The organism is Myxococcales bacterium (genome assembly GCA_016703425.1).
GTDB lineage: Bacteria > Myxococcota_A > Polyangia > Polyangiales > Polyangiaceae > JADJCA01.
The window spans coordinates 859637-917307 of sequence record JADJCA010000002.1; the positions used below are offsets into that span (position 1 = coordinate 859637).

General features: G+C 68.6%; 51 protein-coding genes and 1 tRNA gene (2 of these 52 running past the window's edge). 21 read left to right on the forward strand and 31 right to left on the reverse strand.

The genetic code is table 11. From position 1 onward, the window contains the following. The 3 genes from IPG50_10090 to IPG50_10100 all read right to left on the reverse strand — a co-directional run. Positions 1–194: the 5' portion of a hypothetical protein gene (locus tag IPG50_10090; protein MBK6692540.1), read on the reverse strand. 763 nt of this gene lie to the left of the window's left edge; the window shows 194 of its 957 coding nt (coding positions 1–194); the start codon lies at positions 192–194; the stop codon falls past the left edge of the window. 144 nt (positions 195–338) lie between these two features. Beyond that, the gene (locus tag IPG50_10095; protein ID MBK6692541.1) at positions 339–758 is read right to left on the reverse strand and encodes a GtrA family protein; all 420 of its coding nucleotides are present in this window, start codon (positions 756–758) and stop codon (positions 339–341) included. Positions 759–981: 223 nt separating this feature from the next. Continuing rightward, on the reverse strand, positions 982–2244 hold the full coding sequence (locus IPG50_10100; GenBank protein MBK6692542.1) for a hypothetical protein: 1263 nt from the start codon (positions 2242–2244) through the stop codon (positions 982–984). A 315-nt stretch (positions 2245–2559) separates the two neighbouring features. Here IPG50_10100 and IPG50_10105 point away from each other — a divergent pair, with 315 nt between their 5' ends. Beyond that, positions 2560–2805: a hypothetical protein gene (locus IPG50_10105; GenBank protein MBK6692543.1), complete on the forward strand. Its 246-nt coding sequence runs from the start codon at positions 2560–2562 to the stop codon at positions 2803–2805. Next, positions 2802–3182: a hypothetical protein gene (locus tag IPG50_10110; GenBank protein MBK6692544.1), complete on the forward strand. Its 381-nt coding sequence runs from the start codon at positions 2802–2804 to the stop codon at positions 3180–3182. Before IPG50_10105 ends, IPG50_10110 begins: the two co-directional genes overlap by 4 nt. Before the next feature lie 913 nt (positions 3183–4095). Here the strand turns inward: IPG50_10110 and IPG50_10115 are convergent. Then, entirely contained in the window at positions 4096–4908 is an 813-nt protein-coding gene (locus IPG50_10115; protein ID MBK6692545.1) for an OmpA family protein, read from the reverse strand. Positions 4909–5099: 191 nt separating this feature from the next. Here IPG50_10115 and IPG50_10120 point away from each other — a divergent pair, with 191 nt between their 5' ends. Next, on the forward strand, positions 5100–5714 hold the full coding sequence (locus tag IPG50_10120) for a hypothetical protein (GenBank protein MBK6692546.1): 615 nt from the start codon (positions 5100–5102) through the stop codon (positions 5712–5714). Positions 5715–6125: 411 nt separating this feature from the next. Here the strand turns inward: IPG50_10120 and IPG50_10125 are convergent, their stop codons facing one another. Next, positions 6126–6407 carry a hypothetical protein gene (locus IPG50_10125; protein MBK6692547.1) on the reverse strand — a complete coding sequence of 94 codons (282 nt, stop codon included), beginning with the start codon at positions 6405–6407 and terminating at the stop codon, positions 6126–6128. Positions 6408–6481: 74 nt separating this feature from the next. Between IPG50_10125 and IPG50_10130 the strand changes: the two genes are divergently transcribed. Continuing rightward, positions 6482–6907: an OsmC family protein gene (locus IPG50_10130; protein ID MBK6692548.1), complete on the forward strand. Its 426-nt coding sequence runs from the start codon at positions 6482–6484 to the stop codon at positions 6905–6907. Positions 6908–6926: 19 nt separating this feature from the next. Here IPG50_10130 and IPG50_10135 read toward each other — a convergent pair whose 3' ends face one another. From IPG50_10135 to IPG50_10170, 8 genes are all read right to left on the reverse strand, one after another. Then, the gene (locus IPG50_10135) at positions 6927–8645 is read right to left on the reverse strand and encodes a hypothetical protein (protein ID MBK6692549.1); all 1719 of its coding nucleotides are present in this window, start codon (positions 8643–8645) and stop codon (positions 6927–6929) included. A 77-nt stretch (positions 8646–8722) separates the two neighbouring features. Next, positions 8723–9937: a GGDEF domain-containing protein gene (locus IPG50_10140; protein ID MBK6692550.1), complete on the reverse strand. Its 1215-nt coding sequence runs from the start codon at positions 9935–9937 to the stop codon at positions 8723–8725. A gap of 11 nt (positions 9938–9948) precedes the next feature. Continuing rightward, positions 9949–10719 (reverse strand): SDR family NAD(P)-dependent oxidoreductase, encoded by a 771-nt coding sequence (locus IPG50_10145; GenBank protein ID MBK6692551.1) that lies wholly within the window; start codon positions 10717–10719, stop codon positions 9949–9951. Then, positions 10716–11198, reverse strand: coding sequence for a hypothetical protein (locus tag IPG50_10150; protein ID MBK6692552.1), 483 nt, complete (start codon positions 11196–11198; stop codon positions 10716–10718). The genes IPG50_10145 and IPG50_10150 overlap by 4 nt, the downstream gene beginning before the upstream one ends. Before the next feature lie 83 nt (positions 11199–11281). Next, positions 11282–12070, reverse strand: coding sequence for a TetR/AcrR family transcriptional regulator (locus IPG50_10155; protein ID MBK6692553.1), 789 nt, complete (start codon positions 12068–12070; stop codon positions 11282–11284). An 8-nt stretch (positions 12071–12078) separates the two neighbouring features. Continuing rightward, positions 12079–13461 (reverse strand): VWA domain-containing protein, encoded by a 1383-nt coding sequence (locus tag IPG50_10160; protein ID MBK6692554.1) that lies wholly within the window; start codon positions 13459–13461, stop codon positions 12079–12081. 14 nt (positions 13462–13475) lie between these two features. After that, the gene (locus IPG50_10165) at positions 13476–14330 is read right to left on the reverse strand and encodes a redoxin domain-containing protein (GenBank protein MBK6692555.1); all 855 of its coding nucleotides are present in this window, start codon (positions 14328–14330) and stop codon (positions 13476–13478) included. A 164-nt stretch (positions 14331–14494) separates the two neighbouring features. Further along, positions 14495–14680, reverse strand: a complete 186-nt coding sequence (locus IPG50_10170; GenBank protein ID MBK6692556.1) for a hypothetical protein — start codon at positions 14678–14680, stop codon at positions 14495–14497. 670 nt (positions 14681–15350) lie between these two features. Between IPG50_10170 and IPG50_10175 the strand changes: the two genes are divergently transcribed. The 3 genes from IPG50_10175 (at position 15351) to IPG50_10185 (ending at position 16991) form a co-directional block, all read left to right on the forward strand. Further along, positions 15351–15424: transfer RNA gene (locus IPG50_10175), tRNA-Arg, on the forward strand. A 41-nt stretch (positions 15425–15465) separates the two neighbouring features. Continuing rightward, positions 15466–15945, forward strand: coding sequence for a nucleoside deaminase (locus IPG50_10180; GenBank protein MBK6692557.1), 480 nt, complete (start codon positions 15466–15468; stop codon positions 15943–15945). Positions 15946–16130: 185 nt separating this feature from the next. After that, positions 16131–16991 (forward strand): hypothetical protein, encoded by an 861-nt coding sequence (locus IPG50_10185; GenBank protein MBK6692558.1) that lies wholly within the window; start codon positions 16131–16133, stop codon positions 16989–16991. A 31-nt stretch (positions 16992–17022) separates the two neighbouring features. Here IPG50_10185 and IPG50_10190 read toward each other — a convergent pair whose 3' ends face one another. After that, complete coding sequence (locus IPG50_10190; GenBank protein MBK6692559.1) at positions 17023–19362, reverse strand: transglycosylase domain-containing protein; 2340 nt, start codon at positions 19360–19362, stop codon at positions 17023–17025. Between the two features lie 85 nt (positions 19363–19447). Between IPG50_10190 and IPG50_10195 the strand changes: the two genes are divergently transcribed. The 5 genes from IPG50_10195 to IPG50_10215 all read left to right on the forward strand — a co-directional run bounded on the left by IPG50_10195 (position 19448) and on the right by IPG50_10215 (position 25294). Continuing rightward, the gene (locus IPG50_10195; protein MBK6692560.1) at positions 19448–20290 is read left to right on the forward strand and encodes a hypothetical protein; all 843 of its coding nucleotides are present in this window, start codon (positions 19448–19450) and stop codon (positions 20288–20290) included. 164 nt (positions 20291–20454) lie between these two features. Further along, positions 20455–22296 carry a hypothetical protein gene (locus IPG50_10200; GenBank protein ID MBK6692561.1) on the forward strand — a complete coding sequence of 614 codons (1842 nt, stop codon included), beginning with the start codon at positions 20455–20457 and terminating at the stop codon, positions 22294–22296. A gap of 31 nt (positions 22297–22327) precedes the next feature. Then, on the forward strand, positions 22328–23494 hold the full coding sequence (locus tag IPG50_10205; GenBank protein ID MBK6692562.1) for a HupE/UreJ family protein: 1167 nt from the start codon (positions 22328–22330) through the stop codon (positions 23492–23494). A gap of 163 nt (positions 23495–23657) precedes the next feature. After that, entirely contained in the window at positions 23658–24323 is a 666-nt protein-coding gene (locus IPG50_10210; GenBank protein ID MBK6692563.1) for a hypothetical protein, read from the forward strand. A gap of 71 nt (positions 24324–24394) precedes the next feature. Continuing rightward, positions 24395–25294 (forward strand): LysR family transcriptional regulator, encoded by a 900-nt coding sequence (locus tag IPG50_10215; protein ID MBK6692564.1) that lies wholly within the window; start codon positions 24395–24397, stop codon positions 25292–25294. An 81-nt stretch (positions 25295–25375) separates the two neighbouring features. Here IPG50_10215 and IPG50_10220 read toward each other — a convergent pair whose 3' ends face one another. From IPG50_10220 to IPG50_10235, 4 genes are all read right to left on the reverse strand, one after another. Then, positions 25376–26335, reverse strand: coding sequence for a diacylglycerol kinase family lipid kinase (locus IPG50_10220; protein MBK6692565.1), 960 nt, complete (start codon positions 26333–26335; stop codon positions 25376–25378). Next, positions 26332–27342, reverse strand: a complete 1011-nt coding sequence (locus IPG50_10225) for an NAD-dependent epimerase/dehydratase family protein (protein MBK6692566.1) — start codon at positions 27340–27342, stop codon at positions 26332–26334. The genes IPG50_10220 and IPG50_10225 overlap by 4 nt, the downstream gene beginning before the upstream one ends. A 61-nt stretch (positions 27343–27403) precedes the next feature. Further along, positions 27404–28093: a hypothetical protein gene (locus tag IPG50_10230; protein ID MBK6692567.1), complete on the reverse strand. Its 690-nt coding sequence runs from the start codon at positions 28091–28093 to the stop codon at positions 27404–27406. Positions 28094–28136: 43 nt separating this feature from the next. Further along, on the reverse strand, positions 28137–28703 hold the full coding sequence (locus IPG50_10235; protein MBK6692568.1) for a hypothetical protein: 567 nt from the start codon (positions 28701–28703) through the stop codon (positions 28137–28139). A 149-nt stretch (positions 28704–28852) separates the two neighbouring features. On the opposite strand from IPG50_10235, the gene IPG50_10240 reads away from it, so the two are divergent. From IPG50_10240 to IPG50_10250, 3 genes are read left to right on the forward strand one after another with little or no spacing between them, the layout of a single operon-like run. Then, positions 28853–30658 (forward strand): ArsR family transcriptional regulator, encoded by a 1806-nt coding sequence (locus tag IPG50_10240; GenBank protein ID MBK6692569.1) that lies wholly within the window; start codon positions 28853–28855, stop codon positions 30656–30658. Then, a complete protein-coding gene (locus IPG50_10245; protein MBK6692570.1) occupies positions 30655–32568 on the forward strand; it encodes an ammonia-forming cytochrome c nitrite reductase subunit c552 in 1914 nt (637 codons plus the stop codon). The genes IPG50_10240 and IPG50_10245 overlap by 4 nt, the downstream gene beginning before the upstream one ends. Further along, positions 32565–32990, forward strand: coding sequence for a hypothetical protein (locus IPG50_10250; protein MBK6692571.1), 426 nt, complete (start codon positions 32565–32567; stop codon positions 32988–32990). Before IPG50_10245 ends, IPG50_10250 begins: the two co-directional genes overlap by 4 nt. Positions 32991–33000: 10 nt before the next feature. Here the strand turns inward: IPG50_10250 and IPG50_10255 are convergent, their stop codons facing one another. Continuing rightward, the gene (locus IPG50_10255) at positions 33001–33897 is read right to left on the reverse strand and encodes a hypothetical protein (GenBank protein MBK6692572.1); all 897 of its coding nucleotides are present in this window, start codon (positions 33895–33897) and stop codon (positions 33001–33003) included. Positions 33898–33988: 91 nt separating this feature from the next. Between IPG50_10255 and IPG50_10260 the strand changes: the two genes are divergently transcribed. Next, positions 33989–35707, forward strand: a complete 1719-nt coding sequence (locus tag IPG50_10260; GenBank protein ID MBK6692573.1) for a right-handed parallel beta-helix repeat-containing protein — start codon at positions 33989–33991, stop codon at positions 35705–35707. 101 nt (positions 35708–35808) lie between these two features. Here IPG50_10260 and IPG50_10265 read toward each other — a convergent pair whose 3' ends face one another. From IPG50_10265 to IPG50_10310, 10 genes are all read right to left on the reverse strand, one after another. Next, complete coding sequence (locus IPG50_10265; protein ID MBK6692574.1) at positions 35809–38115, reverse strand: hypothetical protein; 2307 nt, start codon at positions 38113–38115, stop codon at positions 35809–35811. A 214-nt stretch (positions 38116–38329) separates the two neighbouring features. Then, positions 38330–38692: a serine hydrolase gene (locus IPG50_10270; protein MBK6692575.1), complete on the reverse strand. Its 363-nt coding sequence runs from the start codon at positions 38690–38692 to the stop codon at positions 38330–38332. 27 nt (positions 38693–38719) lie between these two features. Next, positions 38720–39688 carry a serine hydrolase gene (locus IPG50_10275; protein MBK6692576.1) on the reverse strand — a complete coding sequence of 323 codons (969 nt, stop codon included), beginning with the start codon at positions 39686–39688 and terminating at the stop codon, positions 38720–38722. Positions 39689–39892: 204 nt separating this feature from the next. Beyond that, positions 39893–41128 (reverse strand): hypothetical protein, encoded by a 1236-nt coding sequence (locus IPG50_10280; GenBank protein ID MBK6692577.1) that lies wholly within the window; start codon positions 41126–41128, stop codon positions 39893–39895. A 216-nt stretch (positions 41129–41344) separates the two neighbouring features. Beyond that, the gene (locus IPG50_10285; GenBank protein MBK6692578.1) at positions 41345–42679 is read right to left on the reverse strand and encodes a hypothetical protein; all 1335 of its coding nucleotides are present in this window, start codon (positions 42677–42679) and stop codon (positions 41345–41347) included. A 71-nt stretch (positions 42680–42750) separates the two neighbouring features. Continuing rightward, the gene (locus IPG50_10290) at positions 42751–43236 is read right to left on the reverse strand and encodes a hypothetical protein (GenBank protein ID MBK6692579.1); all 486 of its coding nucleotides are present in this window, start codon (positions 43234–43236) and stop codon (positions 42751–42753) included. Beyond that, the gene (locus tag IPG50_10295) at positions 43233–43847 is read right to left on the reverse strand and encodes an RNA polymerase sigma factor (GenBank protein MBK6692580.1); all 615 of its coding nucleotides are present in this window, start codon (positions 43845–43847) and stop codon (positions 43233–43235) included. The genes IPG50_10290 and IPG50_10295 overlap by 4 nt, the downstream gene beginning before the upstream one ends. A gap of 135 nt (positions 43848–43982) precedes the next feature. Beyond that, entirely contained in the window at positions 43983–44837 is an 855-nt protein-coding gene (locus IPG50_10300; GenBank protein ID MBK6692581.1) for an SDR family oxidoreductase, read from the reverse strand. 82 nt (positions 44838–44919) lie between these two features. Beyond that, entirely contained in the window at positions 44920–49671 is a 4752-nt protein-coding gene (locus tag IPG50_10305) for an AMP-binding protein (GenBank protein ID MBK6692582.1), read from the reverse strand. A 118-nt stretch (positions 49672–49789) separates the two neighbouring features. Continuing rightward, positions 49790–50617, reverse strand: a complete 828-nt coding sequence (locus IPG50_10310) for a LysR family transcriptional regulator (protein MBK6692583.1) — start codon at positions 50615–50617, stop codon at positions 49790–49792. A 96-nt stretch (positions 50618–50713) separates the two neighbouring features. Between IPG50_10310 and IPG50_10315 the strand changes: the two genes are divergently transcribed. Then, positions 50714–51469, forward strand: coding sequence for a TSUP family transporter (locus IPG50_10315; GenBank protein ID MBK6692584.1), 756 nt, complete (start codon positions 50714–50716; stop codon positions 51467–51469). Between the two features lie 24 nt (positions 51470–51493). Here the strand turns inward: IPG50_10315 and IPG50_10320 are convergent, their stop codons facing one another. Then, positions 51494–52450, reverse strand: coding sequence for a hypothetical protein (locus IPG50_10320; protein ID MBK6692585.1), 957 nt, complete (start codon positions 52448–52450; stop codon positions 51494–51496). A 151-nt stretch (positions 52451–52601) separates the two neighbouring features. Between IPG50_10320 and IPG50_10325 the strand changes: the two genes are divergently transcribed. The 4 genes from IPG50_10325 (at position 52602) to IPG50_10340 (ending at position 57048) form a co-directional block, all read left to right on the forward strand. Next, positions 52602–54221: a hypothetical protein gene (locus IPG50_10325; GenBank protein ID MBK6692586.1), complete on the forward strand. Its 1620-nt coding sequence runs from the start codon at positions 52602–52604 to the stop codon at positions 54219–54221. A gap of 150 nt (positions 54222–54371) precedes the next feature. Continuing rightward, the gene (locus IPG50_10330) at positions 54372–55367 is read left to right on the forward strand and encodes a hypothetical protein (protein MBK6692587.1); all 996 of its coding nucleotides are present in this window, start codon (positions 54372–54374) and stop codon (positions 55365–55367) included. Between the two features lie 128 nt (positions 55368–55495). Beyond that, positions 55496–56635: a hypothetical protein gene (locus IPG50_10335; protein MBK6692588.1), complete on the forward strand. Its 1140-nt coding sequence runs from the start codon at positions 55496–55498 to the stop codon at positions 56633–56635. Further along, positions 56632–57048, forward strand: coding sequence for a hypothetical protein (locus IPG50_10340; protein ID MBK6692589.1), 417 nt, complete (start codon positions 56632–56634; stop codon positions 57046–57048). The genes IPG50_10335 and IPG50_10340 overlap by 4 nt, the downstream gene beginning before the upstream one ends. A 47-nt stretch (positions 57049–57095) precedes the next feature. Here IPG50_10340 and IPG50_10345 read toward each other — a convergent pair whose 3' ends face one another. Further along, positions 57096–57671: the 3' portion of a hypothetical protein gene (locus IPG50_10345; protein ID MBK6692590.1), read on the reverse strand. It continues 96 nt past the right edge of the window; only the last 576 of its 672 coding nucleotides appear in the window; its start codon lies beyond the right edge, outside the window — the gene reads right to left on this strand; its stop codon occupies positions 57096–57098.

A 57671-nucleotide genomic window follows, 5' to 3' on the forward strand; every position in this document is an offset into this window, starting at 1 on the left:
AGCGTTCCGCGGGCAGTGGACCACCGCTCGAACTCGCTCTCGCTCAACACCGCGGGGAACTCATCGTAGCGGGTGCGAAGCTCGCTCTCGGCGAGGCCACTGGCGTCCTCGCCAGGAATGGTGCCGCCGCACCCGAAGAGGAGCGCCACCGTTGACGCAAAACGGACGACGGGCGCGCGGGGGATGGGTCGCATGGCGCCGGCAACATGCCACAGGCCGTTCTCGCGGCAAGCGACGGGCGCCACGATCTCGAGGACGTGCGTGGTGTCGCGCGGCGTCCGTTTAGTCCCCGTCCCCCATGTCGCGGCCCATCTCCGCCTTGACGAACAACCGTTTCGTCAGCGCTCGTTGTCGCGCAGGCGAAAGACCACCCAGCGACGCATGGGATATGCAAATGCGACGAAGACGAAGAACGTGCCGGCGAAGCTCACGATCTCCGGCGGGATCGAGCCCCCGTGCGGCGCCAACCATCGAAACAGCATGAAGTTCATCGCCAGTGCGGCAAGTTCGGTCGCGACAAAGAAGCGCACCTGGCGCGGCAGGCTCCCCCGCTGCGCCCGAAAGGTGAACGAGCGATTGCCGAGAAATTGCACGCACGCGCCAGCCAGCAGCGCGGGAAGGCGAGCGGTCGTCGGCGCGACGCCAAAGGCTCGAATGCATGTGGTCAGCACCGAGAAGTCGACCACCGTCGCCCCGCTCCCAACGACCAGCGCGCGGCCGAAGCGGAGCGCGCGGCTTGCGAGGGATTCGCGGATCATGGGCGTCAGGCGCGACGTCCACGTGCACGCCGCCGAAGCAGCGTACCCTGGGAACTTGTTCGCAGGTACACGAGAGCGGACCGAGCGCGGAGGCGGCGCGCTCCCGGCGCTGAGCCTGCATGCGCACGAGTCTCTGGAACGCGCCTGACCTTCGCGCGGCACCGCATCAGCGCCTAGGGGAGCCTAGGGGGACGCCCCGCCAACCCGATCGCCGAAGCCGTCGTCACAGGTCCCCGGCGAATCCAGCGGGCGGCGAAAACGCGAACGGGGCCCGCGTTACGAGGGTTACCGTCGCGCTCTTCGTCGACTCGACATCGACCGCGGGAACGATCTCCTCGTGGTCCCACAAGGGCAGCGCTTGCGCCGAGCCTGCGCCCGATGCGGTAACGAATGCGATCGTGGCGGCGTCGAGGTCGATGGCGACGCCGAGGCGCCCGCCTTTCACGTCGGCCGTGGGCTGGTTGAAGCTCAGCGGGTAGAAGCCTAGCCCTTGGATCGTCACGGTGGCCGTGACCTTGCCAGCGCCCTGCGCATCGATCTCGAAGTAGTGCTTGCCGCAGCGCGCGCCTCGGCTTCCGCGCAGCGAAGCACCCCATGTGCTGGTCGCCACGTTGGCCACGAGCCCACTCGTGCTCGCCGTCGTGCCTGGCGAGATGACCTTCCACGCCATGGTGCCTGACGGCATGCCGCACGCATCGGTGCAGGCGACGCGGTTGTCGTAGTGCGAGTGAATGGCGCCAGCCGGCGGCGGCACGGTGAAGGTCGAGCCGCCGTATGCGCCCTGATAGGTGGCCTCGAGGCCGCCGATCTTGCTGCGCACAACGTTGATGGCCTTGTCGAAGCTCCCACCGCCCTGGTTGTACGTCGCTTCCCAGCCGTAGGCCGATGAGACGGCACCCACCGAGAGGCCGGTGACGGTCACAGACGCGGGCAGCCCGGTGACCGTGGTCTGCGACGGGTAATACGTGCTCACGAAGACCTTGGCCACCGACGCCCCCGACTCGAGCGCGATCTGCCAGGTGATGGGCTCGTACGACATCAGGAACAACGTCGCCGGCGACGCCGCCGCCGTGACCTTCACTTGAATCGGACCCGGTACGTGCGCTTGGCCATAGCCGTGGACGCCGCCCGTCGACTCGTAGACGCCGATAACATGGGCCTGCGGCACGGGCGGTAGCGCCGGCGCGCGCAAGCACGCGCTCCCCACGGCAGCCCCCGCGCTCGGAGGGACAACCGGTGAGATCGAGGCGTCGACGGCGACCACACCGGCGTCGACGGGCCGCTCGCCACCGCCCCCCACGCCCACGTCAACCTCGCTCTTCCCACCATCGTCCGCCGGTCGGAGGCCCGTTTCATCGGGCAGCGTGGGCGCGGGGCCACCGTCGGTCTTGGGAGCCGGCTCTTCCACGAGCGGGTTCACGGCGCCTCCGCAGGCAGCGAGGGCGAGGACGGTGACGAGGGTGACGAGCGCTCTGCCGGTCTGCATGGGTCTGGCCTACGCAAGGGAGATGCCGGCACTGCGCCGCTGTCCTTTCGCGGGCTTCGCCATCGCCGCTCCGCGCGTGGCACAGCGCACGTGGCACACCGATCAGTGGATCGACGAGCGCGCGTCAGCGCGCGACTAGCCGAGCCACGGACGGCGGAGTGACGACGTCCCGTTGAAATCGGTCACGACACGAAGGCCAACGTCATCAGCCACGAAGTGGCGATGGCGGCCTCGAGCAACCCGAGCGACTTTCAGAGGAACCTCGCGTTGGCGTGAGGGGGAGCATCGGAGCACAGTTGTGCGACGACGTTTTGGATGAAGAAGCGGGCCCACCTGTCGATCTCGCTTCCGACAGAGGAAGCGAAGCTCCTCCGGCGTCGGGCCAAGCGCGTGCACGGCGGGAACGTCTCGCGCGTCATCAGCGACGCGATCCGCTACGTGGCCTACGAGGAGGGGCGCGATGCGCTCATCGCGTCGTTCGGCGGCAAGGGCAGCCCCTCTCGCACCGAAGCTCAAAAGCTCGACGAAGCGTGGGGGCTGTCGGCGAACAAGTCCGCGTGACTCGCGCCGCCATCACGTTCGACAGCGGAGCGCTCATCGCGCTGGAACGGCGCAAGGAGCGCGCCATGCGTGTTTACACGAACGCGCGGGACCGAGGCCTCGTGGTGGCGACGCCCAACGTCACGCTGGCGGAATGGTGGCGCAGCCGCACCGACCAGCGAGAGGCGATCCTGAGGGGAATTCTCGTCGAGCCGGCGACGGACGAAACCATGAAGCTCGCGGGCGTGGCGCTCGGCAAGGTGCGTGGCGCAACGACCGTGGACGCGATCGTGGCCGCCTTCGCGGCCCAGCGAACCGGCATCGTCTGCACGAGCGACGTCGACGACTTTGAGGCGCTGAAAGTGTTCTTCCCGGCGCTTCGTGTACTCGCGGTGTGATCTGCGCCACGCACGGCCCCTCTGTGCCAACGCCTCAGCGAGCGAGTTGGCCGTTCGCCTAGCCCTCGTGGACGCGAGCGAAGGCGTGGTTGTTCGGTCGGCAAGCGCGCTGCGCGGCGATAGCGGTTCGTTTGTGCGACCGAAGACGAACCCTGCGTGACGGCCGCCGAGGGTTCGTGAACGCCCGCGTATCCATCCGTGCTCGGTGAGTGAGCCTCGTGCGCGGGGCGCGCACTTCGTTTTCCGGAGGCCAGCCCTCTTGCACGGCGCGGGGACTTCCGTCGGCGCGCGCGCCGCTCCGTTTTCGCATCTGGGCACTTCGTGCTCGAGGGCGGCACCTTCGCGCTCGGAGAGCGATGCTTCGTTGTCGGCGGGGGGACCTTCGCAAACCAGCGGAATCGCTTGCGCCGCCGTCGGGCGGGTCTCGTTGTTCGCGGGGCCACCTTCGTGCGCGGCCGCGCACGTCACGTGGCGGAGCTGCACGCTGGCCTGCAGATGCGCGAAGTTCGGGCAGCGGCGCGCGAGGGCGTGCGTCTCGCGAACGAGCCTTGAGAGACGAAAAAAGGAGGTGGAAATTGCGAGCGGATTCCCTCAGTTGCGGACGGCCTTGGGAACGCCCCTCTGTGCCCCTCCGTGCCAACGGGCGCGAAGCGATTCCCGCCGCGACGAAGCCGGGCGCGACGGCACGCTCGCTTGTTCCGTCGTTCACGAAGGCGTCGTTTCGGTGCGTGAACGCGCCGGCGCGAACGAAAGGGTCGCCCCGCGAACGCGGAAGGTCTCCCTTCGGACAACGAAGCGTGCCCTTCCGACAATGAGACGCTCCCCGCCGTCACGGAGACGTCGGCCTCGGTGACGCAAGCGTGCTCGCCCGCGCACGAAGGTGCGTGGTCCGTGAAAGAGGGCGCGGAGGCCGCTAGCGGGCGTCGGGCACGGCCACCATCTCGTCGACATTCGGCTGGAGCGTGATCTCGATGCGGCGGTTGCGCTCGCGACCCTTCGGGTTGTCGTTTGGTCCGACGGGGTCGAACTCTCCATAGCCGGCCGCCGCGAGGACGGCGGTTGGCACGCCCTGCGCCACCAGAAAGCGAACGACTTGCACGCCGCGCGCCGTCGAAAGCTCCCAGTTGGATGGGAACCTCGCCGTCTCGATGGGCACGTTGTCCGTGTGGCCGGCGACTTGGAAGTGACGGCCCTCGAGGCTTCGCAAGACCACCGCCAACTGCTTGAGCGCCGCTTGCCCACGAGCCTTGATGTCGATCTGCCCCGACTCAAAGAGAACGTCGTTCGCGAGCTGCAGCACCATGCGGCCGTCGCGCAGCACAATGGCGAGGTCCCCGGCGTCGACCATCTTCTTGAGGCGAAGCGCGAGGTCGCGGTAGACGCGCGCCCGCATCTCCGCGGCCGCTTGGGCGCGACGGAGCTCCTCGAGGCGCGCGCGTGATTCATTCAGCGCCGACGCGAGCGTGCCCTTCTCGCTCAAGAGAGCATCGGCGTTGGTCCCGAGCTTCGCCAACTCGGCGCGCAGGTTGGCGCTCTCGGCGGTGGCTTCGTCGACCTTGCGCTGGAGCGCCTGGAGCGACTGGGCCTTCGCGAGGTCCGCGGCTTGTACGCGGCGGAGCTCCGTCCGCGCGTCATCGGCATCCTTCACGGCAGCGTCGTAGGTTCCCGACGAGACGCACGCAGACAGAACCGGCAGGGCGACGACGAGCGCGAAGGAGAGTTTCATGGCGGCCGGCACGCAACACGCAGGCCAGAGGCTTCGCGCCGCGCGTTCTGCGCTTGCGGTCTTGCTGTGGGTGCACTTCCCGAGGAGCGGTGCCTGGACATCGATCGCGCCGCGCACCTGCTCTGCGCACCTGCTGCACGCCGCCGCCGCAAGGCCTGCACGTGTGCGGTCCACGTGAGAGACTTGCCGGCATGAGCATCGTCGTTCGCGCCCTCGCACCAAGCACGTTCTCCGACTACGAGGCGCTCACCCGCGACGAAGGTGGCGGAGGCTGCTACTGCGCCTTCTGGCATCAGAAGTTCGCGTCGCACGATGCGTGGCTCGCGCAATGCCGCAAGCGCCCCGAGGCCAACTGCGCCGCGATCCGCGCCAAGATGGATGCTGGATTCCACGTTGGGGTCGTGGCCTACGACGAAGAGACCTCGCGGGCCATCGCCTGGGTGTCGGTCGCGCCGCTCCCGGAGATCTATTGGGCGTGGAAGCGTGTCGCTGCGCTCGGCGTGGAAGCGGCCGACACGGCCGGGATCGTGTGCTTCACCCTCGGGCGCGACGAGCGCGGCCGTGGCCGCAGCGCCTCCGTGCTGGCGGCGCTGGCTCGCTACGGCGCGACGCGTGGCTGGAAGCGGCTCGAAGGCTACCCTTTCGACGCCGCGGCGCTTGAGAAGCACGGCGACGACGTCCTCTGGCCGGGCCGCCCGGAGACCTTCGCGAGCGCCGGCTTCGAGCGCATCGGCGCACACTGGCTGGAGCACGCCGACTACCCACGCTCCATCTGGCGCCGCGACCTCGGCCCACCGCCGACCTGAGGCTCGCGCGTCCTTGCGGTCTCTCGCGCTCGTCCGGGCTTGGCGGGTGGAACGCCACGCAGACTGTGTCACGGTATGGGTCACATGAAACCCCGCTCCCAGCAAGTTCACGAGGCGAAGCGGCAGTCCGCTCTCGAGTGGCTCCTGCAGCGGTCGGGCACTCCACCGATGACCGAAGTCGAGCGCGCGGCGCTCCTGGCTGAAATTGACGGCGCGCCGGCCTCGAAGAAGCGACGCCAACACAGCCCTCCCGTCAGCTCGCCTATTAAAGGAGGCGCGCCGAAGGACCAACCCAGCCGACTTGCACGACGCGCAAGCGTGCCAGGCGCGCGGACCGAGCGACGCTAGTCCCTCACCTGCCCCGGCCTGCCCAGCCGCCCAGAAGCCGGAGACGCGCGGCGCCGCCGCCCGTCACTTGGTCCAGAGAATGCTCTTCATCACGAAGACGTCTTCGTCCGGCTCGGGCGCCCGCGGATTCGACGCGGGCACGATCGACGGAGGCCTCTCACGCAAGAGCCGCACGACACGCTCGAGCTCGCCGGGCATGAGCGCGAGCCGAACGAGCGGCGTGTCCTGACCGGCCGGCGGCGATGACATCTTCGCGACCACCCCGCTCGGACGCTCGCCTTCCTCGAACGCTGCAGGCGACGCAGGCGGCGGCAACGCATCGAACGCGCGACGAGGGAGAGCCATCGAAGAGAACAACGGCCTCGGCGAAGTGAACTTGAGCCGCGAACCCAAAAGACGTGCCCCCGGCTCTCACCTTCATGGACATCGCGGTCTCGTTCCCGGGCGGTAAGCGCGTCGACGCAGCGTTTGGTTCGCACGTGGTGCGCACCGATCAAAGCCTCGAGCACGGCGGCGCAGGAGCGGCGCCGGAGCCCTTCGAGCTCTTCCTCGCCTCGCTCGCCACCTGCGCAGGGATTTACGTCTTGGGGTTCTGCCAGGCGCGGGGCATTCCTACCGACGGCCTCCGCATCACGCAGCGTTCCACGACCGATGAGGCGACCAAGAGGCTCACGAACGTGGAGCTGCTCATCGAGGTGCCGCCGGATTTTCCTGCGAAGTACAAAGACGCCGTGGTGCGCGCCGCCGAGGGCTGTCGCGTGAAGAAGACCCTCCTGGCCCCGCCCGAAGTGCACGTGGCCTGGCAGGAGGTCGAGGTCCCGGCGCGCACCCACGCCCCGCTGTAACGATCGTTGCGCGCCGCGTTCAGATGCCTTCGACCGCGCCCGCTGTGCAGCCCGTCGCGGGCCGCGCTTTGCCGAGTTGATCCGTCGCGGGGCACGTGGTGCCGAGCCCCAAGAGCGGACTGCCGGCCACGGGCCTTCGCACCTTCTGTTCGCCGGGCAGCCCCACGAGCGGCCCGAGCTTTGGATCGACGAGCTGCGCGCCCGAGACGCACGGGGCTTCAGCGCCGGCGCTGTTGGACGCTGGAAACTGAATGACATGATCGCCGTTGGCCGGCGGCGTGCCGTTGCAGTTGAGCGGCGTGTAGAGGTTCTGCGCGTCGTTGCGGATGACGCTGTTGCGAATGGTCAGCCGATTCGACACGCCGCCGATGCCCGAAGCGAACTGCGCCGCGTTGTATGCGATGGTCACGTTCGTCCACGTGCCGAGGACGCGATCGCCCACGGTGATGCCGCCGACGAGGCCGCGCGTCGTAAAGTCCGTGCGCGTGTAGGTCGCGTTGTTGGCGATGGTCACGTTCGTCATGTCGATCTGACCTGGCGCCGGTACGCCGTGCTCGTAGACGCTCATGGCGGCGGCGAAGCGCGCTTGGCTGTTGACGATCGACGACGCGGTCATCGTGATCTTCGTCCCTTGCAGGTAGACCGCGCCGGCCTGCGAGTTGGGGTTGTCCAAGACGCGGTTGCCATCGAAGACGCTCTTGTCGATGGTCGTCGCTTCGTTCTCGTAAGAGGTCCGGAAGAGCGCGCCGCCGTAGGCCGCGCCGACGTTGTCGGTGAAGACCGCGCCGCAGATCGTGAGCGTCTTGCCTTGGCCGTCCATGACGGCGCCGCCACCGTTGCCGCCGTTGCCCGGGTTGCCCCCCGAGCCGGTCGTCTGGTTGCCGGAGATCGTCGTGTTCACGATGCTGAGGGCCGACCCCAACGCGCCGATGGCTCCGCCGTTCGAGCACGTGTTGCCTGCAAAACGACTGCCGACGATCACCGTGGCGCCGGCGCCCACGTTGTAGATGGCGCCGCCGGCGACGTCTTGACCGGTGTCGGGCCCGTGGTTGTCGGTGAAGACCGAGTCGATGACCGTTAGGTTTCCGCCGAGCGTGTAGAGCGCCGCGCCGCCCTTCGTCGTCGCCGTCGTGTTGGGCACGTCGGTGCTCCGCCCCTTCGTGAACGTGAGGCGCTGCACGGTGACGGTGGGCGAGGCCTTCTCGAAGGAGTGAATGAGCTGAAGGATGCGAACCTTGCCGTCGCCCGAGAGCGTGATCGTTCCCGCGCCGTCGATGATCGTGTCCTTGTTGGTGGGCGGCGCGAGCGGCGTCTGCACGACGATCTCGTGAGGCGAAGGGCCGCAGTCGAAGGTCACCACGCCGCCGGCGGCGACGGCCGCGTGAAGCGCAGCGTCGGTGCACGACGCAGGCGTCCCCGTACCGACCTTCGTCGTCGGCACGCTCGTGTTGGCGAGCGCGACCGGCGGCGTGCAAACCAATCGCGGTGGCGGTAGAACCGGGCCGCCGTCGGACAGCGTGGAGCCGTCGACGGCGCCGCCGTCGAGCGTCGTCGCACCATCGGAGAGCCCGGCGCCGTCGAGCGAGCCCGTGCTCCCGTCTTCCGTGATGCTGCCATCGCCGGTGCCGCCACCGTCGAGCGATGCGTTTTGGGAAGGGTCGGTGGACTCCTCGTCGCCGCAGGACAGCGATGAGGCGATGAGGAGCGAGCCCGCGAGACCGAGGAGAGCGAGGCGCATTCACGGACCGTAGCTCGCTCCGCGGGAGCTGTCCCTCGTGACAGCTCGGCGCCGTCACCCCAGTGTGCGCGCAGCGCTCAGGCCGCCACCACCGAGCGGTTGCGACCCGCTTGTTTCGCTCGGTAGAGCGCCGCGTCGGCGCGGCGCAGCCACGATTCGCAGCCCTCCGACGCGTCGAGCTCCGCGACCCCGATGGAGACCGTCGGCGTGATGCGCTCGTCCCGCTCCGCCACCTCGATAGACCGGACGCTGCGCAGGAGCCGTTCGGCGAGCATCTCGGCGTCGGCGCGCTTCGTGTTGCGAAGCACCACGGCGAACTCCTCGCCGCCGTAGCGCGCCACCAGATCGTCGCGACGCGGGAAGGTGCGGAAGATGGCGTCGGCCACGGCGCGCAGCACCACGTCGCCCACGGGATGGCCGAAGGCGTCGTTCACCTTCTTGAAGTGGTCGACGTCGATCATGAGCAAGCTCGCCGGCGTGCCGAGCATCGCGAGCCCCGCGGTCCGCTCGGCGAAGCGATCGAAACACGCGCGATTGAAGAGGCGCGTGAGCGCGTCCATCTCGCCTTCCTTCTTGGCCTCCTCGAGCTCTCGGCCCAAGTGCCGAACCTGCGTCGCCAGCTCCGCCATGCGCGCCTTGTGCTCTTCGGCGCGCGCCACGAGGAGCGACGTGAGGCCTACCACGGTGCCTTGCGCTTCGGTGCGAAGGACGTCGTGATCGCCGCTCTCGACGGCGACGCGGAGGCGCTCGAGGCGCTCCTTCATCTGCGCGTCGGTGCGACCGTCGGCGAACGCGGCCTTCGAGAGGATCGTCACGAAGGACCAGACGGCGCCGCGGAGATCGCCGATGGCCTTGCCGAAGCGCTCGACCTCACCCTTGCGCTGCATGCGGAACGCGCGCACCGCGCCGCGGTAGTCCTTGCCGGGTTGCGCGCCCTCGGTCATGGGCTTGCCCACGAGCACGTGAACGGACCAGCGCGCGAAGAGCTCCGCGACCTGCTTCTTCGCGTCGTCTTCCGTCTCGAGGTTCTGCTCGCCGAAGACGCGGAGCAGATCGCCGAGCGCGTCGAGCGAGTCTCCTTGGGCGGGCGACTCGGCGGCCGGCGCCGGCTCAACCACGGTGGCTTTCATGGCGGCGCTCGACTTGCGGAAGAACATGAGGGCAGTGCCATGCGCGTCCCGTGCCGGCGAGGCCGCCCGCAGGTCCACGGAAAGCCCGAGACCCAAGATGGCCGCCACCGCCAAGACCGTGACGCCGTCAACGCCTTGACGGAGGACCGCGCAGGACCCCAAGCGGGTCGCGCTTACAGATCCCGCGGTCGAGGGCTGAAGGTCATGGTGACCTTCGACGCGACGGTGGGAAACCGGGCGGCCAAGTCGTAGAGCGGCGGATAAACGACGCGAGCGCGGCGCTCGGCGCACGCTTCGACCACGCGCGCGGCGAGCGGCTCGGGGGCGCCGGTCGGCAACATGCGAGAGATGAGCGTGGGCGGAAGCTGGCCGCGGGCGCGCTCCTCGAGGCCCGAGCGCACCGGCCCCGGGTACACCGTGAGCACATGAACGCCCGAGGGACCGAGCTCCAATCGCGCGATCTCGGACGCCATGGCGAGGCCTGCCTTGGCGGCGCCGTAGAAGGTGCAGCCGCGCAGCGGCGTCACGCCCGCCATGCTCGTCACGTTGACGATGGTGCCGTGGCCGCGGCGCGCCATGCCCGGCGCCGCGAGCGACATCAGCCGGAGCGGACTCTCGAGGTCGATGCGCATGAGCTTGGCACCGAGCTCCCACGGCGTCGCCACGAGGGAGCGGACCTCCATGATGCCAGCGCAGTTCACGAGCACGTCGACGGGCCCTCGCTCGTCCTCGAGCGCCGCGTAGAGCGCCGGCAGCGCGTCGACCTTCGAGAGATCCCAGTTGTAAGGGGCCGCGTCGCCGCCCACGCGACGCGCCTCGCGCGCCGTCGCCTCGTCGTTGACGTCGACGAGCGAAAAACGCGCGCGGGGGTCTTGCTTGCGAAAGGCGGCCGCGATGGCCCCGCCGATGGCGCCGGCGGCGCCCGTCACCAGGATGTGTTTCACGGCTGGCCGATGGGAATCGCTTGGATGCGCGTGTCGAGCGCGAACCAGAGGACGAAGACCGGGCCGCGCTTCGTCTTCCACATGGCGGGGCCGAGGAAGAGGCCGTCGTCGACTTCGCGCACTTCGTCGTGAATCGAGCGGATGAAGCCCGGGTTGTCGACGCGATCGTAGTCGAGCACGATGCACGGCTTGCCATCGACGACCGACGGCGCGATGTGCGTGTGGAACGGGAAGAGCTGGTGGCGGCCGCCGAGGTGCACGCGGTTGATGCCTTCGCCGCGCTCGCCTTGCCCCGAGAAGCTCTTGCCACCCCAAGGAAAGGGCCCCGAGGCCGCGAAGTTGCGGAGGAGCGAGCCAACGAGACCGCCGTCGAGCTTCTTCACCGAGAGCATGCGACCGCGCGGGTGCCCGTCGAGGGGCGAAAGGTTCTTCGGCGTGGTGCCGCCGGCGTAGAGGCGACCGAGCGCGTCGACGCTCATCTTGGCGAGCGTGTCGAGGTCGTGGGTGCGAGCGGTCACCTTCGCGCGGTGACCTTTGCCGTTGGTGTCGACTTGCGGTTCCATCATCGCCTCCTCGTGGACTTGCGTCCGTTCAATCTCGTCGTCTTCTTGCTCGGCGCGCGAGCGCGCGTGGGTTTTTCGGCACCGTGGAAAGGGGCCTGCGCGAAAGGGGTCTTGTGCAGCGTGGGCGCGGCGAACGCGCGCCAGCACGCGTCGCGGGCATGCCGGAAGGCCGCGTCGTCGAGCTTCACGTAGCCGAGGGTCTCGGCCTTCACGAGCCCCACGAGAGCTCCCCACACGAACGCCAAGACGACCTCCGGCGCGAGCTGGTCTTGAAGGATGGATCGGCGCTGGAGATCCATGCAGGTCACCAAGAGCGGTGCGAGCACGTTGAGCTCGACCTGGCGACTCTCGGCGTCGAGGTGCGGCGCGTGATGGTGCAGCTCGAGGAAACGAAAGGCGACGGGCTCGCGACGCGCGAACGCCACGAGACTGCCCCAGAACGCGTCGAAGGTTGCTTTCGCGGCGAGCTCCTCGCGCTTGCCGTGCTGGGACGGCAGCGCCGGCGCGGCCAGGGCCTGCGCGAGGCGCCCTTTGGCTTCGCGAAAGACGGCGTTGAAGAGCGCTTCTTTGCTCTCGAAGAGCCGGTACAGCGACCCGGCGCCGACACCGGCGCGCGCCATCACCGCTGGAATGCTCGTTCCTTCGAAGCCGGCCTCGGCGAAGCAGGCGAGCGCGGCGCTTAGGATCCGCTGCGAAAGCTCCGCGCGGCGCGACGTCGGCAAGGGCGTCGGGGGGAGCGCGACGGGAGGCACGGCTGGAATGATGATTCCAATCGCGTCCCTTGGCAAGTCAGCTCCTAGCCAACGCCGCGAACCAACGTCCGCGCCGCCACCTCAAGCTCACGCGCCGTGCGCACCTCCAGCACCCGTGTGCAATGAGGCTCGTAGCGCACCATGGCGCTGTCCGACTGGGCCCACTCGTCTTTGCCCTCGGGGCAAAGCCAGTAGAGGGATCGGACGCGGTCTTTGAGGCGCCCGACCACGTCGGCGCCCGCGTCTTGAAAGTTGGTGCGACCGTCGCCCAAGACGACGAGCGTTGTCTTGCGGTCGAGGCTCGTGCCGAGGAGCCCTTCAAAGGCGCGCAGCGCGCGGCCGTAGTGCGAGTTCGACGTCGTCGGTACGACGCGACCGGAGCACGCCTCTTCGAGGGCGCGCGCCGTCGGCAACGTCTCGAACAGGTGCGTCGTCTCCGCCACGTCGCTGACGAACACGAAGCTCCGTGTCCTTGAGAAGAGCTCATGGGCGGCGGACACAAACTCGAGCATGAAGCGGGACGTCGCGCGGACCGAGTCGCTCACGTCGCAGAGGATGACGAGCTGCGGCCGATCGCGACGCCGCGTTTTGCGCGCGAGCTTGAGCGGCACGCCGAAGGTTCGGAGGGCGGCGCGCAACGTTCGGTGCGGATCGATGCGCCCGCGGGCGGCTCGCCGCCTTCGCACACGAGCGCCGCCGCGCAAGCGCTCGACGAAGCGGCGGATGGCCAAGCGAATCTCGCGCGCCTCTTCGGCGCCGAGCGACGCGAGGGCTTTGTCTTCGAGGCGCGGTCGTGGCGACGCGCGCTCCTTCGCGCGCTCCTCGAGGCTGCGCGCGAAGTGCTCCCGCACGTCGGCAGAGACCGCGTCGAGCTCGCTTTGCACGGCGTCGGCGAGCGCTTCGCCGCGCTCGCCAAGGGCGTCGACGAGCGAGCGCCTGAGGAGCGCGAGCCGCCTCTGCGCTCGGCCCTCGCCCATGCGTTCGAGGACCTTGTGCGTGGCGAAGCCGAGGTGATGCGGCGACGCGGGCGCGAGCGCTCCCCCGGCTGTCGCCGACAAGAGGAGCTGCGAGAGGTCGCTACCTCGCCCGAGGAGCGTCATGAGCAAGGCGCCGTCGGTCTCACCGGCGTGGGCGTCCAAGAGCTCTCGCAACGTGAGGCGTTCGGCCTCGGAGAAGCCGAGCGCGTCGAGGCGCTCCCACAAAGATCGCCGCGGTGCGCCTGAGAAGAACTCTGCGAAGCCGCGCTCGAAGAGCGCCGCATCGCTTCGCTTGGTGACGAGCGTCGCAAAGAGCGCGTCTTTGAGGGTCTGGCGCTCGGTGAGGCCCACGAGGGCCGTCGCGCGGACGGCGTCGATGGCTTGGGCCGTCGAGATCGCGAGCCCCGCACGTCGCAGCGACCAGAGCAGCTCATCGACGACGCGGGTCATGGGCCCCGCCGCGTTCATGGCGAGGTGGCCTTCGGCTTCGTCGCCCCCGCCTCCGCAGCCCCTGCGTCGCCGGCCGACGCGGGCGGCGCGGGCATGGCAGGCGCCGCGGGCGTCACGGGCGTCACGGGCTCGGCGAGCAGCGTCGCGACGAGCGCCTCGAGGCGCTGCGCCTCGAGTTTTCCGTAGCCAAGGATCACATCCCTGACGACCCCGCGACGGTCGATGACGACGGTCGTCGGCAGGACCGACACGCCGTAGGCGCGCGTCGTCGTTCCCTCGGGATCGAGCACGACGGGCGTGCGCAGACCGAGGTCGCGCGCAAAGGTGGCGGCGCTCTCTGCGGGGTCGCTGGTAATCGGCAGGACCGAGAGCCCCTGCGCGCCATAGCGCGCCTGCATCTGCGACAGCGCCGGCAAGGACAAGCGACACGGGACGCACCACACGGCCCAGAAGTCGAGGATCACGACGCGATGGCGAAGGCCCTCGGTCGTGAGCGGAGGCCCGTTGACGGTCACGAGACCGGCCAACGGCGGCGCGAGCTTGCCGACGTACGTGGCGCGGGCCTGCTCGTCGGCCGAGGGCCGTGGCGCCAGCGTCACGCGAACGCTCCCCTCCTTGCCATCGCGCTCGAAGACGAGCACGAGGAGGTCACCGGGTGCGCGCGCCGCCACCGCACGCTGAACGTCGACGGGAGCGACGATCGCGTTGCCCGCGACGCGGAGCAAGCGATCGCCCACGCGCAGGCCCGCACGATCCGCCGGCGACGTGGCCGCCACCTGAGAGACGACAACCGCCGAGCCAGCCGGTTGCATCGAGACGCCCAACCACGCGTGGCGGGCTGCCGGTTGCATCTTGGCAACCGGTCCCATGAGGGGCTCGCCCGACGTCGACCCCGGAGCAGCGCCCGCGCGACCTGGCGCGAGGGCGAACGCTAAAGCCAGAGCGGCCGTCGGGACGCAGCGAAACACCCTCGAACTATACCCCGACCGACCTCGAACAATACTGGACGGAGTCCCGAAGGGACGGAGTCCAGTCATGTCGACGGGTCCGCTAGGACCCTAGTCACCTCGACCTCGACCTCGACCTCGACCTCGACCTCGACCCCGACCCCGACCCCGACCCCGACCTCGACCTCGACCTCGACCTCGACCCCGACCGCGACCCCGACCTCGACCTCGACCTCGACCTCGACCCCGACCTCGACCTCGACCTCGAACATTACTGGACGGAGTCCCGAAGGGACGGAGTCCAGTCATGTCGACGGGTCCGCTAGGACCCTAGTCACCCCGACCGCGACCCATCACCGAGGCGACAAAAGAGAAACGGCGCGCTCGCGGCCTTCAGGGGAAGGAAACCACGGCGCGCCGAGTGGACGCAGGCAGGGGCTGTAAACCACCAACCTGCGGGTGGGCTTGCTCTCTCACCCGCTCGCTAGAGCGGAGGAGCGACCCACGGTGGAAGCAAGCGAAGCGAAACGCGAAGGAAGAAGAAGTGCTGAGCTAAGGAGAAGAAGAGGCGAAGGAAAGAAATGCAAAGGAAGGGCGGGTAAGAAAGGAGAGGAGCCTCCAAGGAGCCTGAGGAGACGTTCCGCCCCGCAGCCCCGGGACGGCCTCTGATGGGAATAACCTTGAGCACCCGTCGTGCCAGGCGAAAAATCGTGTCATTTCAATAAGGCCGCGTGTCGTATGGTCTCCCGATCCCCGGCAACGGAGTCACGGGGGTAGGCCGATCATGAAATAGTTGCGCACCTCCCACCCGCGACCGGTGCGCCGGCCTTTCGGCCCAAGGCCATCGGGCGGCCCGCATACGGATCGCTCCCGGCGCCGAACCAATTGACACGTTCTATGGCCCGAGTATGGTGCCGCTCCCTCCGGGGCCTCCTCGGAATTGCGCCCATAGCTCAGCTGGATAGAGCACTGGTCTACGGAACCAGGTGTCGGAAGTTCGAATCTTCCTGGGCGCGCCCCAATCCCCGTGAGCGAGTTCTCCTTCGACGAGGCCTTCATGCGCGAGGCGCTCGTCGAGGCCGACCTCGCGGCCGCGAAGGGCGAGGTGCCCATCGGCTGCGTGCTCGTCGCGACGGGCGAAGCCGGCGACGACGGGCGCACGCCTGCTGGCCCCGTTGTCATCGCGCGCGGTCACAACCTCCGCGAGACGACGCGCGATCCGACGGCGCACGCGGAGGTCGTGGCGCTCCGCAACGCCGCCGCGGCACGGGCCAACTGGCGCATGGATGACGTCACGGCGTATGTGACGCTCGAGCCCTGCCCGATGTGCGCCGGCGCCTTCGTCAACGCAAGGATCGTTCGCGTCGTCTACGGGTGTGACGACGCCAAGGCTGGCGCCGTTCGTACGCGGTACGGCATCGGCGTCGACGGCGTCTTGAACCACACGTTCGCGCTCGAACATGGCCTCCTCGCCGACGAGTGCCGCGAGCGCCTGCAGCGCTTTTTCGCGGCGCTCCGCGCGCAGGGCAAGAAGTAGAACGGAAAGTTCCTTCGTCGAGCGACGCCGGATGGGCAAACGGGTGTCCATGCAGTGTCCTCGGCGGGTGACGTCCGCTGCCTCGAGGACGCAGCGCCGGCATCGTGACGGCGCCGCACAACGCGCTTCTTCGGGTCGCGCCTGCACGCCCACATCGCGGCACACTTGGTGCTGCCGTCTCGCACATGATGCTGACTCGCTCTCTCGCGCTCGCTGGACTCCTAGGCGCCTTCGGCTGCGCGGGCTCGCCCGACGACACCGACACGGAGACCGGGACCGACGAGGGCGCGCTCGAGGCGGTCGGCGCCGATCGCGACGACGACGTGGCGCACACGGCGTGGACCACGCTGGGCACGGGCGTCAGCTACAAGTCCGTCGGCGACGGCACCAGCGCCATCCTCGTCTACGGCGGCTACTCGGCGCAGGACATCTACTCGCAAAGGTGGGCCCAGGAGCTCTTCCGCGAGAAACGCGAGGCGCTCTCGCTCGGTCACATCTACGCCATTCGCGGGCCGAACCAGTCGGGCTACGCGAACCGCGAGATCCAAAACAGCCGCATCGCGGCGCACCTCGCGGCCGGTCGCGCCGCAGCGGCCCGGTCCATCGTCATCGTGGCTCACTCGAGCGGCACCTTCGTCTCGGCGGAGCTCTTGTCGATGATGCAGGCCGGTCGCGCCGGGCCGGCGAGCGAGACGCTCGGCAAGACGAGCATCTTCCACCTCGACGGCGGGGGAACCGGCAGCCGCCAGACGCTCTCGCAGATGGCGGGCGCGTTCTTCGTCTACGCCTGCGATAGCAACCTAGGGCAGTGCTCCAAGAACACCTCGAGCATGAAGTGGCTCGGCCAAACCTACGCGTCGTTTGGCGGCGCCATCAAGCTCGACGCGACCGGCAGCGGCTGCAACTCGGGCGGTCTCTGGTGCTTGCACGATACACTCATCACGACCAAGCCCCACAACCCCAACATGTACGACCTTCGCCGCGACTACACGCACTTCGAGGGCTCACGCAAGGTCGTGACGGCGTACCTCGACCGCGTGCCCTGAGGCCGGCTCCGAGCGAGACCGCCTCCACGACTCAATCGATCACCTTCCACTCTTCGTCGCCGCCGCCGTGCGTTCCAGACGCGGGGGGCCGCGGCGGCGGCCGAGGCTGCCCCTCCTTCACGAAGACGATGGCCTGCGAGAGGCCTTCGTTTCGCTCCGCTTCGGAGACCTTGCCGGTGCGAAACGCGATCTCGACGAGCGAGCGGAGGTTCTTCGCCCACCCCTCGCCCACGGCGCCGCGCTCGTACATGCGATGGGCCTCGACGGGCCGCGGCAGGAGCGTCGCCAAGAACATGCTCTCGGTGAGGTTTAGCTCCTCGGGCTTTCGCGCGTAGTAGTGCTCGGAGGCGGCGCCGATGCCGTAGAGGTTGGGACCGAACTCGATGACGTTCAGGTACAGCTCCATGAGCTCGTCCTTGGAGAACGTCTGCTCGAGGTAGTCCGTCAGCACCACCTCTTCGAGCTTTCGCGAGAGGGTCTTTTGGCGTGAGAGAAAGAGGTTCTTGGCGAGCTGCATGCTGATGGTGCTGGCGCCGCGAACGAAACGCTTGGCCTTGAGGTTGGCCACGAGCGAGTTCTTGATGGCCGCGTGATTGAAGCCGTGGTGCTTGAAGAAGGCGCCGTCCTCCGTCGTGAGGACCGCCGCCTGCATGTACGGGCTGATGAGCTCGAGAGGCGTCCAGGCGGCGCTGTCGGGCCCCGTCGTCATCTCGGCCTCCTTGCCGTCGGGCCTCACGATGCGATGAACGAAGGGCTTCCGAAAGCGCTCTCGGTCCATCGGCTTGGGCACTTCGATGAAGCGGCATCGGTCGTCGAAGCGATAGGACAGCTCGAGGTCGTCGAGCGCCGAGCTGTCGAAGACGAGGCTCCCCTGAGCGCCAAAGGTGCCGACGAAGCGGGCGCCCTTCACCGTGGGCATGAGCGCGTCGGGGACGCTGTCGATGAGCGACTGGCACGCGGTCGTTGGCACCTCGAAGCTGCCGTTGACGCGGGCCACGTCACCGGACGCCTCGAGGGTCCCGCGAAAGCGACCGCGGAACGCGCCCAGCGCCGCCTCCGCGTCGTCGATGCGGAGCCGCTTTCGGCTCTCGAAGAAGCCCGACAAGCGGAGACCTACGTCAAGGCCGTGAACCGGAGCCCGCGCCAGCCACGCGCGCTCGAGGCCGAGCCCCTTGGCCAAGACGTCCGCGTCGAAGCTCGCGGCGCCAGCCGTGTCGATCTTGAACGTCGCCTTGCCAGTGAGCTGCGCCCGCGGCACGTCGATGAGCCCGAAGGCGCCTTCCTTGACGCCCAACGTCGTGAGCGACACGGGGCCGCCGGAGAGCGTCGCGCGCAAGTCGCCGCTCGCCGTCGGCAAGTCGACGCGAGCTGACAGCGGCGTTCCGCTCGGCGCGCCCGCTTGGGTCGCCGCGCTGGTCCGGAATTCAACCTCGACGTGCTCCGGTGACCGCATGAGCGTGAGCGCGCCGGGCCCGAGCGTGAGCTTGTCTTTCCCGCGCGTGACGACGAGCGAGAGCTGCTCCGTCTTGGCGTCGGCGCCCTCCACGAGGAGCTCGGACAAGCGCTTGGCCATCGACTGGGCAATGGCGCGGAGCGGCGCCGCATCGGGCAACGTCACGCGCATCGGCTCGGCGGGCAACGGCGGAGACTTTTTTCCCCGCTTGGTGACGGGCGTTGGCAAAGCCGGCGGGGTAGGCTCGACGGCCGCGGTCGCCCCCGAGTCCTCTTTGGGCTCCGGCAGCACAAGCTCGAGCGACGCGCTCTCGGCCGTGAGGAGCTTGAGCTTGCGCCCCACGAGCGCGATCGACGCGCCGCGAACGTCGGCGCGCGCATCGCCACGCTCCGCGAGCACCGACGCGACCTTCACGCGGAGCTCCTCGCCGTCGCGCTCCACGCTCGCGTCTTTGAGGACCACGGTCCCGCCGCCGGGCAAGGGAATCTGCCCTTCGAGGCCGGTCACCGAGACGACCGGCGACGTGGACGTCGTGGATGCCGGTACGGCCGGTGCCGGACGGCGGGCGCGCCACGCCTCGAGCTGCAACGCGAGCTGCTCGGCGTCGCCAATCACGCGCACCTGCCCGCCGCGCGCCGCGATGCGCGACGGGCGCCCCGACGCCTCGACGGCGATGTCGATCTCACGAAGCTCGACGTCGAGCCCCGTCACGCCTTCGAGGCCCACGCGTACGCCCTTGAGGTGCGCAGAAAAAAAGCCGAGGCGTGCGCTCCCGACGTCGACGACGAAGCCGCGCGCCTGCCCTTCCGCGATGGCGCGACGCTTCAGCCAGGAGGCCGACCCGGCGTAGGCCCCGGCCGCCGCGATCAAGAGGACGGAGAGACCAATGGCCAGGCGGGCGGGGTACGGCAAGCGCATGGCGGCCCCAAGATAACGCCCCAGACGCGAAACGTAAGCCCGGCTTTCTTCCGCGGCGCGCCGGCCTCGCGCGGTACCCTGTGGCGTGGTCGCGCGTTGGTTTGCCGTTGGCGCGTCGTTCGCGCTCCTGTCGACGCCGCTGGCCCTCGCCGCGTGTTCGCTGCTCGTCGACGCCTCGGGCCTCGACGACGCCCCGAGCCGCGGCGCCGATGGCGGCGCCGACGCGGTGGCCGATGCGGCCATCTTTGACGGCGCGTCGGGCCCGAGCCCGAGCGACGCGGGCGGCGACGTGCTCGTCGCGACGAGTGATGCGTGCTCGAGCCACACGTTCTGCGACACCTTCGACGAGGCGCCGCTCGGCGCCCTCTGGAGCACGAGCACGTTCTCCGGCGGCGGCGAGCTCGCGCTCGAAACGAACCCCTCACGCTCCGGTGCGAATTCGTTGGCCGTCAACGTGCCAACCAGCAGCGCGCGCGCGTTCCTCGAAAAGACCCTCATGGTGCCCGGCGGCGCGACCACCGTGCGCGCAGGCTTCTCCATCTTCCCGGAGAGCTACCCTGGCGACGGCGCAGCGTTGCGCCTGACGGCAAAGTCGACCACCGGCGTCGCCGCCGATCTGTTGTTCATCATGGTGGCGCCCGACTCGCTGCTTCACGTTTCCGAGCCGCTATCCGACGGCAGCTACATGATCGAAGACCTGACGGCGCCAACGTTCCCGCTTAACGATTGGACGACGTGCGTCCTCACGCTGAGCTACCCGCAGAACTCCGCCGCGCGCGTGGATCTCGTTTGCGATCACGGCGAGCTTCACGGCCAACTTCAGCTTCGCAAGTTGCCCATCGGCGAGGTGTCGCTCGCGGTCGGCTACGAACGCCTAGAGGGTAGCGCCCACTTGCACTTCGACGACGTGTGGCTCGACGCGCCGTAGCGACCCTCGCTCCTATGTAGCCCCCGCTGCCGCGGTGCGACTCCGTCGTCGCATGCGACCTCAATGACGCGGCGGGTGGAAACGAACGGCGCTGAATCCGCGCGCGGACCGTTCATCAGTCTCGCCTCCGCTCGATGGCACCGTAGCTGCACGCATGCCGCGGCATGCACACGAGGTCGCAGCGCGCGTGGCTCTTGGCGCTTGCAACAGCGTGCGGAGCGACGCCGACGGGCACGGCCGACCCGGTGCCGAGAGCGGGCGCCGGCGTTGACGCGTCCTCGCCGATCAGGCCCGCAGGCGCGCCCACGGGGCCCGACGCGGCGCTAGACGGCGGCGGCTGCGCGCAGCTTGGTGCAAGGTGCACGGCTTGGAACGTGCGCGGCTCATGCGTCGTGGACGGCAGCGGCGTGCGGTGGGCCGAAGAGCTCTGCGCCGGCGGCTGTTACCTTGGCCAGTGTTCGCCGGACCGATGCAGCGACGAGTGCGCCCTCGGCGACGTCGCCGCGAGTGGCACGTGCCGCCTCTACGACCTCGCCACGAAGGGGGCCATCGCCGCGTTGCCCACAAAGAACCTCGCCGACCGCGCTCGCGACTACGAAGCGTCGCTCGCGCGCCTCGCGCTGCGCCATGGCGCTGTCTTGGACCCGATGTACACAGACGCGACGCGAACCACCGTGGCGAGCTTCGGCGGCGGCGGCGACGCATCGATTTGGACCGGCACCGCGCTAGCGGCCGAGGCGTTGCGACTCATGGCGACCGGCTCACCGGACGCGGAGGCGCGGCTTGGCGAACACGTGACGACGCTTCACCGCGCCTTCCGCATCAGCGGCGAGCCGGGGTTTCTCGCGCGCCTCGTCTTGCCAGGTGCCAATCTCCTGCCCATCGAGGTCTTCGACTGCAAAGACTCGCGGTGGCACTGCAACGTCAACTACGAGGGCCAGGCCTTTCATTTCATGGGCGACACGAGCCGCGACCAATACACGGGCGCCGTGCTCGGGCTCGCGCTCGCCTACGAAGCGACGAACGATGAGGGCGTGCGCAGCGCCGTGCGCGACGACCTCGTCACGTTGGCCTTCGAGCTCATGAAGGTGCGCGCTGTCCCGGTGCGCGCTGAGCTGACCGTCGGCGGAATCCCGCTCAGCGTCGAAAAGACGCTCACCGTCGAGAACGTCATCCTGAGCCCGTCAGAAATGGTCTCGGGCAAGGTGCACCTGTCGGGCGACGTCGCCGGCGGCGCTGGCGAATTCCGGGGCATGCGGGAGTTTTTCCCCGACTTGCGCGTCCTCGTCGAACCGCTGACGGGGCTGCCGGTGCCGATCCCCCGGGCCGCGTCGGCGATGATGCTCGGCGCGTTTTTTCGAAGCGCGCTCCGCGCCACCTCGGGCGTCGCCAACAGGGCGACGGAGCACCAGCAGCTTCTCAGCTACTACGAGCACCATGCGCCCGGCTGGCTCGACACCGCGGCGAAGTGGTCCCTCGAGAACACCGGCTGCGACGACACCTATTACCCGAACCACTTCGCGTTCATCATGGCGTACCTCTGGGCGCGGCTCGAGGACGACGCTGTGCTCGGCGCGCGCATCCGAAACGAGGTCCTCCACGAGCGCTTGTGGGACGCCCTCAAGAACGACGCGAACGTCTATTTTGCGTACCTCTGGGCCGGGGCACGGCAGGTGGCCCAGACCGATCCCAACGTCGTGTCGGCGAGCGCTGCGCTCGCGACGTTCCCCGCGGGCCCGCGCGTCCGCGAACCGCGCGACGTTCGGCTGAAGTATCCGGCGGCCGCATCGTGCAGCGCGCCCCCCATGAGCACGGCGGCCCTCTCGCCCGGCGATCGCCCGGTGACCGACTTCATGTGGCAGCGTTCGCCTCGCGTCACCTTCGACCCGGGCGATCCGCGGGTCGTGTTCCCGGGCGTCGACTTCCTCGTGGCCTATTGGGCCGGACGAGCGCATGGCCTCATGGCGGACGACCGCCCCGGCACTTGCGCGCGCTGGATGCCGTAGCTCAGGCCCTCCGGGACTATGATCCCGCGCCGTGACCGCGCGACGACAAGCTCTGTGGCTGCTGGTCCTCTCTGTCACGTTGCACGTGCTCGCCTGGGCGCGCGACGCGCACGCCCACGACACGCTCGAGGACCGGCTCGAGCTCGACGCGCGGAGCGCCGTCATCACTGTGCGCGTCGCGAGCTCGCTCGCCACGGTTGTGGCGTCTCTTCCGCAAGTGCCCGGACGAACGCCGCGCGAAGGCGCGTTCCTATCGGAAGGGGAGCTCGGGGCCGCGGCCCGCGAGCACGCGACGTACCTCGAGGGTCATCTGTCATTTGACGTCGGCGGGCGCCCCGCTCGCGCGCGCGCCGTTGCGACGACCCTAGCCCCTCCGTTCGCGAGGCCCGTGCACACGCGCGCCGACGCGCGCTCGCAGCTCGTCGTCGTGGACATGGTCGTCGGCGACGCCACGTCGGCGCGCGACGGCGCGCGAAAGCTCCGACTCACGTCGTCGATGCTGCTCGACGTCGACACGAAGGGACACGGCGTGACGCATGTCTACGTTGTCGGGGCCAAGACCGCGCTCGGCGAGAGCACCGACATCGCGAGGGCCGGCGAAGCGCTCACCATCGACCTCGCCACCCCGCGCTCGGCTACGCGCCTCTTCTGGGAGTTCGCGACGCTCGGCGCGCGGCACGTCGCCTTCGGCGTCGACCATCTACTCTTCGTGGTCGCCATCACGCTGGGAGCTCGCTCGCTCGGCAAGCTCGCGATCTTCGTCTTCGCGTTCACCGCCGCGCACGCGCTGAGCCTCACGCTCGTCGCCACGGGTCTCTTCCTGCCGTCGGGGCGCGTCATCGAGCCGCTCATCGGCGCGTCGATCGCCCTTGCGGCCCTCGCCTCTGGCGACGCGAGGAGAGCGCGAGCGAGCGACGTCATGGTCCCGGCCCTCTTGGCGTTCGCGTTCGGCCTGGTTCACGGGTTGGCCTTTGCCGAGGGTCTGAGGGAGGCGCTCGCCGGCGATCGAGACGCCCTCGTCGGGTCGGTCTTGGCGTTCACGCTCGGCGTCGAGGTCGTTCAGCAACTCCTGGCCGTGGTCACCTTTGGCGCCGCCGCTCAAGCTCGACGGCGTGCGCCTCGCGCCCTCGCCGCGGCCCGCGCCCTCTTGGTGGTGCTCGGCGTCGCGTTCGCCGCGCGCGCCCTGTGGGGAAAATGACCTGGCCTTCGTGCGTGTAGACAAAAGGGCGTAGCAAAAAGGAACAAAAGCGCGATCCGGGCGCCTCCGCGGTGCGTATGCCTCTTGCCGTGAGAGACGTAGCCGGAGATTCTTCGCGCGTGTTGGACTCCCAGACAAGCCCTCGAACGCCGGGTCGCCGTTCATGAGCGTCGGCTACGATCGGGCACACCGCTCCCTCGAGTACACGATGATGGCCAGTCACCTGGCCTTGACGCTGGTCGTGGCGAAGCGCTGGGTCGCAACCAGCACCGGCTGGGTGGACGTCGCGCTCGCCGTCATCATGGCGCCGCTCTCGTGCCTCATGGCGGACGTCGCGTCAGGCGTCGTCCACTTCCTGGCGGATCGATACGGCTCGCTCGAGACGCCATTCTTGGGCCCGAACGTGCTGCGGTCCTTTCGCGAGCACCACGACGAGCCGTTGGCGATCGTCGAACACGATTTCGTAACCTTGACCGGCGACGTCTGCCTCGCGACGGTGCCGTTTCTCGGCATCGCGCTCTTGGTGCTGCACGGCGACACGCCGCTCGAGCGCGTCGGCCTAGCGGTCGCCGCCTTCACGGCCGCGTTGGGCGCTACGACGAGCCTCTTTCACAAATGGGCTCACGCCCCCAACGTGCCTCGCGTCGTTGGCTTCCTCCAGCGGCACGGGTTGTTGCTCTCGCAAGCGCGCCACGCCGAACACCACCGAGCGCCCTACGACAAAGCGTTCTCCATCACCAACGGGTGGGCCGACCGCTGGCTTCACTTGTCGCACTGGCTGATGCGCATGGAGCGACGCCTCGGCCGCGCCGACTCCCCCGCGCCGTAGCGCTAACGCCCCGCCGGCGCGAACCTCAGGCGCGTCAGTTTAGACGACCGATCGGCTATGCTCGCCGCTTCATGAAGCGGCTTGAACGGCTCTCGACCTTGTGGGGGTGGCTCCCGGCCTTTCGGGCCGTGGCTGAAGTGGGGGGCGTGCGGCGCGCCGCCACGATCTTGCGCACGAGCCCGTCGGCGCTCTCGCGCGCCGTCTCCCAGCTCGAACAAGAGGTCGGCGCGCCGCTCTTCGAGCGCGGCGGCCAGAAGCTCGTCCTCACACGCGCCGGCAGCGATCTGTTGGCGCGCACGCGCGAGGCGATGCGCCGCATCGACGACGTTTTGTCGGCCTCACCGCGCTGGGATTCCTATTTGCTCATGGGCACCAACCACCCCTGGCTTCTCGCGTTCGTCGAAGACGCCGTCGTCGAGCTCGCGACGGCGCAGACCGACTGGTCCTTCGAGGCCTCGCTCGTGGGAACGGACGACGCCGCGGCGGCGCTCACGAGCGGCCGCATCGACATCGGCCTCTTCACGATGCCCGTGGAGCACGCCTCCGTCGAAACCGTGGCCGAGCTGAAGGTGGAGCTGGGCGTCTTCGCGCCGCGCGAGCACGCACTCGCCGCTCGACCCGCGCCGCTGCCCGTCGCTGAACTCTCCGAGCACCACTTCGTCGCGCCCACCGCGGGCCCCGACTTCGACAGCGACGACGGCTTCCCCAAAGACGTGACGAGGCGCGTTCGCGTCTCGGTCACCTCGATGGCCGCGGCGGCGCGGGCCGCGACCGGCGGGCTGCTCGTCGTGCTACCGCGCAACACGGCGCGGGCAACGGCGCGCGACCTTGGCAAGGGCCTCGTCGAGATCGCGACAACGCCGGAGTTGGCTCCGCTCACGTGGGTCGTGTCGGCGCGCAAGGGCGCCGACGCCGACGCCATCGGACGCGCGGCTTCTTCGCTGAAGAAGAGACTCGGCGGCGCGCCTTAATGGGGTGAGTCAGACACTCGTCCGCCCCTCGACTCGCTCCACATCCCATCCCGACGCGAGGCGAATCGTTGGTTCGCCTCACTACGCGTAGAGCGTCAGCGCCGCGGGCACGATCTCGATCTCGGCGGGGAGGCCACCGATCGGCTCGCCGTCGCAGTCGAGCAAGAACGTCGCTGCGGCGTCGCGCGCGTTTTCGAGCTCGAAGGCGATGCGCTGGCAACCGAAATGCACGGTGCCCGGCTTCTCGAGGTGGGTGCCTTGGTAGATGGCTCGCACGTGCGTCGTGAAGAAGCCGAGCTTGCTGTCGCCCCCCATGGAGACGACTTCGAGGCGGCCGTCGGCGATGTCGGCCATGGGCGCGACCTGCATCCCCGAGCCGAAGAACCGCCCGTTGCACACAGCGATCATGAAGGTCGCGAGCCGCTCATCGCGACCACCGCTCGCGGCGCCGCCCTCGACGCGCGCCACGAGGCGTCCGCGCTCGATGGCCACGAGCGCCTTGAGCGAGGCGCCGAAATACGCGGCCGTGGGGCCCAAGAGTCTCGACGCATCGGCGACGTACCGGTCGACGAGGCCGCCCATGCCGGCGGAGAGGATGTTGATGAAATAGCGCTCGCCGCGGACCCCTTGGCCGTCGACGAACTTCACGAGGCCCACATCGACGGTGCGCTCACGGCCCCGGGCGATGACCTCGAGGTAGCGATCAAGGCGATGCTCAACGCCGAGCGTGCGCCGAAAGTCGCCGCCGGTGCCTTGACCGATGAAGCCGACCTTTGTCGGCGCCGGCCGCGCGGCGACGCCGCGGAGGACACCATTGACGACCTCGTTCAGGGTGCCGTCGCCGCCGACGGCTACAACGGTAGGGCGCCCCTCGCGCGCCGCCGCTTCCGCGACGTCGACCCCGTGACCCGCGCGATCGGTGAACGCGACGTCGACGGCGCCAAGGGCGCCCTCGATGACGGGCCGGAGCTCGGAGAAGACGCGGCCCGCGCGCCCGCCGCCGGCGTTTGGATTGACGATGAGGAGAGGCTTTTGGCTCATGCGCGCGGCGGCTCCGGCCAAACGACCCCACGGGCGCGAAGGTCGGCGACGGTGTCGTCGAGCGTGGCCACGGGATCGCGCGACGAGAAGCCCAGCACATGTTCGGCGCGCGCCGAGTCGAGGTACCAATAGAAGCTCGCCATGTCGACGCTCACTTCGTCGACGGGCATCTTCGCGCCGATGCGGTCGGCGAGGCGCGTGAGGGCGCGGACGCCGAGGCGCGTGAGCTCCGGCGCTCGCGGCGCGTGGAGGCGCGGCGCTTTCACGCCGGAGACACGCTCGAGCTTTCCGAAGAACTCCTTGAGCGTGAGGTTGCACGCGCCGAGCAGGTAGCGCTGCCCCGGCTCGCCCTTCTCGAGGGCGAGCACGACGGCGCGGGCCGCGTCGCGAACATCCACGAACGAGAGCCCGCCGGGCGGCGTCGCGGGGATCTTGCCGTCCAGAAAGAGGCGCACGTCTTCCGTCGACGAACCGCGAAGATCGCCGGGCCCGAGGAGCAGCGCGGGGTTGATCGACACGACCTCGAACTCGCCCGTCACGTTGCGCTCTAGCGCCGCCTGCTCGGCGAAGAGCTTCGCGCGGTAGTAGGGCCACCTTTGCACGATGCCGATGGGCGCGTCGTCGTTCTCGGTGGCGATGGCGTCGGGGTCGTCGCTCACGGCGACGGTTCCGCTCGTAGAGACATAGACCACGCGCTTGACGCCGGCGGCGCGGCACGCGTCCAAGACCGTCTTCGTGCCGTCGACGTGAACGCGATAGAGCGACTCGGCGTCTTCGGGCCGGCGCGAGACGTGCCCTGCGGCGTGGATCGCGAGCTGACACCCAGCGGCGGCCCGCTTCATCGCGGCGGCGTCGAGGACGTCGGCGCCCATGAGCGTGATGCCCGGGCCCGAAGGAAGTCCATCCACAGACCGCGCGACGAGCACGAGCTCGTGTCCCGCCTCGCGAAGGAGGGGGACGAGGTGGGTGCCGAGAAAGCCGGTGGCGCCGGTAACGAGAACTCTCACCGTGGCCGTCTACCACGGGAACGGCCCGCCGCTCTACTGTGCAGGGAATTGCGCCGGAAACTCAGCCGCCCGCGGGCTTGCCGTTACCCTTGTCTTTGCCTTTGCCTTTGCCCTTGTCGTCGACCGGGGTCGGCACCGGCGATGCGAGCTGGACGCGCGCGATGCCGATGGGATCGGGCGAGAAGAGTTTGGTCACGGCGAGCCGGTCGGCGGGTGGCCCCGCATAGTCGCTCGCGAGAGCGGCCACGACCGTGAGGTCGGCGTTCACGGGCATGATGCCCTTCATCACTTCGTGGCAGCGCATCTCGGCGCCCACGCGCGAGCACTGCGCCGTGCCCGCGGGGCCAACGAGCGTGGCCGTTTGCGTCGCGGCGTTGAAGGGCCCTTCGAAGTTGACGCGCAAGGGCCGTCCTACGAGTGCCATGGGCAGGTCGTATTCGAGCGTGGCAACGCCAGCGACGACCCGCCAGGTGAACGCCGCGACGGTGTACCGCGCCGCCGCCGCAAGGGCCGGCGGCACGGGCACCTCGTAGACGCCGGAGAAGACCTCGCCGGCCGGCGCGACCGCCGAGGGAGGTGGCGAAGAAGATGCGGCGCCGGGCGCGGCTGGCGCCCCGGTAGCGGGCGCGCCTCCGGTCGTGGGCGCGCCGCCACCACCGGCACCGCCGGAGGGGTTTTGCTCCTCACCGCTCTCTCCCCCGCAGGCGCTGAGGAGCGACACGGCGACGGCGATCTGCGCGAACTTCAACATCTTCTTCTCCAACCTTAGCAGTCGCACCGAATGGGACCAGGACCTACTTCTTGCCGCCGTGCGCCTTGCACGTGGAGGTCGTGACACCGTTTTCGATCTCGACCTCGCACTCGAGCCCGACAGCACAATCCGCGTTGGTCTTGCAGGTCGCGCCCGCTGCGCCACCGCCCGATGCCGGCGACGTGGGCGCGGAAGCCCCCGCGTCGGCCGCTTTGCCGTGGGGCTTGCAGGTCGTCACGCCGTGTTCGACCTCGGGCTCGAGACCGGGCGGACAAACGCCAGCAGCCGCTGCGCCTCCGTCGTTGTCTTCGACCTTTGCGCCGCTTGCGCCACCCTTGTCGTCGGCCGCTCCGGCCGCTCCGGGGAGACCGCCGTTGTCGTCGACGGCGCCGCCATTTCCGCCGTGCGATTTGCACGCGCGGGTCGAAACGCCGTGCTCGACCTCGGTTTCACATTCGAGCCCGGAGGCACAATCAGCGCTCGTCTGGCATGCACCTCCCGCGAGGATGTTCGCGCGCCCCGCCCCCACCGAGTCCTCACCCCCAGGCGCCGAGCTGCACGCCGCCGTGAGAAGGACAATGACGCCGAGAGAGAGTTTGGTGAGGGACATGACGAGACTCCTTGAAGGCCGCTCCGTTGCGGTAGGTGGACCATGCGGCACGACCCGTCCCATACCCAGTTTCGGCCCGTAACGGCACGCGCCAAGCGTGACGCCATATGTACTTTTCTTTACTATTTTCATACATATAATCGCGTCACTTGTTACCCGTCGGATCCAGCCCGCTCGCCCGCGATTTCTTTGCTGGCCGCTACGCGCAGATCGCCGCCGAGGCCTTCGACCGAGAGGGCGCACCCTATGGCGCCGCCGACGTCGCCTTCGTGGTGGGCGCGCTCACCTTTGTGGGACGCCTCGACGATGCACGACTGGCCTTCGATGCATGGCGGCTCAAGACCGACGACAAAGACCCGCGCACCCTGGCCGCATCGCACTTCTTCCTAGGGCTCGCCGACGTCCGCTCCGGTGACTTCGAGGGCGCGCATCGCCTCCTCGTGCACGACGCGCGAGCCCGAAGCCGAAGCGACGACCCGTGGATCAGCGCGCTCGTCTTTCAGGGCCTTGCTTGCTACCGGCACTTCACCGGACGTTACCGCGCGGCAGCACGACACGCGCTGCGGGCGCTGCGGGCGGCGCACGTCGCGCAGTTTGCCTACGCGAAGATGCTCGCGACTGACCTGCGAGGCCACGCGCTCGTCCAGGTCGGCGCGTTTCGTTCGGGCATCTCGCTCCTTGAGCAAGCGAAGCGTCACGCGAAGGAGCTCGGCTTCGACAAGAACGCGTACGCCATCGACTGCTCCATCGCGAGCTATTCGGCGAGCTTCGTCGCCCAGCCGTCGGCGTTGCAGCGCATCGAGCACTTGGTCGGCAAGCGCGCGCACGACTCCTACTCGAAGCGGACGCTGCAAACGGAGCTGGCCATTCAGCTGGCGCTGCGCGGTCGCCGCAGCGAGGCGACGCGGGAGCTTGAAGCCGCGGAGCACGACGCGGCCCGGCAAGACACGCGGCGCGGCAAGATCACGACCCTCTTGGCCCGCCTCCACGTGGCGCGCTTCGCGCACGGCGCCGCCGCATGCGCCGAGCTGCTCCCTCAAGTCGCATCGCTGCTTGAGGTCGGCGATGTGGCCTTCCGCGCCGAGCTGCTGGGTTTCGAGGCCTTCGTCGCGCGCGCCCAGGGGGATCTCGCCACGATGGCGCGAGCCCTCGCCGCGCTGCGCGAGATGACCCGAACGCACGAGCACTACCAAGCGCGGGCGGCCCTCGAGCAGTTCGACGACGCCTCGTTCGTCGCGCGTCCCTTCCCCGAAGACGAGCTCACACCGCTCTTGCACGCGGTCGTCGCGCGAGACCTCGGTGTCCTTCCAAAGCTCCTCGCGCTGGGTCTCTTGGGCCCCATCCCCGAGCTATTGGGCTTTGTCCCTGGGCGGCGTGTCGTCGTGCTCGTCCACGAAAACGCGCTGCTCCTCGAGGATCACGGCGACGTGCGGCTACGCGCGACGCCGCCGCGATGGTGCCCCACGCTGCTGCGTGCGCTCGCCGGTGGTCACGCGTCGAAGGAGGCACTCACGTTGCGGCTGTGGGGCCTAAGGAGCTACCGACCGGAGCGACACGACCCCCTCATCCGCACAACCATCCACCGCTTGCGCACGCTCTTGCATCCCTTCGGTCATTGGATCGCAGTCAAAGGCGATGGCTACGGCGCAACGGTGCCGATCCACTTCGTGGGATCGCCGGAAGAGCTCGACCATGAGGTCCCGTTCATCGACGACGAGTTGCCGGACGCGCCGCGGGCGCCCATCACGATGTTGCCCGCGGCCGCGGCCGCGGAAGAGACCAACGAGCTTCTCGCGAAGGTTGCGCAGTTGGGGCCTTGCTCGGTGAGGCAGCTCTCGCGGGCGACGGGCCTCTCGCAAAGCACAGTGCTCCGCGGTCTGCGCGAGCTCGTGGGCGCCCGAAAGGTAATCCGGACCGGCGTCGCGCGCGCCACGCGCTATCAGGCGCGCGCATGAGCATCGTGGACCTCGCGCTCATCGCCATCGGCTCGCTCGCCTCCCAGGTGGCGCTCGCGCGCGGCACCGGCTGGCGAAGGCGCGGCGCCCTCGCGCTCGTGACGACGCTAGGACCGCTAGCGGTCGCGCTCGCGATGGGGCGCCCCTGGCCGCGCGCCATGGCCACTTCCATCGACGCGACGCCGCTGCGGCGGACGGGCCTCGTGCGCGTCGGCTCCGAGAGCTGCCGAAGCTGCCATCCAAGCGAGCACGCCTCGTGGGGGCGCTCGTTTCACCGAACGATGACGCAGCGCGCGACGCTCGATGAGGGCGGAAAGCGAGGCACCCTGCTCGGCCCGATTCCGAGCGGCCCGGTGGCGCGGGGCGGAGGCGAGGTCTCCCTCGCGCGCTCCCTCGAAGGCGTCGTCTGGCGCGAAGCGGGCAAGACGGACCGGCGCGTTGTTCTGACCACGGGCTCGCATCACTACCAAGCGTATTGGGCGGAAGGCGCGCGGCCCGGCGAGCTCTCCATTTTGCCGCTCGTGTACTTGTTGGCCGACCGGCGCTACGTGCCGCGTCAGGCGGTGTTTCTGACGCCCGAGGACGATCCGCCGGAGGAGCTCGCTTGGAGCGCGAGCTGCATCCAGTGTCACGCCGTGGCCGGCGAGCCGCACCGCGGTGAATTCGGCGAGCGCTTCGATACGTCCGTCGCCGAGCTCGGCATCGCCTGCGAGGCCTGCCACGGCCCCGGCGCCGCGCACGTCGACAAGCACCGCAACCCGATCACGCGCGCCTTGGCTCACGCATCGAAGACGCGCGACGAGACCATCGTCAATCCGAAGCGCCTCCCGCCGCGCGAGCGTTCGCTCGTCTGCGCCCAGTGCCATTCGCTGTTCGTGCCCAAAGACGAGCCGCGCTTCTGGGAGACGGGCGTTGCGACAACAACGCCCGAACGCCCCTTCGAGACGCGCGATCTCCTGACGCTCGCCACCATGAGGGGCTCACTCAAGGGACGCGTCGACGCGACGCCAGAGAACTTCTTCTGGGCCGACGGCACGATTCGCGTCGGCGGTCGCGAAGCCAACGGCCTCTTCGAGTCACCTTGCTTCGAGAAGGGCCAGGGCGAGCGGACGATGTCATGCAGCTCATGCCATGCGATGCACAAGGGCGAGCCCGATGATCAGCTAGCGCCCGAGCGGCGCGGCGATCTCATGTGCACCGGATGCCACGGCGGCGTCGCGGCTCGCCTCGAGGCGCATACGCATCACGCGCCGGCGTCCTCCGGGAGCCGCTGCGTGTCGTGTCACATGCCCAAGACAACCTTCGCGCTCCTTGGCGCCATTCGCTCGCACCGCATCGAATCACCCAGCGTCACGCGAGCCGCCGAGTCGGGGCGATTGCCGGCGTGCAACCTTTGCCACCTCGATCGCGACCTCGCGTGGACCCACGACGCCATGCGCCGCTGGGGGTCGAAGGAGAACGCCCCCGACAAGGTGCAAGGCCGCGCGTCGGCCATCGCGTGGCTCCTCGCCGGCGACGCCGCGAAGCGCGCGCTGGCGGCAGCCCAGTTCGGCGACGGAGAGGCGCGCGCAGCGAGCGGAGACGCCTGGATGGCGCCCATCTTGGCGACGGCGCTCACCGATCCCTACGCCGCCGTTCGCTACGTCGCCGCGCGCTCGCTACAGAGCCTCGTGCCCTTCTCCAACGTTCGCTACGACTTCGTCGGCGCGGGGCCGGCGCGGGCGGCGGCCCAAGAGGTCGTGCTCCAGCGCTTCCAAGAGGCGCGCGGAGGCGCGAAGGTTCCGCTCGAACAGCGCGCTCGCGTGCTCCTCACGCCCGAGGGAACCGTCGACGAGCCGCGGCTTCGCGCGTTCGCCGCTACGCGAGACGACCGCGCCGTGCGGATCTCGAGTAGACTCGCGCCAGCATGACCGAGCGGGCAGACGTCGCGACCCTGGCCAAACGCCACGCGTTCTTCGGCTTCGTTGGGCTCTCGCTCTTCATCGTCTTGGGCCTGGCACTCGAAGCGATGCACGCTTTCAAGACGCCGCTGTACCTCGACGTCGGCAACGAGTCGCGCCGCCTCATGTGGCGGCTCGCCCACGCGCACGGCGCCTTGTTGTCGCTGGTGAACATCGCCTACGGCCTCGTCGCGGCGCGGTTCGACGCCGCGGCTTCGCAGCTCACGTCGCGATGCATGCTGCTTTCGCTCGTCACGGTCCCCTTCGGCTTCTTCGCCGGCGGCATCACGGTGCACGGCGGCGACCCGGGAGTTGCGGTGGCGTTCGTGCCGGTGGGCGCGCTCGCGCTCCTCGTGGGCACGGCGCGAACGGCCGCGGCGCTCCGGCGCTGAGGCGCGAAGCTCAGCGGGCGGTAAACAGGAGGAGCGAGCCGTTGCACGCCGCATCGCAGGACGCCATCCCCAGGTACGTCCCGGGAGCGGCGACGAAGCGGTCCTGCAAGAGGTCGTTGTCGAAGGTCGAGCGGGTTACGAAGTTGGCACCCGGCGAGGCAGTCCCGACGATGCCGAAGGCTGAGAAGAGCAAGGCACGTGGGCTCTTGGTGGTAAGGCCTTGCGTGGAATTTGTCCCAGCCGTCGCAAACGCGAGGCCGGTCCCCCCTTCGAAAGCGAGCACGCCCGCATAGGCATGACACGAGAGCGAGCTGCGGCTCATGGTTCCATCGAAGGTCGCCATGACGCTGAGATTCGAGCCCCCGGTGATGCCAATGGCGTACCAAACCTCGTCGCTCCAAGCCGCGAAGGTCCCGAGGCCGCGCGTAGGCCCGACGGCGCGCGTGTACGTCGTGCCCTGCGCGTCGCTGATGGAGGTGATGGATCCCGTCGAACTCTCGTACGTCGAGTAGCAGACGATCGAGGTGCCGGCGGCCAACAGACCAAAGGTCGCCGTTTGGATCGTCGCGGATGACGTCGCCAATTTGTTTGCGTTCTGCAAATAGGCCAACGTTGGCAACGCGACGTCGGGCCGATTCGCGTCGGCCGACGCGTCGGGCGACGCGTCAGGCGTTGCGTCGGTCGTTGCGTCGAGCCCGGGTGCATCGGCCGTCGCGTCGGGGAGCGTTCCAGCCTCGCCACGGCTCCCGTCAGCGCCGACGATCTCCGCGTCCCCACCTGACACGCCGGGCGTCGCCGCTGCGCCGCCTACCAGGTCATCGGTCGTGACGGTAAGAGAGCAGCTCGCGAGCGCCACTGAAATGGCGAGCGCCGCCCCGCAGCGAAGTTGTTGAGTTCGCGCCGACACGCAGAGTGGAGCCTAGCACCTCCAACGGAATGGCTGGACAGCGCGCACGTCGCCCCTTGCCAGCAGCTCTCGCTCTGCTTTCCTGAAGACCATGCGCGCACACGAGGTCATCGTTGTCGCCCTGGCCGTGCTGGTGGCGTGCGGTACCGACGAGGGGCCCACGCCACCAACGGGAGCTGGGCCCACGACCGGCGACCGGGCCGCCGACGCGGGCGCCCTCGGAGCGGACGCGGGCGCAGACGGGAGCACGACGTTGCCCAACGAGCCGCCGGCGCCGCCACCGGCGTGCCCGGCGGGCAACACCGGACCAGGGGTGCCCCCAAACGGGAGCGTGCCGGGCGCGCTCACCTTCCCGTTCCCCACGCTGCGCAACGTCACCGTCGAGTGGGCCCTCGCAGGCGACGCCAACACGAACGGCGTCGTCGAAGTTCGGTTCAAGAAGCAGAGCGAAACGAGCTGGAGGAAGGGCCTGCCGCTCAGGCGAATTCCGGCCGGTTCGGTCGAGGGGTTCACGTGGTTGAGTCGGCACAGCGGGAGCCTCTTCGACCTGGAGCCAGAGACGACGTATGACGTGGAGGCCTTCTTGCTCGATCCCGATGGCGGCTGCGAGGTGCGCACCGGAGCGGTGACCACCCGCGGCGAGCCGCGTCCCATGGCAGGGGCGCCAGTGAAAGCGGTCACACCAGCCACCCTGGCCTCCGTGTTCTCGGGCGCGCAGCCCGGCGACATCCTCGAGTTGGCCGCGGGGACCTACCCGGCGTTTTCCTTCGCGAAGGACGGCAGCGCGGGCAAGCCGATCGTCATTCGGGCCGCCGGAGACGTCACCATCGGCGGCGAGCTCTCCCTCATCGGGCGGAAGTTCGTCCACATCGTCGGCTTGAAGATCAACGGCCGCGTGCGCCTCAACCAGACAACAGAGGTCGCCGTCCTCAAGAACGTCGTGACGACGACCGGCGACGGCATCGTCGCAGGACTCCGGAGCGAGAACCTCGTCATCGCCGACAACGTCGTGCAAGGCGCGACCGCATGGAGCGAGGGCGCGCTCGGCGTCAGTGGCAGCAACGTCGGCGAGGGCATCCTCGTCACGGGGCCCGGCCACGTCATTGAGCACAACAAGGTGCGTGGCTTCCGCGACGGTCTTTCGCTCCTCGAAGACGGCGAGGCGGTCGATCAGTTCAGCATCGACTTCATCGAGAACGACGTGGAGCTCGCCGCCGACGACGGCATCGAGGCCGACTTTTGCTTTCACAACTGCCGCGTCTTGCGCAATCGCTTCCGCAACGTCTTCATGGCCATGAGCTCGCAGCCAGGCCTCGGCGGGCCGACGTATTTCATCCGCAACGTGGCCACCAACGTGGTGCTCTCGGCCTTCAAGCTGCAGCGCGGCAGCATCGGCGACGTGCTCCTGCACAACACCGTCGTGAAGGGCGGCGACGCCTTCGGCATCTACACAACGGACCCGTTTTCGCGGCAGCTCACGCGCAACAACCTGATGCTCGGTGGCCCCGGCGGCACATACAACGGCTATTCCAACGGCAGCGGCAAGGTCATGGCCCTCGAGGCCGCCTCCAACGGAGACTACGACTACGACGGCTTTGGCTCGACGACGGGGAAGTTCGAGGGGCGCGTTGGCGCGATCACCTTCACGTCGCTCGCGGACATGAAGGCGAAGACTACGGAGAAACACGGCGTCGCGGTCGCCCTTGACGTCTTCGCAGCGGCCGTGACGGTGCCGGCGACCCCTTCCCCGAGCAGGCGTCGCAAGACGTGCGACTCAAGGCGGCTGGCGCAGCCATCGACGTCGGCGTGATCCTGCCGAACGTGGGCGGCTACACCGGTTCCGCGCCCGATCTCGGCGCCATCGAGCACGGCGTGGCCGCCCCAGCGTACGGGCCGCGATGACGACGCCCGTCAGGGCGTAACGGTCACGTTGCTCGTAAGCGTCGTGGCGCCGGCGGTAGCCGTGAGCGTCGCCGTGCCCGCAGAGACGCCCGTCAGGCCTAGCGTCATGCCGCCACCGGCACCGCTCGGCAGCCGCAGCGTCGTCGTGGAGAAGGTCGCCGAAGGCGACGACGAAGCGAGCGTGAAGACGACGTCAGCGGGCAAGACCGCGTTCGTGGAAATGTTGATCGTTTGCGTCGTGCCCGCCGCGACGGTCCCCGGGACGCTCCACGTGAACGTCGGCGTGGCCACGACGATGATGTTGAAGGTCCGCTTGATGCCCTGAAGGACCACCGACACCTCCGTGGTGCCGGCCCCCACCGCTTGAATCGGGAAGTAGACCGTGGACTGGCCTGCCGCGAGGACCGGCACGGCACCGGGCACGTTGACCACACCGGGGGTGGCGAAGGTGATCGGGATGGGCGTGTCCTTGTCGAAGGTGCCGTTAAAGTTGGCGTACCCGTAGGTGCTCGCCCCAACGGCGAGCGTGGACGAGCCGGATGAGATGCTGCTCAGCGCGACGAAGGGCGTGCTCGGGCCCCCCACGTAGACAATGGCCGTCTGACTTGACGCACCGATCGTCGCCGTCACCAGCGCCGTGCCGGGCGAAAGGCCCACCAGGGGGAACGACACGCTCGTGGAGCCGTCGTTCACAACAACGTTCGAAGGCGCAGCGAGGACCGCTGGCGCACTCGACGAGAACGACACCACCGCGCCCGGCGCCGGCACCGCCGACAGGTAGAGGTAGCCGTTCAACGTTTGGCCTACGGCGACGTTGAAGTTAGGGCCGAAGGTGCTGACGGACGCGTGATCAAGAACCGTGATGTCCGTCTTCTGCGACACCCCTCCGACGCTCGCCGTGAGCGTTACCTTGCCCGGCTTCTGCGCTGACAGGCTGAAGCTTTCGCCGCCGTTGACCAGCACCGACGCCGGCACTGCGATCACCGTCGGGTCGCTCGACGTCAGGTTCACCAGCGTCGCTCCGGCGATGCCGCCGCTCACGTTCACGTAGAGCTGCGCAGACGCGCCAACGGCGAGCGTCGTCGTGGCCGAGAGCGACAGCGTCGTCGGTTGCACGCCGACGCGGCTCACGAACTGACGAGACAGGCCGTTGTACGTCGCCGTGATGACCGCGGTGCCTTCCTTGAGCGCGACGGGGAACGCCGTCGCCGACGATTGACCGGCGGCAACGACGACCTCCGCGGGTACGGTGAGCACCGTCGGATCGCTCGACGAGAGCGCGACGCGACGAGCCGCCGCCACCTGCGCGTTCAGAGAGACGGAGAGCTCGCCGCTGACCCCCGCGGGAATCCATTGGCGAAAGTTGAGGCTCGAGAGCTGCGCCGCCGCAACGACCGTCAACCGCGTCGACTTCGTCGACTCGCCAAACTTGAGCGTCACGTCGGTTTGTCCCGGTGCGAGCGTGGGCACGAGCACGTTCGCGAACGTCGACCCGGCGGGCATCGTCAGCGCCGCGGGAAACGCCGCCACTTGCGGATCGCTGCTCGTGATGGTGGCCGGCGTCGGCTTCGCGAGAATGGCATCCACGGAGGCACTCAGCGAGACCGTCGAACCGACCTCCGCCACCGACGCGAGGCTCTGACTCGTGAGGTGAGCGCGCTCGACGACGGTCACCGTCGACTCACTCGTCTGCTCACCAAAGGTGGCCGCGAAGGTCGCGGACCCGACGGCGAGCGCCTTCACGGGAAAGCTGCCGCTCGATGAGAACGCGGGAACCGCCACGTTGGGTGGCGCGCCGACAACGACCGCGTCGGTTACGCGAATCGGGATCTCAAGGGGCTCGGGCGTCGTGGCGTTGAGGCTGAACGACGCGCTCGTGTTCGCGCCTACCTCCATCATGAAGTTGCCGGTGCGCGCGTTGGGTAGCTTGAACTTGTCGACCACGGTCGCCGTCGTCGACTTGGTCACCGAGCCCACCGTGGCGAAGAGCGGCGCTTGTCCGATGAGCAGCCCGTCGAAACCGATGTCCGACGTCAACGCGCCCTTGGGGACGAGCGCTCGTTCCGCGACGCCCACGATGGCGGGCGCGCCTGACGACAACACGACCTCGGTGTCCGCGGGCACGGGTCCGGTGAAGGTGAGACGCACCTTGCCGCGCTTGCCCACCTCGGCTCCCGATGCGGAGAGCGAGAGCAGCTCCGTGGCGATGGAGCCACTCACCGGGTCGGCCGGCGGATCATCGCCGCAGCCGCCAAAGGCCAAGCTGAGCAAGACCGCCAAGATGATCGAGAACCGTTCCGTCGGTCGTACGCGCATGGACACTCCAACTGGGGCTCGGGGCAAGCGCCCGAGAGGACCATTCGACGGACCGGCGGGTCAAGGAAGTCACTCGTGGAGCGGGCGACGTCCTTTCTGACCGCCGGCGGGGAGGCGCAGGCGCCCGGAATCATAAGGAACCTTCAGGCCGGCCCGACGAGGCCCCCGGGAACGGGCGACGACCGCGGCTCGAGCCTTGCGTGTGACCGCGACGTCAGTGTGCGGTGAGCGCCAACCGAGCCAGCTCGTCGTTCATCTCGGTCATGGCGGCCACCTGCGCGTCGTTGCCGTTCAGGTAGGCGTCGCCGTTCGTGAGGAGGACGTAGCCGGCTCCCGTCTGCGGCTCGAACCACATGTCTGTGCTGCCGCCGAGCGTCGCGCCGTTGTGCCCGAGCATCGCGGCCCCGCCGCTGTTCGACGAATAGAGAATCAGGCCTTGGTAGTCCTCGCCAGCGCCGAATTGATGACGCCGCATCTCGCCGATGGTGGACGGCGCGAGCACTTGCGTTCCAGCAAACGAGCCGTTGCCGGCGAGCATCGTCAGGTAGCGCGCGAGCTGCGCCGCGCTCGTCCGCAGCTGACCATCGGGGTAATCGGGAAAGCCCTAGAACCCGGCCGGCTGATAGGCGCCGGCGCCGATCGAATAGGGCATCGCGATGTGAGCGGGGTTCAGGCCGCTCAGAAACCACGACGACTCGACCATGCCCAGCGGCTGGAAGATAAACGCCTGGCTGTATTGCTGGAGGTTCATCCCACTCGCACGCTCGACGATGTACCCCGCCAGCGTCGAGCCGCCGTTGGAGTACGAGTATTCGGTCCCCGGCATCGACGACGACCAGTTGCGTGCATCTTGCATGTACGCCATGATGAACGACTGGAGCGGCACCGGCGAGTCTCCCTGTGTCCACTGAAAGTCCTGAAAGTACGGCCCGTCGATGAGGCTCGACGTGTGCGTCAGGAGCATCCGGTACGTGATGGGCACCGAAGGGTAATACGGGTTGCGCACGGTAAACGGCAGGCCGACGCTGATGTCCTGGTCGAGCACGGCGAGGCCGGCGGGGCTGCGCTCCGCGAGTTGCAGGAGCGCCGTGGCCACAAAGGTCTTCGAGATCGACGCGAGCATGAAAAGCGTGTCAGGCGTCGCTGGCCTTGCCGCCTGGATATCGGCGTAGCCGTAGCCCTTGCTCCACAGGAGAATCCCGTTCTTCACGATGGCCATCGCCGCGCCGGGTGCGCCGGCCGCCTGCATGCGCGACTGGAAGAACGCATCGTTCACGACCAGCGGAACCGCCGTGGCGGGCGGCGTCGGCATGATCGGCGGCGAGCTTGGTGGCGGAGGCGGCGCCGGCGGCGCACCGAGTCCCGCTGCCGGCGCCGGCGTTGCAGGGGCACCAGGAGCCGCGGGAACGGCTAGAACCGGCCCGCTCTGCGCCAAGCCCGCCGGAGCGGCTGCGCCGGTGGAAGGCGCTTCGCCGTCGCCGCACGCGATGGCAGCCTGCACAAGGAGCGCCGTGAGAAGAAACCGTGCCGTGCCTCGCGCCATCTTGGCCGTCGCCCATTCGTTCGTCGTCATGGCTCCATGGGGTGCACCGCCTGTGCCTCCCCGTCGGGCCAAGCACCGCCGGCGTCACGGCGGCTTTTCACGGCAAAGACAGGAGGTTCCTCGTCTGCGCCGCGCTGGGCTGGGCGTGGACCAGGGCGAACGGATAGGGCGCGGCGCCGCTCTCGGTTGCACACCCAGCCTACCGGCCGGCGCGGCAGGCTCGCCGACGACCGCCTACTGACAACCCGGTTGCGACGGATCGTCGCAGCAGGTTTCGAGCGCCGAAAACGCGCGCGCGTAGTATCCCCGATACGCCGCGTCGCTCGCGAACTGAGAAGGCGCTGCCGGGGGCATCCACGCGCTCTGGGGGAAGGCCCCTCCGAACGACGAGACCTTGGAGCCCAACACGGTGCCCGAGAAGCTCGGACCGCCTCCCATCCAGACGCGCACGAAGTGATTGCACGAGCCTTGGCCGGCGCTCGCGATCTCCGACTTGCCGATGGTGTGGCACTGCGTGCAGGCGTCGCTCGGCGCCATCTTGCCGGCGGCCACCGCCGCGCTCTCGCTCGCCGATAGCGGGAACGCGCCGTCGAAGACGACCTTGTTGATCTTGATCTGCTTCGGCCGGTTCGCCGCGAGGTTCCAGCCGCGGTAGGCCTTCCCGAGGTACGTCGGGACCCCCAGCGTGCGGGGAATCTCATGAACCTTGCCCGTCTTCGAGGGCGCTTGGTTCTTCACGCTGATCCAAGGCGTACGCAGGAAGACCTGACTGTCGTGGCAGCGGTAACACTCGCTGTGGTCCGTCGTGAGGGTCACCGGCGATTCGTAGACGGCGTTCGCTCGCCGGTCGTTCGTGTCCCCCTTCACGCGTCCTTTCGAATAGGGCGCAGGGATGTTACGCGCCACGAAGTCCGCGCCCTGTCGGATCTGGAACCAACACGTCTCGCCGTTCTGCAGATCCGACTGCAAGACGGCGATGTTGTCGAACTCGCCGCTGTCGAGGGGCGACGCGCTCGAGCGCCGGCAAACGGCCACCGTCGCGATGGTGTGCCCGTAGCGGTTGACCTCTTCGAACTTGGTGACGCGAGCGCCGGGAACGCACGCGTACTTGTTGCCGACGAGGCTCGGGGTATCGCACTTCGCGGGCGTCACGGCTGTGACCTCGCTGCCATCGACGGAGATCTTGAGGCGACTCGCGTCGGGCCCGTCGCAGTCGAAGGCAGGGATCTCGACTTGGAAGCGATCGAAACACTCCTTGCCGTGATCGAAGATCGAGTAGTCGGGCGATAGCGGCGTGTTGTCGACGACGTAAGGAGGGAGCGGCGGGTACGCGCCGCCGTCGGGCCCCCCGCCGACCGCGCCCTCGGTGCCAGGCGTGGTGGCTCCACCACCCGCGCCCGAAGGGTCGTCGCTTGCCTCGTCCGAACAGCCGGCGGCGAGCGCGGCGAGCGTGAGCGCAGCGGCGGGCATGAGGCACCACGCGACCGCTCGGCTCCGTACGCGCGTCATCGAGGCGATGTGGGTGCAAGTCGGGGGCCCCACCGCGGAGACGCATGCGCACTGAAGAGCGGCGTTTTGCCGGCACTTTGCGGGCGTGTGCACGACGACGACTGCGCGACGGTGGATCAACGAAGGCCCAGGCGTCTCCGCGAAGACACGCCAGCGCGCGGCGCGAGCGTCGTAGCGTCAGGCCGTTCGGTACGGGCCCGCACCGGCCGCGTCGCGCTTCGCCAAGAGGCCCGCGCCGCGCGTCGCGAGGAGCGCGCCGAGCCCCAGCGCGCCGACGATCGCCGTCACGAAGCCACCCACCGCAGGGATGAGGCCTACGAGGAAGAGCACGACGCAGCCGAAGGCGAGGTGCGCGTACGGGTTCGGCGTTCGGTGACGCAGGATCGCCGCGCCGAAGGTCGTGAGCGCGGCGGCCGCGCCGGCGTAGCCACCGAAGACCGCGAGCAAGGCCCCCACGGCGGCGATGGGAATGCCGATGATGGTCACGCAGAGGACGACGGCCGCGACGATGGCCCCGAAGAAGCTGACGACCCCGAGCGCGAAGGTGCGCATGGGCCGCGCCGCGATCTCCACGCTCATCGACTCCATGCGCGTCGAAGCGAGCGCGAGCAGGATGGTTCCGAAGACGAAGAGGATCGCCATGTTGGTGAGGCGATGCCCGAGGCGCCCCAAGAAGCTCGTGTCGTCCCCGTGCGTTCCGAGGCGGAGGTCGAGATCCTTCTTGGCGTTCTCATGGACGCTGCCACCGACCTTCGCGCCCGGCGAACGATGCACCGAACCGCCCAGCACGGAGATGTCTTTCTCGACGATCGCGCCGTCGGCGAGATCGAGGTTGCCGCCCATGACCGAAGCGTCACCGGCCACGCGCGCGCCGGAGCGCACGTACACGTTGCCGCCAAAAACCGAGAGGTCACCGGTGACCGTGCCGTACACGTCAACGTTGCCCCCAAACACGGTCACGTCGCGCACCGTCTCGTTGGCTTCGATGCGCGCGTTCGAGCCGAAGAAGGTCCGATCTTCGCCGCGCTTGGAGACGACGCCGCCTTCGCTCTTGCCGTCCTTGGCGGCCGGCTTGTCGCTCGCCTTTTCGGCGACCTTATCCTCCTTCACCTTCTCAGCCTTGTCGCCCTTCTCCTTGTCCTCGGGCGCTGCGGACGGCGCGACGTCCGCCTTCACGACCGGCTCCGCCGCGCGACGAACGCGGACCAAGTCCCCGTCGCGCGTCGCCACGTAGCTTCGATCATCGAGCACCAAGTCGAGGACGCGACCTGCCGGCTGCTCCTTTACGTGGAGGTCGATCGTTCCATCACCAATGCCCTCGGCCACCACGCTGAAGCCCGCCGCATCGGAGACGCGACGCACCGCCTCGGCGCGCGTCACGCCGGTCACGTCGAGAGACACCTTCTTGTCATCCTTGGGCCACGCCCCCTCGCGCTTCACGTCGGCGAGGGCCGGCGCCGCGAGCGCGGTCAGGGCCAAGATCGCGAGGAGAGATTGGGTTTGCCGCTTCATGATTCGACCTTTCAGGACACTTTCAGGACACTTCCAAGACAGAAGGCTCCTCGGGGGAGCAAAAAACCAATTCAAGCGCCCGCGCGACGGAGCGGGCTTGTGCGCATGACGACGAGCGCGACCAGCACGAGGAACAGGGAGGTGCTCACGGTGAGCGCCGGTGGAAGCTCGGCGCGAACGAGCGCGCGAAAGCCGCGCGCCACGAGGACGAAGAGCTCTCGTGCTCCGCGGAGCCGTTCGGAAAGCGAGAGTGACGACTCGAGGGCGCTCGTCGCGAAGCCCGCCACCGCCAAGAGCGCCGCGACCATGAGAGGCATCACGGGCACCGCAGCTCGCGCCGGCACGGCGGCGACGCTCGCCGCTCGCACCTCCGCCCCCAGCGCGAGCGACGAGAGCGCTTCGCCTTGAACCAGCGCGCGGCAGCGCTCGCAAGAGCGCCCGTGCTCGACGACGTCGGCGGGCAAGAGAGCCTCCTCGCCGTCGGCCAAGGTCGCCATCCCCACGTCGGTGAGGTGACCTTCGAACATCACAAGGTCCAGCGGCAGCTGTTCACTCATGACCCACCTCGCTTGGGCTTTGCTTCATCAAGTCTCTCCGAGAGCGTCTTTCGGCCGCGGGCGATCCACGTGGCGACGGTGCCGAGGGGAACGCCCATCTTTGCAGCGATGGCCTGGTACGCGAGTCCCTCAACGTAGAACAGCGTGAGCGCCTCCTTCATGCCTTCAGGCAGATCGCGCATGGCGAGGCGGACCTTGTGGACGCGATCGGCCTCCTCCACGCGCTCGTGGGGAGAGGGCGCCGAGTCCGGGACCGTGTCGAGCACCGACACGTCACCGGACGAATCGCTCGCCGTCGGCACGGCGAGCGGGCGCTCGCGACCCCGGCGACGGAGAACGTCGAGGGCCACGTGACGCGCGATGCCCAAGAGCCAAGGGCGGAGCGGCTCGCCCTCGCGAAGCCTCGAGCGGCCCTCGATGGCGCGGCGCATCGTCTCGGAGACCGCGTCGTCGACGTCGGCGTGGGTCGGTCGTTCGCGCAGGACCGCCGCGGCGACGGCACGAATCAGCGGCGCGAAGTCTTCCGGCTGGCCAGACGGCGAAGGTCGCGACTCGTCGGCGAGGCCCGCGCCCTTCGGCCCGAGCGGCAATGTCGAAGCCAGCGCGAGCACGGGCGCACAAAAAGGAGGACCTTAGACCATCACCGCCGCAAACATCTTCTATCTTTCGCACTAACAAAGGCGGAAATTTCAGAGCTCGCGCACTTTCGCGAACAAGGCTTTTATTCTAAGCACTTAAACGCCCCCTCAGCACGCCGCGGACAGCGCCCGGGCCCGGATTCCGAAGATGAAGCGGAGGAGCACGTCGGTGATGCGTGTCGGCAAGATGCGGAACGTCAAGAGGAGCAGGTGCATGCGGAGCGGCGCGAGGTACCGAGCCGCAGGGCTTCGCGCGTGCATGGCACGCTCGATGGCCCGCACAATGACCGAAGCCGCGACGCCGGTGCTCTCGAAGCGGTGACGCACTTCGTCGGCGGTGCGAATGACGCCGCCGTAGGGCCCGCCCTCGAAGCGATTGACGTCCGCGAGGGCGCGCTCCGTGAACTCCGTGTGAACGAACCCCGGCTCGACGAGGACGACGAAGACGTTGAAGAGGGCGAGCTCGTTGCGGAGCGCGTCGGAGAGCGCCTCGAGGGCGTACTTTGACGCGTGGTAGGCGCCCATCATCGGGAACGTGACGCGCCCCGCGAAGCTCGAGATGTTGATGACGCGGCCGCTCCGCCGGGCGCGCATGGCGGGCACGAACGCGCGCGTCACCGCCATGAGACCGAAGACGTTCGTGTCGAACTGCTTTCTCAGGTCGTCGTCGCTCAGCGAGTCGGCGGGACCTATGAGCGCGTAGCCGGCGTTGTTGATGAGCACGTCGACGCCGTAGCCATCGGTGCGTCGGTCGACCTCTTCTCGCGCCGCGTCGATCGACGCGCTGCTTGTCACGTCGAGGAGCACAGTCTCGAGCTTGGTGCCGGAGGCTTCGGCGGCCAGCTTGTCGAGCGCGTCCTGCCTCCGGCCCGTGGCAAAGACGCGATGGCCCTTCCGAGCCAAGGTGAGCGCCGTTTCGCGGCCAATGCCCGCCGTCGATCCGGTGACGAGAACGGTGCTCATGGCGGAGAGCGTCGCAAACTTTTGCCTCCGCGGGCCAGTTTCGAAAGGGCCGCGTCGGGCTCCGCGGCGGCCCAGTGCGCGCCTAGAGCGCGAAGGCCTTCTGGAACGCGAACAAGAGCGAGACGTCGTTGGACTTCACCGCTCCCGACAAGAACTCCGCCGGGCCCGGCACGTATGACTCACGAACGATGCGCGTGAAGATCTCCGGCGTGGTCTTGAGGACGCAGTCGGCGACGCCGCCGTCGGGCTTGCCGAGACGGATTTCGCAGGCCTGGGCGTCGACGCGAACAGTCCACTTTGAGAGATCGTCACCGCCGAGCGCGAAGTAAAACGACACGGCTCGATCGAGCTGGTTGGGGACGAACTTCTCCTCCAGCTCGTGGAAGACCGTGACGAGCGGGTGGTCCGGCGAGTCACCGCCCTCGAGGTCCTTGAGGCGGGCGATGTCGAGGACATCGCCGGCCTTGAGCGTGACGACCGCTCGATGCGCGAGCTTGGCTACCTCACGCGCCGCGTCCTGCGTCGTAAGCCCCTCGGTGAGGCGACGGAGATCGGCGACGGCGAGCGGCGGACCGATGCGGACGAGCAGATCTCGCCGCACGGGAACGATGGCGCCCTTGGGGAGCGCCGCTTCAGTGCCGCCGAGGTACACCGGGAGGATGTCGATGCCGTGCGTGAGCGCGAGGTAGCCCACGAGGGCCTTGAACTCGGTGATCTCGCCCGACGCGTTGCGGGTTCCTTCCGGGAACAGGAGCACCGTCTTGCCGGCGTCGATGACCTCCGCGGCTTGCCGCAGCGAGGCGCGCAGGCTGCTCTTTCGGTCGAAGGCGACGAGGTTCGTGAAGTTCTCGAAGTAGGCGCGTTTGATGCCGCTCTCGAAGAAGTAGTCCTGCGCGGCCAACGAGACGATGCCTTCGCCGTAGGAGCCGAGGCCGTATTTCACGAGGCCCATGTCGAGGTGGCTCGCGTGGTTCGCGACGACGATGGTCGGACGGTTGTGCGGCACGAACGCGCGCCCGTAGACCTTCGCTTGCATCGCCTGGTCGTAGAAGGCGTGTTGGACCTTGCCGAGGGCCGTCTTGGCGAACTCTTGCACCGGCTTGGGGAGGACCATCGGTGCCGGCTCGCCCTTGTCGATGCGGCTCGTTCGCGAGAGGCCGCGACCGGAGGTCGCCGCGCCGCGACCGCGATCGCCGGCGAGGCGTTCGACGTCGGACACCGTGCGGCATTGCTGAAGCGCGTGCGGATCGATGGCCTCGCCGCGAGCTTCGAGCGCTTCGAGGAGCTCCGTCAGCATGAGCGAGTCAAAGCCGAGATCGCCCTGGAGCGTAGCGTGGGCGGTGACCGTGGTAACGGGTCGCCCCGAAACGGTCGCGATGGCGTGCTCCACGGCGCTGTGTTTCGCGCCCTCCGCCGGCGGCGGCGTCGACGCCATGACCATGCGACGCAAGATGGCCTGAACCTCGGTGCGCTTCACTTTGCGCGTCGCCGTGCGCGGCAAGGGCGCATCGTAGAGGTGGAGCAGCGTCGGCTGCTGTCCGTAGGGCAGCTCACCGATCTTCTCTCGGAGCGAACGCATCGCGCGCTCCATGCGCTCGCCGCGCGGCGTCTCGTCGTCGGCCTCGGGCACGGCGAGGCACGCGACGCGCTCTTTGCCGCCCTGCCCTTCGATGCCCACCACCGCGTATTCGGTCACGTGGGGGATCGACCCGAGCTTCGCTTCAACGTCGTCGGGATAGACGTTCTCGCCGGTCGTCGTGACGATGACGTCTTTGATGCGGCCGACGATCGAGAGGCGCCCCTTCTTGTCGAACTTTCCGAGGTCGCCGGTGTGGAGCCAGCCGTCGTCCGTGAGGACGCCTCGCGTGGCCTCTTCGCTCGTGTAACCGAGCATGACGTTGGGGCCGCGCGCCACGATCTCGCCCACGCCGCGTTCGTCGGGCGAGTCGATGCGAACCTCGACGCCGGGGATCGGCTTGCCCACGTGGCCGGCGCGTGGGGCACCCTTCGCCGACGCAACGGTGAGCACAGGTGAAGCCTCGGTGAGGCCGTAGCCTTCCGTGAGGCGGAGGCCCAGGCCGGCGAAGAGATCGTACGTCTCGCTGGGAAGCGCCGCTCCGCCGGAGATGAGGTACTTCACGTGACCGCCGAGCTCCGAGTGAACGGGCGCCATAAGGACGCGACCGATGTCGAGGCCAACCTTCTCGCCGAGCGTGCGATTCAGTTCGCCGGCCCACTGGAAGACCGTCTCGACGATGGGGCCGCGCGCCTCCACCTGCGCGAGGATCCGGCGCTCGAGCAGTTGCCACAAGGCGGGGACGCCGACCATGGCCGTAATGCGCCCCTTCTTGAGCGCCAGCGACACGCGCTCGCCGTTGAGCTCGTCGAGGTACGCGATGCGGGCGCCGCGCGAGAGCGGCAACAAGAGGCCGCAGGTGAATTCGAAGGTGTGGTGAAGCGGCAAGACGCTGAGGACGCGATCGCTCTGGCCGAGCGGGAAGATCGGCGCGAGCGAGGCGATGAGCGACGTGAAGTTCTTGTGCGAGAGCCTCACGCCCTTGGGGACGCCCGTGGTGCCGCTCGTGTAGATGAGGCTGGCGACGTCGGACTCTTCGACCTCGACATTGGGCCGCGGGCGCGGGTCCGCGTCCTCAGCGATGACTTCACGAATGTTCCAGACGGCGGTCCCACCGAAGAGGCCCGTACCGTTCTTGGCCCCTTCGTCGAGCACGTCTGCGCGATCCGAGAGGATGACGCGAGCCAAGCTGTCTTTGACGATGTTCGCGAGCCCGTCCATCTCGAGGGCCACGTCCACGGGGACGGCGGTGGCGCCCGCGGCGACGATGCCGAAAAACGCGATGGGCCACGCGGGGTCGTTTTTCGCTGTGAGCACGACGCGGTCGCCGCGCTTGACGCCGAAGTCGGCGAGCATCGCGGCGAGGCGATGCGCGTGTTGCCGGAACTCCCCGTAGGTGAGCGGCGCGAAGGACTCACCTTGGAACCGCTGAAGCGCGACCGATAGTTCGTGCCGCTCGGCCATCTGGTCGAGCAGTGTGACGAGCGTTTCGTGGGCGCGGAGGGGCTTCAGCTCACGCTTGAGCTTCTTGTCCATCTCCGGGAAGACCCACTTCTCGAGCGCCGGCATGTGGACGTTGTGCATCCACTCGAGCCAGTCGATGGCCTCGGGCGCCCACGGGAGCTTCTCCTTGTCGGCGGCCGTGAGGCGCGCGAAGGCGCCGCGCGTCGCGGCGCAGGAGAACGGCCCCTTCAGCTCCGCCGTGAAGGGCGCGTAGAGGCGCAAGATGTTGCCGATCTTGTCTTCCTTGTCGGCGGCCGATTCGAGCGTCTTCGCCACGCCCTTGAGGGGGCCTGCGCCGGTCTTCTTGAGGAGGCCGGCCACACCGCGAAGGCCGCGAGCGATGGCCGGTGAGCTCATGCGTTCGAAGTCGGTGGCCGAGACGTCGTAGGGCTCGTAGTGGGCCTGGATGAGATCGAAGAGCGCGCTCTTGCCGCCGCCCTTTTGGTAGTGCTTGCGCTTGTAGAGGCCGACGAGCTCACCGAAACGCGCGGCGGTGCAGGGGTTGGTGTCCGACGAACCGTATTGATAGACGGGCTTCTGCGTGCCATCGAGCAGCTCGCCGAGGCTCATGATCATGCCGGCGCAGACCATGTCGCTCGGAATGAAGTCGAGCGGGACGTGCGTCAGCGGCAGGATCATGTGGCCCTTCATGGCCAGGTAGATCATGGGCACACTGGTGCTGATGCCCTCGTTCCATCCGGGGAACGGATAAGCGACGGTGCTCTCGCAGCAGGCCGGCCGCACGATGGTGAAGGGCAGCCCCGAGAGGGCGATGACCTGTTCACCGATGCTCTTCGTGTACGTGTAGATGTTGGGCCAGCCCCAGTGGGTCGCTCGGTCCGTGCCGGACTCGATGAGGCGGTCGGCGACGAACCTTCGCTTCACCTTCTTGAACTCGTCGGCGAAGGCGGCGCCTTCGGTGGGTTCGCTTCGCGCGAGCAGGTTCTTCCGCGCTTGCTCTTCAAACTCGCTCTGACGGAACGCGTCGTCGGCTCGATGTTTCGCCTGCGCGATGAGGTCGAGGCACTCGGCGATCTCGCGATCGGGATCCCACAGCTCAACGCCGAGCTCACCGGCGCGGGGAAACGGGACTTCGCTCGGGTGCACCTCGGCGATGGGGCCGGGGCGCTTGCCGGCCACATAACAGGTGCTCGTGTGCATCAGCGGCACGGGGCGCCGCGGCACGCCGGGCCTCGCGCGCGCAGGACCGAGCGCGCGCGCCATGGCCACGAGGTTCTGGCAACCGAAGGCGTTGGCATCGAGCGATTCGTCGAGCGGCGGGCTGAAGTCGACGACGCCGGCGACGTTGACGACCGCGTCGATGGTCCCGTGAAGGTCGCGCAAGAGATCGGCGTCGATGCCCGAGAGCGGACGGCCAGTGTCACCGTCGATGGGCACGACCTTCTCTTTGAGGAACGCCTCAAAGCGGTCACCGTGGGCGTCACGCAACGGGTCGAGCGCCGGCGAGGTCGCCACGTTCTCCCAAAATCGCGCCTCGCTGGTCTTGCCCTTGGAGGACCGGACGAGGAGGTAGATCTTGCCGACCTCCGGGTACCGAGCCAGGAGCATCGACCAGAAGACTTTGCCGAGAAAGCCCGTCCCGCCGAGCACCATGAAGCGAGCGCCGGCGAACTGGCTCGCCAAGTCGAGGGGCCGGAGGGCGGCCTCGGCGCGGCTGTCCAAGAGGGAGCGAGAGGAGATGGGCGCGCGCGGCGGCGGCGCCGCGATTCCGTTGGTTTTGTGCTCGGGAGGCATGCTGCTTGAGGGCTAGGGCGCGGGGCGGAAGCTCGTACACCAGGGTCTTCGCCACCGCAATGAAGCGAGGGCGAGCCGCCGCTGGCCCTCGCTCGGGGCCTCCTTTTGTCGCGGTGCGTCAGGCGCCGGCGCGCGCGAGCAAGACCGCACGCAGCGCCTTTGCCGCCGGCGACAGGCGCTCGAGGCCGCGGTGAACGAGGACGAGCTGACGTCGAATCGGAGCGGGCTTCTTGCGGAGGAGCACGAGGCGTCCCAGCGACAGATCGGTCTCGACGATTCGCCGGCTGAGGAGCGACACGCCGAGGCCGGCGCGGAGCTGCCCTTTCAGGGCAGACGCGCTCGACAGCTCGAGCACGATGCGGGCCTCGGGGAAGTGCCGATCGACGAGCGCCCGCGTCGCCGTTCCTTTGGGGAACGTCAGAAACGGCAGGCCTCGACCGTCGAGGCCGGGTGCATGAACGAGGACGAGCTCGTCGTCGCAAAGGAACTCGCCGCCGGGCAAGGGCCCGCTGACGACCGCCATGTCCACCGCTCCGTCGAGGACGGCGGCCTTCAGCGCGTCTTGCCCTCGCTCGACGAGCTGTAGCCCCAAGGTCGGGTGCTTCCTGCGAAAGGCGGCCACGGCGCTCGGGAGGACGTACGTGATGGCCGTCGTACCAGCACCGAGGCAAACCTCGCCACGCTGAGCGCCGAACACCTCGCGCACCGCGCGCTCTCCCTCCCTTAGCGCGACGAGCGCGCCCCGCGCGTGAGGGACGAGCGATTGCCCTGCAGCCGTGAGCTCGGCCCCGCGGCGACCCCGGATGAAGAGCGCGCCACCGAGCGAACGTTCGAGGCGCTGGATCGAAGCCGTGAGGGCCGGCTGCGTCAGGTGAAGGTGCCTTGCGGCGGCGGTGAACGTGCCGAGCTCAGCGACGCAGAGGAAGTGGCGAAGCGGTTCAAGCATCACCTTATGTTATGGAAAACGAGCGAAGAATCGATTGGAAGGAGGGCGCCAATTGCCCCAAGGTTGGTGGCGGTCGTTCAGACCCTGGAGGCGCCCATGACCTGGCTTTCCCTCGGCTTCGAATGCGTCACCTCGAGCACGGCCGTTTTTGCCCTCTTCGGTGTAGCCGGCGGGGCGTTGACCACCGTCGCGGGCATGGGCGGCGGCCTGTTCCTCGTCCTCTCGCTGAGCCTCCTTACGAACCCAACCCAGGCGCTGGCCATCACGGCGCCGGCGCTGCTGCTGTCGAACGCGCATCGCGCAGTCCTGTTCCGGCGCGAGCTCGAGGGCCGCATCGCGCTTCGCTTCGCCGCGGGCGCGGCGCCGGCGGCGCTCCTCGCCGGCTCCGCTATCTCGCGGTTGCCACAGGGCGTCGTCCAGGCGGCGATGCTCGCCCTCACCTCCCTCGCGCTCCTCCGTGCGCGGGGCATCGTCGGCCTGTCGCCGCGACCCCGCGCGTTCGTTCCGCTGTCGGCGTTGGTCGGCGGTCTATCCGCGGCCGCCGGCGCCGGCGGATTCCTTGTCGCGCCGCTGCTCTTCTCGTTGGGCCTCACGGGCTCCCGCTACATCGCGACGGGCGCCGCCTGCGCCGTCGTGCTGCACGTCGCCCGCGTCGCCGGCTACGGCGTCGGCGGCCTGCTCACGACCTCACACTGGAGCGCGTCAGCGTGGCTCTTCGTCGGGCTCGCCGCGGGCAACGTCCTCGGTCGACGCCTCCGCGGCAGGGTCACGCGGGAGCTCGAGACGCGCCTCGAACTTGGCGCGCTCATCGTATGCACGACGCTCGGGGTCCTCGGGGTCGGCCTTCGCTAGGCAGCGCCTAACCGGCCCGGCGACTTAGAACTGGCCGGCGCCGCTGTTCTGACAGGTCTTGTCGTCGAGGGCGCAATACGGGAGCCGGTGGAAGACGAACGAAGCGCCGTTCTTCTCGATCTTGTCGCAAAAGACGCTCTGGCCGATAACGGTCATCTCGCCGTAGATGGGCGACTTGTCGACAAGGATCTTCTTCACGCAGTCGCTGTTGTTGCTGTACCAACCGGGAAGGTCGGGGAAGGCTTGGACCTTGTTCTTCTCCAAGTAGTCGCCTTCCGTACAGACCGTCGACAGGGAGCAGTCGCTCGGCTGAGGGTTCTTCGCGTCGCCAGCCTTGATGGTGTAGCAAAGCTTGAAGCGCCCCTCGCAGTCCACCTTCAGCGTGTTGGGACTCCAGGCGCCGGCGGGGACGCTCGGAGGCGGCGCAGGATCGCTCGGGTTGGGCGGACACGCGGCCGAGGTCGCGTAGTAGTTGGCTCCGCTTTGCACGAAACACGGTACGAGGTTTTGGATCTTCCACTCGCCGCCGGAGAAGCAGCTGCAGGCTTCCTGAACGCTCCCGGCCTTCGGCAGAACGGCTCCCTCGCACGCGCCCCAAACCTTTCCGATCTCGCCTTGGGAGTTGCACTTGGCGACGCCATCCTTGCACGTCCCGAGGTTGCGGTTCGCGCGCTTGCCGGGCCAACAGGGCGCGGTCGCGCCGACGGTCGTGCACGGGCACCCTTGGATGTTCTTGTCGTCGGGGCAGTCGACGGTGCCGCCCGGGAGCGGCGGCGCGGAGCGGTTCTCGGCGCCGCACCACTGGGGGAACGGATCCTTCTCGATGATCGCCTGACCGTCGACGGGAACAACGGACCCGCCTTCGACGAACTCCGCGGGAGGCCCCGCGTCACCGTTGTCTGCGTTGCTCGAACCACAAGCGACAACCGACAAGCCAACTGCGAAGGCACACGCACTCACGACGGAGAAGGCCACGCGCATGGACCTATGAATGACGTTAAAGGCCGCGCGTGTCGAGATCTCGATCAACCGACGGTGGGGCAGGCTTGATCCAGTTTGGCTCTCTGCAAGCGAGCAATCCTCCCACGATCACGCACACGTCCAATGGAACGCGCATTGCTCGAACGGGGGCATGCGCCCCTTCGCTCTCCTCGTTTCCACACTGGCGCTGAGTTTTTTCGGCTGCGGTGGAGAAGGCAGCGCCGACGACGCTGACGAAGGTGCGCTCAGTCGTACCGGCCTCGAACGAACGCTCTCCTTTGAGGGCGTCGTCTACGCGAAACCAGACGCCACGGAGACGGAGATCGTGCGCCTCGCACAGCTCCAAACGAAGACCGCCTTCGGTGCTCTCCGAACCTCCGGCATGATGGCGCAAACGCGCGAGCTGCGAAACGTGCAGCCGGCGACGTTCCAGAAGCGCAACGTCCTCGTCGTCGATCCCCAACATCCTGAGGCCGCCGGCGAGGCGAAGGTCGAGGTTCGCTACACGTACAAGGACGAAGTCCTCGTCGAGGAGAAGCTCGGTGAGCGAACGTCGTTCGGTCTCGCCGTGTTGCGACCCGACTGGGAGACCGAGTACCAAGAGCCGACGCGCGATTGCGTGGCCAACGACCGGGAGGCTCGCGCCGACGCGCGCGACGGCTACCTCTGGTACGTGTTCGACCCCACCCTCGCGACGTGCAAGCGCGCCATCGCGGACGAGAAACGAGTCATCGAAGCGGACCGCGCCACGCTCTCGCGGGCGGCGCAAGCGGCCGGCATCGCGCGAGCAGCCCCCGCGGCGGCGGGCGAGGCCGTCCGGATCGCTCGCTCGCAGGCGAACCGCCGCTACATCCCGATCAACGTCGCGCTGGAAAACAAGAGAGCGCAACGGGGCGCCGTCTACCCGGAGTACGACCGTCTCTTTCGCGGCGGCATCGAAGCCAACAAGCTCGTCGTGGGCTTCTTGGTCGGGCGCCTCGAGCACCACTGGGTCGACGCTTCGAAGGACGGCAACTACTGGGAGTGGATGAGCGCCCTCGACACGCTCTTCGAGGCGCACCCGGAGTTTTCGCTCACGAAGGTTGAGCCCGCCGACGACATCACGAAGGTGACGACGACGGCCGGGAAGACCTACACGAACCTGTCGATTCGCGACTACATCAACTTCGCGATCTACGATCGGTTCCCCGACGGCACCTCTGACGCGCAAAAGCGTGCGCTGGCGCTCGCCGCGGGCCGCAAGCTTGATCAAAAATGGCTCACCTTCGAGAAGAAGGTGAAGGTCGCCATCGGCGACGAGGCGCCGCGTGACTTCACCATCGAGCTCCGAACGTACTTCGGCGTGGAGGAGCAGAAGGAGCCGTACCAGCGGGCCCTCAAGAACAGCGACGTCTTCGTCTACAACGGCCACTCGTTCCTCGGCGCCGGGCCGCTCGACCCGCGGAACTATCAGGCGTCGGATTTCCCATCGAGCTACCAGCTCTGGTTCATCGACGGCTGCATCTCGTACAACTACTACAACGAGGGCTACTTCCCGTTGAAGGGCGGCTCCCAGAACCTCGACCTCATTGTCAACGGCATGGAAGCCGACGCCGACTACGGCGGCATGGCGGAAGCGAAGCTCATCTCGCGCCTCATCTCCGGCAAGCAGCCGAGCTACAAGCAGCTCCTCGAGGCGGCGAAGCAGACGGACCCGCTCCGCATCGTCGAAGGCGAAGCCGACAACAAGTACCGTCCCACGGAGACGAAGATCACCGTCGCGCCGCGTTGACGCGCTCGCCACAGACACACTTGCGTCTTGAAGACTGCGGGAGTGCTGCGCCGCCGCTGCTCGCCGCCGTCGACCGTGGGTTCTTAGCAGGCTGACGCGTCGCCTCTCCCGGCTCTCGCTCGGAGCGTGAGCCACGGCTACCCTGCCCCCATGCCCGCAAAGCATCCGGCGGCGGTCGCTGCCTTCCTCGCGGACCACGCCAAAGACACGCGGCCCTTTTTGGGTGCCATCGACACCTACGACGCTGACGAACATGAGGTCGACTTCCGATGGCGGATGGCGGCGAGCGTCCTCGAGACCGACGAACCGTGGGACCCCGAGCGCTTCGCCGCCATTGGCTTCTTGAATGGCGACCTCCCCATGTTCATCGATGTCTCGAAGAAGGCGCTGCCGGTGTTCGTGCGCGCTGACGGAGAGCTCCTTCGCGTGTGCGCGAGCTTCGAGTCGTTCGCGAAGAAGGTCGCGGCGGCTCCAAGGGGGCGCGCCAAAGGCACCGCGACCAAGCGCCCGAAGACTGTCGCCACGGCGAGCGAGCCTCGCGGACCGAAGACGACCTACCCGGCGCCGACGACCCTTTCGTGGCCCAGCGACCCGGTCGTGGGATGTGTCTTCGGCTCGGCCATCGGCGTGCACGACTTTCTTTGGTTCGACAAGGTGAAGCCGAAAGAGGTCGCGGCGCTGGTGCAGAACTACGTGCGGCCCAAGAACGCAGGCAGCGTCCGCTCGGTCGCGAAAAAGTGGGACCCCGCCGCGAACATGAAGCTCGACCGCGGCACTGGCGTCTGGTTGGACTTCGCGGCGTACGACAAGCACGCCGCCGTCGTCACGCCGCGCGTCAAGACGTTCCTCGAAGCGATTCAGCGCGAGCTCGAGTTCTTGCCGGTGCGCGCCACCGTCGGGCGCGAGACGGCCGACGTCTTCATCGTCAACGTCCTCAAGGTTGTGCCTTGCTTGAACGTCCAAGAGAGTCGCATCGATCGCGGCCAGAACTTCGTGCTCCAGGCGGGCTGGCCCGAAGAGGCCTGCTTGTTCCGCCCCAGCGAGTGTCCCCAAGCGATCTTCGCGACGCAAGCCATGGTGGAGCGCCTCCGGAAGGAGCCCGCGTCGGGCATCAACTTCGTGCCGCTCCAGAAATACGCTGTTTGAGCGGCAGCATGGGCGTTGCCCAAAGCAACAGGCGTGGGTGCGGCCCGTGAACGGGCGGCCACGGCGAGCCACGACTTCCTGCAAAGTCGCGGGAGTTCACTAGGCACGGCGAATGCTCTCGGGCTCGCGTGATCTCGCCCGAGAAGCTCCGCCACTGGCTCGTGCTCCTCGCGACCGTCCCCCTCGCATCAAGCGTCGTCGGGTGCGCTTCCGAAGTGTGCACCACCGAATGGCGAACGCTCGAGCGCGCGATTCCGCCCCGGAGCGCGCCTTGCTCGCACGCGGACGCGGGTACGGGGGGTGACAGTGCCGCGGATGCGGCGCGCGAGGCGCAAGGCGACGCCGGTACCGATGACCACAAGGTCGACGTTCTCGCTCGAGCAGCGCCCGTCGATGGCGGCTCATGCATCGAGCAGGATGCCGGCACGGTCGACGAGTGGCTCGCGCTCCCGTGTGAAGAGGCGTGCGCGAGGCTCTTCCCCGAGAGAGAGCTCGTGCGTTGCGAGAGCGACGCGCCCTCGAAGGAGCGGTCCGCCCACGTTCGATGCCACGTCCGGAGCCACGCGTGCCACGAGCCGCGCTTCATGATGGGTCGCCCGGCAGGGGGCTTCGTCCCAAAGACGCGCATTGGAGGGGATCGCGCGAGCTACTTCGAGCACTTGGCCGAGATCGAGGCGGCCTCGGTGCCCGCGTTCCTGGAGCTTGCGCGCGACCTCGAACGGCTCGGTTTCCCCGTCGAAGACGTCGCGCTCGCCCGGCGTAGCGCGCACGACGAACGGCGCCACGCACGCGCGATGCGACGCCTCGCGGCGCGCGCAGGGAGCGCGAGGTCCAGTGTGCGCGAAGCGCCCGTGTGCGCCGCAGAAGTCCCCGCTCGTTCGCCGATGACGCTCGCGGTGCTCGCCTGCGCCAACGCGACGGAGGGCTGCGTGGGGGAGCTCTTCGCCGCCGCCGTCGCGACCTGGATCGCAGCGAACGCCACCGACGAAGTCGAGCGGCGCGCTTTCGAACGCATCGCGTCGGACGAAACGGGGCACGCGGCGCTCGCGCTGAGACTCCACGACGCATTGATGTCACGGCTCGACGTGGCGGCACGCGCGGAGGTCGAGCACGCCAAGCGCCTAGCCGAACGGGCTCTCCTCGAAGGGCTCGCCGAGTGCCCCGCGCTCGTCCGCCTCGGCTTGGTGCCCCCCATCGAACGACAACGCGCGCTCTTTGCTGCTCTCTTTGGGGGAGCGCTCGACGACAACGACGGAGCGCTTTCGTGAGGCGATCGTTTTTGGCGGCGCTCGCGCTGGGCTCGACGGCGCTCGCGTGCTCCGTCCTCGACGACACGGAGTGCGAAGACGGCAAGGAGCCCTTTGCCACGCTCGCGGTACCGCCCGGTCGCTGGGCGGCCCGCTCCGAGCTCACAGCCGACAGCGGTCTCGTCGAAGCGGAGCCTCCCTACCCGTACATCCCGAAGGACGCAGGCCCCGACACCCGCGTGTGGGCCGAGCTCGGAACGGCGGACGATTGGCTGTCGATGCCGTGCCTCGATGCGTGTCGCAAAGCGGCCGATCTAGGCCTGCTCTCGTCCGACAACGCGACGGTGCGATGCGCCCCCGGCAAGCCTGTTCGCGGCAAGCCGGCGATTCAGTGTCACTACGCCGTGCGCGTGTGCACGGAGACCCGGTACTGACGCGCCGCGTACCTACCGCCGCTCATCGAACGGCTTGGCGAGCCGCGTCAGGGACCGCAGAAGACCTTCACGAGGTTGAAGGCCACGTCGACCTGCGTCGCACCTTGAATGCACTGGTCGAGGACCGGCGTGGCACAAGCAGCCGCTTGGTTCTGCGCGGCGCATGCGCTCGTATCGGCGGCTTGGAGGCAGCTGTTGCGTTGCGCGGGGTCTTGGCATGTGGTGCACGCCTGCTCCGCGCACTCGAAGCGCGCCGCGAGCTTGGGACCGCACCCCGTCGCCGTCAGGTCGTTCGTCAAGCCGGCGACGCAGCCCTCGACGTTGAGCTCGGAGACCTGGCCTGTGGCGTTGATGATGAGCGCCGCCGCGTAAGCGGACGTCTCGGCGGATACGGCGCATTGGTGGCACGCGGCGCTGACCGGCACCGTGCAGTTCTGCTTGTTCATGAAGCAACTGACGATGTTGGCCGCGTCGGTGGGCGTGCAGACGTTCCGACGAATGCCGAGCGGCGCCTTCCACGCCTTCGGCGTCGCCGTGACGGCGGCCGCGGGGGCGCACGCACCGGTGGGCGCCACGCCCGCGTCCCCGGTGAGGGGAGGCAGGGTCGGATCCGTCGTTTGCGT

What these genes read in the sequence shown, in the direction of transcription:
- IPG50_10095 (MBK6692541.1), bottom strand. Translation starts at nt 758, where the DNA reads ATGATCCGCGAATCCCTCGCAAGCCGCGCGCTCCGCTTCGGCCGCGCG.
- IPG50_10100 (MBK6692542.1), bottom strand. Translation starts at nt 2,244, where the DNA reads ATGCAGACCGGCAGAGCGCTCGTCACCCTCGTCACCGTCCTCGCCCTC.
- IPG50_10105 (MBK6692543.1), top strand. Translation starts at nt 2,560, where the DNA reads ATGAAGAAGCGGGCCCACCTGTCGATCTCGCTTCCGACAGAGGAAGCG.
- IPG50_10115 (MBK6692545.1), bottom strand. Translation starts at nt 4,908, where the DNA reads ATGAAACTCTCCTTCGCGCTCGTCGTCGCCCTGCCGGTTCTGTCTGCG.
- IPG50_10120 (MBK6692546.1), top strand. Translation starts at nt 5,100, where the DNA reads ATGAGCATCGTCGTTCGCGCCCTCGCACCAAGCACGTTCTCCGACTAC.
- IPG50_10125 (MBK6692547.1), bottom strand. Translation starts at nt 6,407, where the DNA reads ATGGCTCTCCCTCGTCGCGCGTTCGATGCGTTGCCGCCGCCTGCGTCG.
- IPG50_10130 (MBK6692548.1), top strand. Translation starts at nt 6,482, where the DNA reads ATGGACATCGCGGTCTCGTTCCCGGGCGGTAAGCGCGTCGACGCAGCG.
- IPG50_10135 (MBK6692549.1), bottom strand. Translation starts at nt 8,645, where the DNA reads ATGCGCCTCGCTCTCCTCGGTCTCGCGGGCTCGCTCCTCATCGCCTCA.
- IPG50_10150 (MBK6692552.1), bottom strand. Translation starts at nt 11,198, where the DNA reads ATGAGCGTCGACGCGCTCGGTCGCCTCTACGCCGGCGGCACCACGCCG.
- IPG50_10160 (MBK6692554.1), bottom strand. Translation starts at nt 13,461, where the DNA reads ATGACCCGCGTCGTCGATGAGCTGCTCTGGTCGCTGCGACGTGCGGGG.
- IPG50_10165 (MBK6692555.1), bottom strand. Translation starts at nt 14,330, where the DNA reads ATGGGACCGGTTGCCAAGATGCAACCGGCAGCCCGCCACGCGTGGTTG.
- IPG50_10170 (MBK6692556.1), bottom strand. Translation starts at nt 14,680, where the DNA reads ATGTTCGAGGTCGAGGTCGAGGTCGGGGTCGAGGTCGAGGTCGAGGTC.
- IPG50_10180 (MBK6692557.1), top strand. Translation starts at nt 15,466, where the DNA reads ATGCGCGAGGCGCTCGTCGAGGCCGACCTCGCGGCCGCGAAGGGCGAG.
- IPG50_10185 (MBK6692558.1), top strand. Translation starts at nt 16,131, where the DNA reads ATGATGCTGACTCGCTCTCTCGCGCTCGCTGGACTCCTAGGCGCCTTC.
- IPG50_10190 (MBK6692559.1), bottom strand. Translation starts at nt 19,362, where the DNA reads ATGCGCTTGCCGTACCCCGCCCGCCTGGCCATTGGTCTCTCCGTCCTC.
- IPG50_10200 (MBK6692561.1), top strand. Translation starts at nt 20,455, where the DNA reads ATGCACACGAGGTCGCAGCGCGCGTGGCTCTTGGCGCTTGCAACAGCG.
- IPG50_10210 (MBK6692563.1), top strand. Translation starts at nt 23,658, where the DNA reads ATGAGCGTCGGCTACGATCGGGCACACCGCTCCCTCGAGTACACGATG.
- IPG50_10215 (MBK6692564.1), top strand. Translation starts at nt 24,395, where the DNA reads ATGAAGCGGCTTGAACGGCTCTCGACCTTGTGGGGGTGGCTCCCGGCC.
- IPG50_10220 (MBK6692565.1), bottom strand. Translation starts at nt 26,335, where the DNA reads ATGAGCCAAAAGCCTCTCCTCATCGTCAATCCAAACGCCGGCGGCGGG.
- IPG50_10230 (MBK6692567.1), bottom strand. Translation starts at nt 28,093, where the DNA reads ATGTTGAAGTTCGCGCAGATCGCCGTCGCCGTGTCGCTCCTCAGCGCC.
- IPG50_10235 (MBK6692568.1), bottom strand. Translation starts at nt 28,703, where the DNA reads ATGTCCCTCACCAAACTCTCTCTCGGCGTCATTGTCCTTCTCACGGCG.
- IPG50_10245 (MBK6692570.1), top strand. Translation starts at nt 30,655, where the DNA reads ATGAGCATCGTGGACCTCGCGCTCATCGCCATCGGCTCGCTCGCCTCC.
- IPG50_10250 (MBK6692571.1), top strand. Translation starts at nt 32,565, where the DNA reads ATGACCGAGCGGGCAGACGTCGCGACCCTGGCCAAACGCCACGCGTTC.
- IPG50_10260 (MBK6692573.1), top strand. Translation starts at nt 33,989, where the DNA reads ATGCGCGCACACGAGGTCATCGTTGTCGCCCTGGCCGTGCTGGTGGCG.
- IPG50_10265 (MBK6692574.1), bottom strand. Translation starts at nt 38,115, where the DNA reads ATGCGCGTACGACCGACGGAACGGTTCTCGATCATCTTGGCGGTCTTG.
- IPG50_10275 (MBK6692576.1), bottom strand. Translation starts at nt 39,688, where the DNA reads ATGACGACGAACGAATGGGCGACGGCCAAGATGGCGCGAGGCACGGCA.
- IPG50_10280 (MBK6692577.1), bottom strand. Translation starts at nt 41,128, where the DNA reads ATGCCCGCCGCTGCGCTCACGCTCGCCGCGCTCGCCGCCGGCTGTTCG.
- IPG50_10285 (MBK6692578.1), bottom strand. Translation starts at nt 42,679, where the DNA reads ATGAAGCGGCAAACCCAATCTCTCCTCGCGATCTTGGCCCTGACCGCG.
- IPG50_10290 (MBK6692579.1), bottom strand. Translation starts at nt 43,236, where the DNA reads ATGAGTGAACAGCTGCCGCTGGACCTTGTGATGTTCGAAGGTCACCTC.
- IPG50_10300 (MBK6692581.1), bottom strand. Translation starts at nt 44,837, where the DNA reads ATGAGCACCGTTCTCGTCACCGGATCGACGGCGGGCATTGGCCGCGAA.
- IPG50_10305 (MBK6692582.1), bottom strand. Translation starts at nt 49,671, where the DNA reads ATGCCTCCCGAGCACAAAACCAACGGAATCGCGGCGCCGCCGCCGCGC.
- IPG50_10310 (MBK6692583.1), bottom strand. Translation starts at nt 50,617, where the DNA reads ATGCTTGAACCGCTTCGCCACTTCCTCTGCGTCGCTGAGCTCGGCACG.
- IPG50_10315 (MBK6692584.1), top strand. Translation starts at nt 50,714, where the DNA reads ATGACCTGGCTTTCCCTCGGCTTCGAATGCGTCACCTCGAGCACGGCC.
- IPG50_10320 (MBK6692585.1), bottom strand. Translation starts at nt 52,450, where the DNA reads ATGCGCGTGGCCTTCTCCGTCGTGAGTGCGTGTGCCTTCGCAGTTGGC.
- IPG50_10325 (MBK6692586.1), top strand. Translation starts at nt 52,602, where the DNA reads ATGCGCCCCTTCGCTCTCCTCGTTTCCACACTGGCGCTGAGTTTTTTC.
- IPG50_10330 (MBK6692587.1), top strand. Translation starts at nt 54,372, where the DNA reads ATGCCCGCAAAGCATCCGGCGGCGGTCGCTGCCTTCCTCGCGGACCAC.